The organism is Yersinia sp. Marseille-Q5920 (assembly GCF_946902935.1).
In the GTDB taxonomy this organism is placed as follows: Bacteria; Pseudomonadota; Gammaproteobacteria; order Enterobacterales; family Enterobacteriaceae; genus Yersinia; species Yersinia rochesterensis.
The window spans coordinates 56,528-96,975 of the sequence record NZ_CAMPQA010000015.1; the positions used below are offsets into that span (position 1 = coordinate 56,528).

Genomic DNA, 40,448 nt, shown 5'->3' on the forward strand with positions numbered 1-40,448 from the left:
TGCACCAGCAAGGCCGTTTTGTGTTCAATATCGTCAGCACGGTAATACCATTGCTGAATTTTTTTACGTTCACGGCGTGATGGGTCGGCTTCCAGCTCTACCGGCTCAGTCAGGATACGCTCTGCAAATTCACGAATAGCTTCCCCTTCCAGCGTGGCTGAGAAGAGTAAGGTTTGCTTGCGCCAGCGGGTTTCTGCCGAGATCGTTTCAATATCTTGAGCGAAGCCCATATCGAGCATACGGTCAGCTTCGTCTAGAATCAGGGTTTCTACTGCCCGACAGTCAAAGTTTTCTTCTTTGATGTATTGCAGCAAGCGGCCCGTTGTCGCCACTACAATATCCTGATTCTCACTAAAGACTTCCGCGTGGTTCATATAAGCCACACCACCGGTAATCGTCGCGATATCCAGTTGAGTATGCTTAGCCAGTTCACGGGCTTGATCCGCAACCTGCATGGCTAACTCACGGGTTGGCGTCAGGATCAGAATTCGTGGTGGGCCAGATTTTTTGCGTGGGAAATCCAGCAAATGCTGCAAGGCGGGCAGCAAAAAGGCGGCAGTTTTGCCCGTACCTGTGGGCGCCGAACCCAATACATCACGCCCATCCATAGCGGGGGGAATAGCCGCAGCTTGAATGGCAGTCGGGCGCTCATAGCCTTTGTCGCGCAATGCGTCAATTAGGCGTTCATCGAGATCGAGTTCGGAAAAAGTGGTTACAGTCATGGTCTTCCTCTACTTGGGGCGCCGATTATAGACGGGTTAGCCGAATTCTTCACCTGTTTAAGCGGTAATGATGTCTTTTCCCTTCAATCATATTGTCCTATGCTACGCCAGTTGTAGATTTTGATGACTAATGTGGGCGAGTAATTGAAAAAAAAACTGGCGTTGCGTAGTGGTGGTTTCACGTTTAAACAATTCTTTGTGGCACATGATCGCTGCGCGATGAAAGTGGGCACAGATGGTGTCCTACTGGGTGCTTGGGCACCAGTAGAAAAAGCGCGCAAAGTGCTGGATATTGGCTGCGGCAGTGGACTTATTGCTTTGATGATAGCCCAGCGCTCGGCATCTGAGGTCATGATTGACGGTGTAGAGCTGGAATCTGAGGCGGCACAGCAAGCCAACAACAACGCGGCGCAATCGCCGTGGGCGGATCGGGTTCGTATTTATGAGCAAGATGTACACCAGTTTGCTGAAAACCATCTTCATCAATATGACCTGATTGTCAGTAATCCACCTTATTTTGCTCCAGCAGTTGCTTGTCGCGATGAAGCTAGAGATACCGCACGTTACACCGGATCCTTAACTCACGATGCTTTGTTAAATTGCGCTGAGAAGCTTATCACAGAGGAGGGGCTATTTTGTGTGGTTTTGCCCCACGATTTAGGTGTCGAGCTCAGCCGTCTTGCAGTACAACAAAATTGGTTTATCCGTTGCCAAGTTGATATCAGAGATCGTCCCGGTAAACCATTACATCGCATGTTGCTGATGTTATCACTTCAATCCGGCGAAACTGAATTCCAGCAATTGGATTTGCGTCAATCGGAAGGTGTGTATTCACCGGAGTTTTGCACGTTAATCAGTGAGTTTTATCTAAAATATTAGCAAGTTGCCAAAACCGTGGAAATGGTGCTGGAGGGCGCGATATTCTATATTCGCAAAAAATATTGCGCCCTTAAATGTATTACGGATGGAGAATAGTGGGTTTTGGATTGTCAATTTGATCAGGATAATCAAGAGTATAGTGCAACCCTCTGCTCTCTTTTCGTTCCATGGCGCAACGCACAATTAACTCGGCAACTTGTACCAGATTGCGTAATTCCAGTAAGTTATTCGAGATACGGAAATTGGCATAATATTCATCAATTTCCTGCTGCAATGTATTAATCCGGCGCAGGGCACGTTCTAAGCGTTTGGTCGTCCGAACAATGCCGACGTAGTCCCACATAAATAAGCGTAATTCATGCCAGTTATGTTGAATGACAACGCGTTCATCGGAGTTATCAACACGACTTTCATCCCAATCAGGTAAATGCGGGGCCAGCTTAGCTGTCGGCAGACGCAAAAGAATATCCTCAGCAGCTGACCAACCATAGACAAGGCATTCTAGTAATGAATTGGATGCCATACGGTTAGCGCCATGTAAGCCGGTATAACTGACTTCGCCAATCGCGTATAACCCATCCAAATCCGTGCGCCCGTGTTGATCGACCATCACACCGCCGCAGGTATAATGTGCGGCTGGGACGATTGGAATGGCTTCTTTGGTTAGATCGATCCCCAAAGACAGCAGTTTTTCGTAAATCATCGGGAAATGTTGCATGACGAAATCAGTGGGTTTATGGCTGATATCGAGGTACATACAATCAGCACCAAGGCGTTTCATTTCGTGGTCAATGGCGCGCGCGACGATATCGCGTGGTGCGAGTTCACCTCGTGCGTCAAAATCGAGCATGAAACGGCTACCATCAGGGCGTTTAAGGTAAGCGCCCTCACCGCGCAAGGCTTCGGTCAGTAAAAAGTTGCGAGCTTGCGGGTGGAACAGGCAAGTAGGATGGAATTGGTTAAATTCCAGATTAGCGACCCGACAACCGGCACGCCATGCCATGGCAATTCCATCACCAGAGGAAATATCCGGATTGGTGGTGTATTGATAAACTTTAGCGGCACCGCCTGTTGCTAACACAACGGCCTTGGCCCGAAAAGTTTCAACTTTCTCTAGCTCGCGGTTCCAGATATAAGCGCCAACGACGCGTTTCGTCCCCGCCAGACCAATTTTATTGGACGTGATAAGATCGACTGCATTGCAGCGCTCTTTAACTAAAATATTCGGATGGGTGCTTGCTTTGCCTACCAGGGTGGTCTCTACTTCTTTGCCTGTAGCATCCGCAGTATGTAATATACGCCGATGGCTGTGGCCGCCCTCACGGGTAAGGTGATAACGTTCTTCGCCGCTGGCATTGGTCTCGGTATCAAAAAGGACACCTTGATCAATCAGCCATTGCACACAAGAACGTGCATTGCTGGCGATAAACTCGACAGCTTCTTTGTCGCAAAGCCCCGCGCCAGCAATTAGAGTGTCATCAACGTGTGAACTGATGCTGTCAGTTTCATCAAAAACGGCAGCAATACCCCCCTGAGCATAAAAAGTGGCGCCTTCATTAAGTGGCCCTTTGCTCAGAACAGTGACTTTACAATATGGTGCAAGACGCAAAGCCAATGACAAACCGGCAGCGCCACTCCCGATGATCAATACATCGCTAACGTGTTCAGATGATGATGGCATATCGTATGATGTGTGCAGAAGAAGAGTGAAATTCATGTTAGCCTATCTGCCAGAGCAAAAGCTATGGCTATAAGATGTCTAAAGAATATTCAGACAAATAATCTGGCATCATGGAACTTTGCAAACTTTATAAACTCCAAGCGTGTGCTTGCTCAGGAAAATAAATATATGGCTGGCAGTACTCTTTTTAGCGTGGGGATAGATTTCGGGAGAGTTCACCTCGGATGAGCGAGCAGTTAACGGATCAAATGCTGGTTGAACGGGTCCAGAAAGGCGATCAGCAATCGTTCAATTTACTGGTAATTCGATACCAGCATAAGGTTGCGAGCCTCGTATCCCGCTATGTACCTCAGGGTGATGTTCCTGATGTAGTTCAAGAATCTTTTATTAAGGCCTATCGCGCCCTAGAGTCGTTCCGTGGCGACAGTGCCTTTTATACTTGGCTTTACCGTATCGCTGTTAATACAGCAAAAAACTATTTAGTCGCTCAGGGGCGGCGCCCACCATCCAGTGATGTAGATGCAAATGATGCTGAAAATTACGAAAATGCGGGTGCATTGAAAGAAATATCGAACCCTGAGAACTTAATGTTGTCTGAAGAATTGAGGCAGATAGTTTTTAAAACCATAGAGTCACTTCCTGAAGATCTCCGGATGGCGATTACACTCAGGGAGTTAGATGGTCTAAGCTATGAAGAGATAGCCGTCATTATGGACTGTCCGGTAGGTACTGTTCGTTCCCGTATCTTCCGTGCCAGAGAGGCTATCGATAATAAAGTTCAGCCGCTGATTCAGCGATAAGCGGACACACAAAGGGTATTTGCATGCAGAAAGAAAAGCTTTCCGCTCTGATGGACGGAGAAACTCTTGATAGTGAGCTGATGGGTTCTTTATCGAAAGATAAAGCATTACAGCAAAGCTGGCAGAGCTATCATTTAATCCGTGATACCCTGCGGGGGGACGTTGGTGAAGCCTTGCATCTGGATATCGCCAGTCGTGTCGCAGAGGCGCTCAAAAATGAGCCAGCTCGTTTTGTTCCTATTGCTGTACCTGAATCTCAGCCGCAACCACATGTTTGGCAAAAAATGCCTTTCTGGCAAAAAGTTCGCCCATGGGCCAGCCAAATTACCCAAGTTGGGGTTGCTGCGTGTGTTTCTCTCGCCGTTATTGTTGGCGTTCAGCAATATAACCAACCAGCATCTGGTAATTTACAGCCAGAAGCACCTGCTTTTAATACGTTACCGATGATGGGTAAAGCTTCACCGGTCAGTTTTGGTGTGCCAGCTGATGGTTCTTTTGGGACAACTCAACAGCATCAGGTTCAAGAGCAACGTCGTCGCGTGAATATGATGACGCAGTTGCAAGATTTTGAATTACAACGCCGTTTACCACAAACTGAGTTGTCGCAGGTGCCTTCAGCATCAACACAAGCCGCTATTCAGGTCCCTGGAACTCAGTCCTTAGGAATGCAGCAGCAGTAATGAAGCAATTTTGGTTTTCCGTCTGTTTAATGGCGGGCAGCCTGTTCATGCCAGCAATTGCTTCGGCGGATACTGCGCCGATAGCAATGCTGCAGGGTATGAGCGCTGCCAGTCAATCGCTCAATTATGAGCTATCGTACATAAATGTTAACAAACAAGGGATTGATTCTCTTCGCTATCGCCATGCCATCTTGGATAAAAAAACGTTAGCGCAATTGCTGCGTATGGATGGCCCTCGTACTGAGATCATACAACGTGGTGATGAAATAAGTTATTTCGAGCCAGGATTTGACTCTTTTACGTTGAGTGGTGAGCATATTGTTGATGCTTTGCCTTCTGTGGTATTCCCCGATTTTGAAAAACTATCAAAACATTATAACTATATTGCACTCGGTCGTGCTCGTGTAGCTGATAGACCATGCCAGGTTATCAGAGTAGTCGCCCGTGACAGTACGAGATACAGTTATATTATTTGGATGGATGAGACAACAAAACTTCCTATGCGGATAGATTTGTTAGATCGCGATGGTGAAACACTCGAGCAGTTCCGGGTGATTTCTTTTGCTGTCGGCGAGCCTATTCAGGAAATTCTGCGGGGAGTATTAAAACTATCCTTACCGCCATTGCTTGCTTTACCAGCAAAAACCAAGGTGGATTTTAGTTGGGTTCCGCGTTGGTTACCTGAGGGGGTGACTGAGGTTTCTCATAGTCGCCGTACATTACCTAATATGGATACGCCAACTGAATCACGACTCTATTCTGATGGTCTTTTTAGTTTTTCGGTGAATGTGAACCCAGCGGGTAAAGATGCGCTTTCCGAACAGTCACTGCGCCAAGGGCGTCGTACTGTCCATTCTGAAACTCGTAATAATGTAGAAATCACCGTAGTCGGTGAGTTACCTCCATCAACGGCAAAACGTATTGCCGATAGTGTGGTTTTGGAGTCGGCTAAATGATGAAAGAATGGGCAACAGTTATCTCATGGGAAAATGGGGTGGCACTTTTACGTTGCGAACCGCATTCGGGGTGTGGGAGCTGTAATGCACGTTCAGGATGTGGCAGTCATTTATTGAATGAATTGGGGCCAGAATCTGAACATCAATTAAAAATAGCGATTTCACAACCACTCGAACCTGGGCAAAAAGTTGAGGTTGGAATCAGTGAAGGTAGCTTATTGCGTTCTGCTGCTTTGGTTTATTTGACCCCATTAGTTGGTTTAATAATGGGGGGGGCTTTGTTTCAAAATTTATTTGTCACCGATGCTTTTACAGCGTTTGGTGCTATTTTAGGTGCGGGTTTAGGCTTTTTATTGGCCCGAGCTGTAGCTATTAATATTGAAAGAAAAAGTGATTATCAACCTACTGTCTTGCAAATTGGTTTACCGCCAGCAGTTATGCGTATTCAACAAGAGTAATTCTTCGCTACCTATTAGCCATAATAGGCGGGTATTCTGTTTTGTATCATATGCTCCAGTAAGGCAATAAAAAGATCAGCACTGATAACTGATGAATAATCTATCGAAAATAGTATATTACCTTTCGCATCAAATAATCTTATCTTATCATGATGCGCTTCACGTAAGGTTTCGATGCGCAATATATCCTCAATATTAATTGTACCTTTTTTTGTCACTAATGAGTGTGCGCTGAGTGACAGGGGGATCGTATCCATCTGAATTCTTTTCATTTTACTGACATTAAATAGGAGTGATTTTGACCAAAAATCATTTCCTCGCACTATATCAAATGCGATTGTTTTACCTCGCGATAATGCGTTTAAGCTTATTAATCCGACTTGCATAACTTGTTGATGAATTATCGTGTTTATGAGTGGATATGCATTGGTTATATTATTAAAGATAATATTCCAAGGTTTGTTTTTTGTTGTGCGGAATGCCATGGCATTAATTCTACCATTAGGATTTATTCCTGTGTGATATTTATAAATATTTTCTATTTTATTAAATGAGATAAAATAAATATTTCCATCATTATGATTAAAAACACGAATACCTTTTTCATAAAGAAAATAGGTAAATATGGGGCTTTCGTATAAACGCGAATAAATTAATAGACTTAATGATATACCGGCAATAGCAACGCATAGTATTGAAAGGATTGAAGGTGTTGAAAAGATAGATGTAGCCATTGATAAGCTAATTACTACAAAACTCAATCCTAATATAAATACTATTATGCCAATAGTTAATGTTGAGTTTTTATTTTTCAACTCATGGCGGCTAAGTATTTTTCCTTCGTCGATCATAATATACTCCATCCGGCCGCTGAGAAGATATTTCACTCGGTTATTATTGAATTACATTAATACTTTAGGCTCTTTATCAAGAGGGTAAATGAGCATTTTCCTAAAGTGTTTTGATGAAGATTTATGGAATAGAAGGGGGATGAGTCGTTGAGTCAGGATGGCATCTTGACGATAACTGCCCATTGAGAGGTGCAGATACATTTTAACAGCATAAATGAGATAACAAGCTAAGTGTGATGCCTTTCACGAGGCTGACTTACAGTGTAAGATGCGTGCATATTTATGTGGGTAGTTTTGGGTTTGAGTCCATCGCTGTGTCCACCAATAATTAATTAAAGACAACGACTAGAGAAAAATTCATATAAATGAAGCACATAAGAAACTTTTCTATTATTGCCCATATTGACCACGGTAAATCGACACTGTCGGATCGTATTATTCAGATTTGTGGCGGTTTATCTGAGCGAGAAATGGCCGCTCAAGTGCTGGATTCTATGGATCTGGAGCGCGAGCGTGGCATTACCATCAAGGCACAAAGTGTGACACTTGATTACCACGCAAAAGATGGTCAAACCTATCAACTCAACTTTATCGATACTCCCGGTCACGTTGACTTCTCTTATGAAGTTTCCCGCTCATTGGCGGCTTGTGAAGGGGCTTTATTGGTGGTTGATGCAGGGCAGGGCGTTGAAGCACAAACGCTGGCAAACTGCTATACGGCGATGGAAATGAATCTGGAAGTTGTTCCAGTTCTGAATAAAATCGACTTACCTGCGGCGGATCCAGAGCGTGTTGCTGAAGAGATTGAAGACATTGTCGGCATTGATGCGACTGATGCAGTGCGTTGCTCAGCAAAAACTGGCGTAGGTGTTCCTGATATTCTTGAGCGACTGGTGCGTGATATTCCGCCGCCTCAGGGCGATCCTGATGGCCCATTACAGGCACTGATTATTGACTCCTGGTTTGATAACTATCTGGGCGTCGTATCATTAATCCGTATCAAGAATGGTTCGTTGCGTAAAGGCGATAAAGTTAAAGTTATGAGTACCGGGCAGAGCTACAACGCTGAACGCTTGGGTATCTTTACACCAAAACGTGTTGATCGTGACGTACTAAACTGCGGTGAAGTAGGTTGGCTGGTCTGTGCGATAAAAGATATTTTGGGCGCACCGGTCGGCGATACACTGACATTGGCTCGTAACCCAGCTGAAAAATCATTACCTGGTTTTAAGAAAGTCAAACCACAGGTTTATGCGGGTCTGTTCCCGATTAGCTCCGATGACTATGAAGCTTTCCGTGATGCATTAGGCAAGCTGAGTCTTAATGACGCCTCTTTGTTCTATGAGCCAGAAAGTTCTACAGCACTGGGCTTTGGTTTCCGCTGTGGTTTCCTGGGCTTACTGCATATGGAAATCATTCAGGAACGTTTGGAGCGTGAGTACGATCTGGAGCTTATCACCACAGCACCAACGGTGGTGTATGAAGTGATTACAACGGCTCAGGAAACGGTTTATGTCGATAGCCCTTCCAAGCTGCCAGCCTTGAATAACATTGAGGAATTGCGCGAACCTATTGCTGAATGCCATATGCTGTTGCCACAGGAATACCTAGGTAACGTCATTACATTGTGTATTGAAAAACGCGGCATGCAGACCAACATGGTTTACCACGGCAATCAAGTGGCGCTGACATATGAAATTCCGATGGCTGAAGTGGTGCTCGATTTCTTTGATCGCCTGAAATCTACATCTCGTGGTTATGCATCATTAGATTACAATTTTAAACGTTTCCAGCCTTCCGACATGGTGCGTGTTGATGTATTAATCAACAATGAGCGAGTTGATGCGCTGGCGCTCATTACTCACCGTGACAATGCGCAGTACCGCGGCCGTGATCTGGTTGAGAAAATGAAGGAACTGATTCCACGTCAGCAATTTGATATTGCGATTCAGGCGGCTATCGGCAACCACATCATTGCTCGCTCGACGGTGAAACAGTTACGGAAAAACGTATTGGCGAAGTGTTATGGCGGCGATGTTAGTCGTAAGAAGAAACTTCTGCAGAAACAGAAAGATGGTAAAAAACGTATGAAGCAGGTCGGTAACGTTGAATTACCGCAAGAAGCTTTCCTGGCTATTCTGCATGTCGGAAAAGACAGTAAATAAGGAGTTTTGATGGCTAACATGTTTGCCTTGATTTTAGCGATAGCAACGTTGGTGACTGGAGTTATCTGGTGCTTCGAGCGGTTTAAATGGGGGCCAGCCCGTCAGGCAAAAGTTGCGGCTGTTAACGCCCAAACTGCGGCTATCAAGGCGCAAACCGGGAGTGCGGTAGATAACAAGACTCTCGCGCCAGCTGCAAGACAGCCTGGTTGGATTGAGACTTGTGCTTCAGTCTTCCCGGTGTTAGCTCTGGTATTTATCGTGCGCTCGTTTATTTACGAGCCTTTCCAGATCCCATCTGGCTCGATGATGCCCACATTATTGATCGGTGACTTCATTCTGGTAGAGAAGTTTGCTTACGGAGTTAAAGATCCTATTACGCAAACTACGCTGATCCCTACCGGGCATCCGAAGCGCGGTGATGTCGCCGTGTTTAAATATCCGCTAGACCCTCGTTTGGACTATATCAAGCGAGTGGTGGGTTTGCCGGGTGACCGGGTAAGTTACAATCCAATCAGTAAAGAAGTGACGGTTCAACCTGCTTGTAATACAGGGATTTCTTGTGACAGTGCATTGCCGATTACTTACAGTGCATCAGAACCAAGTGATTTCGTACAGACATTCCGTTATAGCGGTAATGGTGAGGCCTCTGCTGGTTTCTTCCAAATTCCGTTAAATCAGGCAGTGCCAGATGGTGGAGTTCGTCTGCGTGAGCGGACCGAAACCCTCGGCCCAGTTGCTCATCAGATCCTCACGGTGCCGGGCCGGCAAGAACAGGTTGGGGCTTATTATCAGCAACCTAATCAGCCGTTAGGCGTGTGGGTTGTGCCGGAAGGTCACTACTTTATGATGGGTGATAACCGGGATAATAGTGCCGATAGCCGCTATTGGGGTTTTGTGCCAGAACGTAATCTGGTAGGTAAAGCCACGGCTATTTGGATGAGTTTTGAAAAGCAAGAAGGTGAATGGCCAACGGGTGTGCGTTTAAGTCGTATTGGTGGAATACATTAATCTATATTGAGTCATTGAAGTGACGGCGGGGGATAAACACGCTGTCACTTCAAGTTCGCAGGGCATTTAAACGCAGCATTATATTTCCACTCGTTGTAGAATAACCTTTCGAGCGATAACAGTTGGCTCTTTTATGGGAGCCACTGCAAACGAAACAGTTTTGTTTTGGTAATATTGGCTGATCAGACCTGTTCCGTATGCTGTAGTTTTTGACGCATTCTTGATCTATTGGTAACTCATGAACCCCATCGTAATAAATAGGCTACAGCGGAAGCTGGGCTACACTTTTCAACAGCAGGAGCTCTTGCTGCAAGCACTGACTCATCGTAGCGCCAGTAGCAAACATAATGAACGCTTGGAGTTCCTGGGTGACTCTATATTAAGTTTCGTTATTGCCAATGAGCTATACCACCGTTTTCCCCGTGTTGATGAAGGGGATATGAGTCGGATGCGAGCGACATTGGTCAGAGGCAATACGCTAGCCGAAATGGCCCGTGAGTTTGACCTTGGTGAATGTTTGCGCCTTGGGCCGGGTGAATTGAAAAGTGGTGGTTTCCGCCGTGAATCAATTTTGGCAGATACAGTCGAAGCTTTAATCGGCGGTATATTCTTAGACAGCGATATTCATACGATTGGACGGCTGATTCTCGACTGGTATCGCAGTCGGTTAGACGAAATCAGCCCAGGTGATAAGCAGAAAGACCCCAAAACGCGTTTGCAAGAATACTTGCAGGGCCGTCATCTGCCATTACCCTCTTATCTGGTTGTGCAGGTTCGCGGTGAAGCACATGACCAGGAATTTACTATCCACTGCCAGGTGAGTGGCTTGAATGAACCGGTAATAGGCACCGGCTCAAGTCGCCGTAAAGCTGAGCAGGCGGCAGCGGAAGCAGCGCTGATAAAGTTGGAGCTTGAATGAGCGAAGTAGAAAAAACGTATTGTGGTTTTATTGCAATTGTAGGTCGCCCAAATGTGGGTAAATCTACCTTGCTGAATGAATTGCTGGGGCAGAAAATTTCCATCACTTCACGTAAACCACAAACCACACGCCACCGTATTATGGGGATCCATACTGAAGGGCCTTACCAGGCTATTTATGTTGATACCCCAGGGCTGCATATTGAAGAAAAACGTGCGATTAACCGTTTAATGAATCGTGCGGCAAGCAGCTCTCTCGGTGACGTGGAATTAGTGATTTTTGTGGTTGAAGGCACTAACTGGACTGCCGACGATGAAATGGTGGTGAATAAACTGCGCAGTTTGCAGTGTCCAGTATTATTAGCCATTAACAAAGTCGATAACGTTACTGATAAAACAAAGCTGTTACCGCATATCCAGTTCTTAAGCCAGCAGATGAATTTCCTGGACGTTGTTCCGATCTCTGCGGAGAAAGGGATGAATGTGGACACCATCGCCAGTATTGTGCGCAAGCATATGCCAGAAGCGGTGCATCACTTCCCGGAAGATTACATCACTGACCGTTCCCAGCGTTTTATGGCGTCGGAAATCATTCGTGAAAAGCTGATGCGCTTCTTGGGCGAGGAATTACCTTACTCGGTGACAGTTGAAATTGAACAGTTTGTACCAAATGAACGCGGTGGCTATAACATCCATGGGCTGATTTTGGTCGAGCGCGAAGGCCAGAAGAAAATGGTCATCGGTAATAAAGGTTCAAAAATCAAGACTATCGGTATCGAAGCCCGCCAGGACATGGAACAAATGTTCGAAGCTAAAGTGCATCTTGAGCTGTGGGTGAAAGTGAAATCAGGCTGGGCAGATGACGAACGTGCATTGCGCAGCTTAGGCTATACCGACGACCTGAAATAAGCTCGCCGATGGAAGGTTGGCAACGCGCATTTGTCCTGCATGGGCGACCTTACAGTGAAACCAGTTTAATGCTGGATTTATTCACTGAGGGGGAGGGCCGCATGAGGGTGTTGGCAAAAGGTGCGCGAAGTCGCCGTTCCAATCTAAAAGGCTGCTTGCAGCCTTTTACGCCATTACTGGTTCGTTGGACTGGGCGTGGTGAAGTTAAAACGTTGCGTAGTGCCGAGCCGGTTTCACTGGCTCTCCCATTGACTGGCTCAATGTTGTACAGCGGCCTATATGTCAACGAGCTGCTCGCGCGCGTCCTCGAACACCAAACCAATTACTCCGCTCTATTCTTCGACTATCTGCATTGTTTACAATCATTGGCTGGTAGCGATGGTTCCCCTGAATATGCTTTGCGCCAGTTTGAATTGGCGATATTGGCTCATCTTGGCTATGGCGTTGATTTCCTTCATTGCGCGGGGAGTGGCCAGCCGGTGTCTGATACCATGACTTACCGCTACCGCGAGGAAAAAGGATTTATTGCCAGTTTGGTGGTTGATCACTACAGCTTTACTGGCCGCCAATTATTGGCTCTGGCTAACCGTGAGTTTCCTGATGCTGATACGTTGCGTGCAGCCAAGCGTTTTACCCGCATTGCTCTGAAACCTTACTTGGGGGGGAAGCCCTTAAAAAGCCGCGAACTGTTCCGCCAATTTGTGATTAAACCGCCAGCAGAACCCTTGCCCTAGTACCTGCAACCCATTGTTTACATTGCGGTTCACCAACTTTCCTTTACTGTGCCTATCCGCTGCCCACTGACTCGGTGTAAACTGCCAGACACTTACGCGTTTATTGGCAAGCATTCTTGCATGCCTATTAATCTATCAAAGATGCATCCATACCTGGAGGGCTGTCATGGCTGATTTGTTGCTGGGCGTTAATATTGATCACATTGCGACATTACGAAATGCACGTGGGACCATTTACCCCGATCCTGTTCAGGCCGCTTTTATTGCAGAACAAGCCGGCGCTGACGGTATTACCGTCCATTTACGCGAAGATCGCCGCCATATCACGGATCGTGACGTACGCATTCTGCGCCAAACCATCCAAACTCGCATGAATCTGGAAATGGCTGTCACCGATGAAATGGTGGGTATTGCTTGTGAGATAAGCCCACACTTTTGCTGTTTGGTACCGGAAAAACGGCAGGAAGTCACTACTGAGGGTGGGCTGGATGTTGCAGGTCAAATTGATAAAATGACTGTCGCGGTGAGACGGCTTGCTGAGGCAGGTATTCTGGTTTCACTGTTTATCGATGCTGATATGCGCCAAATTGATGCCGCTGTGACTGTCGGGGCACCTTACATTGAGATTCATACTGGCGCTTATGCTGATGCTTCTTCAGATTTAGCTCGTCAGGCTGAATTAATGCGGATCGCCAAAGCGGCGACCTATGCTGCCAGCAAAGGGCTGAAAGTTAACGCGGGTCACGGCCTGACTTATCATAATGTCCAACCCATTGCCGCCTTACCAGAGATGCATGAGCTAAATATTGGTCATGCAATCATTGGTCAGGCCGTTATGTCGGGGCTTGCTGCTGCTGTTACCGATATGAAAGTATTGATGCGAGAAGCTCGTCGGTAATGGCTATTATTGGGTTAGGTACTGATATTGTTGAGATTTCTAGGATAGAAGCCGTGGTTGAACGCAGTGGTGATAAGCTGGCACGGCGTATTCTCAGCCCATCGGAATGGCAACATTATCAGCAGCACCAACAGCCAATCCGTTTTTTGGCCAAACGTTTTGCCGTTAAAGAAGCTGCCGCTAAAGCATTCGGCACCGGTATCCGTAATGGTTTGGCATTTAACCAGTTCGAAGTGGTTAACGATGCATTGGGCAAACCAACGCTACGTTTACATCAACGAGCGGCAGAGTTGGCGGCCGAACTCGGAGTCAAATCTTTGCATGTAACCTTGGCAGATGAACGGCGTTATGCCTGCGCCACTGTGATTATCGAAAGCTAAAACTCGTTATTGCCATCAAGACGCAGTGAACGGGAATGGAAGGGCGAGTATGAAAATACCGCCCTTTTTTGTCTTTATTTTATCTAATTGTAAGTTCTCACTCCCATACCTCTTTCCAATTCTCCGTCTGAAATTTGTGCTCGTTGTACATCGCCGCCGGACGAAAACTCACCGAAATAAATCTTAATTTTGCGATCAGCCCAACAAGTTGGTTAACCAATACTTCATTTGGTCGCCCAATTGATGGTACTTGTAATACCAAATTATTGGGCGTCACAGACAGTTTGTTCATGCGAGTACAAAATTAAAACAGAAATAGCAGTATGACAGCGATTTTCGATCAACAAAAAATCACTAGGATTGGTCTGACCAATATAAGAGTAGTGATACTAGAAAAAATTTGATGTTTCATAACTGGGGAAAATAAAAGATGGAATGGATTAATATCCTATGGGTGGTATTGGGCATTGGCTTAATGCTAGTGCTGAATATACGCTATCAGATTAACTCAATGATTGCCTTGCTGTTAGCGGCTCTGTTAGTGGGCACTCTCGCCGGTATGGATCTGCTCAAACTTCTGCATACCATTAAAGCGGGGTTTGGTGGGACGCTCGGTGAACTGGCAATAATTGTCGTATTTGGTGCTGTGATCGGCAAGTTGATGGTCGATTCCGGCGCTGCTCATCAGATAGCTCAAACACTCTTACGCCAATTTGGGCTTAAGTATGTCGAGTTTGCGGTCATCATCATTGGCCTGATCTTTGGTTTGGCGATGTTCTATGAGGTTGCCTTTATTATTTTGGCACCATTGATCATTGCTATTGCCGTTGAAGCCAAGATCCCATTCCTCAAACTGGCGATCCCGGCAGTAGCTGCCGCGACCACTGCGCATTCCCTTTTCCCACCACAGCCAGGGCCAGTTGCACTGGTTAGTGCCTATGGTGCTGATATGGGGATGGTTTATATCTATGGGGTTTTGGTTGCCATCCCTTCTGTTATTTGTGCGGGTCTGATTTTGCCGAAGTTTCTCGGTAATTTGGAACGACCAATTCCAACTTTCCTGAAAGCAGAAAATCCGCTTGATGAAAACAACCTGCCGTCGTTCAGCACCTCGATTCTGGTGCCGTTAATCCCTGCTTTCATTATGATTTTTACCACCATTGCCAATATCTGGCTGGTGAAAGGGACGACGTCGTACACCATCCTTAACTTCTTGGGTTCATCACCCATTGCCATGTTTATCGCCATGCTGGTTGCTTTTGTACTGTTTGGCACCGGGCGCGGTCATAAAATGGAATGGGTCATGCACTCATTTGAAGGGGCGGTGAAAGGCATAGCCATGGTCATCTTGATCATTGGTGCGGGCGGGGCGCTAAAGCAGGTCATCATTGATACTGGCATTGGCGATACCATTGGTATGTTGATGTCAGCTGGTGGGGTGTCACCTTACATCATGGCCTGGCTGATTACCGTGCTTATCCGCCTGTCAACCGGGCAGGGTGTGGTGTCGGCAATGACTGCCGCAGGTATTATTGGTGCCGCAGTTATGGACCCAGTAACACATACGATTACCTCTGTCGATCCGGCACTGTTGGTACTGGCAACGGCGGCAGGTTCTAATACTTTCACTCATATTAATGATGCTTCATTCTGGCTGTTCAAAGGGTATTTTGATCTGTCGATTAAAGACACACTGAAGACTTGGGGCTTGCTAGAGTTAACTAACTCAGTGGTGGGCTTGGCGATGGTGTTGCTGATCAGTTTGTTTATTTAATGTAGTGTTGAGTTGAGTTGAGTTGAGTTGATTTTATTATCAGTGCTTCTGTGGAGGCACTGATAATTGACCTCACAGGAAAGTCATAGAAATTAGAGACGATCGGCGTGATGCAATTGGACAAACTTGTCCCACAGCTGCTCGTTAGTTTCTACCCAAGCGGGATCGATAGAAATTGTATTATCAATAGGGCAGACCAACTGACAAGTTGGGGTTTCGTAATGACCGACGCATTCTGTACAGCGCATCGGGTCAATTTGATAAATTTCTGCACCCATGGAAATTGCCTCGTTAGGGCATTCCGGCTCGCACATGTCGCAATTAATACATTTACGAGTGATCAACAGGGCCATGGTTCCTCTTACCTTAGGTCGGGTGTTCTTAACAGCGGTGGATTATACCCCTCTGGTATCCTTAGACCAGTTTTTTCACCAGCGCCGCACTGTACTTAATATGCTCCTGAGCACTTTCAAGGTCTTGCTGGATCATCGCCATAAATAGCAAGTCAGTCAGCGCGTATTGGGCAGTGCTCGACGAAATGGCTGCGCTGCGAATGGCTGGCTCTTCCGAAATAGTATACAAACAATGGTCAGCCCGCTGCTGCAAGCTATTTGGGGTAAAACTGGTCAGCGCCAACACCTTAGCACCGCAGCGTTGTGCTTCTTCTGCTGCCAAATTAAGCTCACGACGCTCTCCGCTAAAGGAGATCGCCAGCAGTAAGTCTTGGCTATCCAAGGTCTGTACCGCCGCCAGTTGTGCATGCATATCCGTTTCAGACACCGCCATAACGCCTATTTTCAATAGTTTATGTGCAAAATCTTTCGCCACTAAGCCCGATGCCCCCAAACCGGTCAAAATAATCCTTCGCGCCGCCCGTAGCATCGCCAGTGCTTCTGCTAAGCGTTGTTCGCTATTGATATCCAAAGTCGCTCGTAGTGCGGCAACTTTTTCAGCCAATAACTTTTCGCCCACTGTTTTTAAACTGTCGGTACTCAAAATTTGGTTGTGGAGAGTGACCGCCTGCTCAGGAGTGGCCACAATCTCACTCAATGCTTGTTTCAGTGCCGGGAAGCCTTTATAACCTAATTTTTGGGCAAATTTGACCACCGCAGATTGGCTAACGCCAGTTTGTTGTGCCAGTTTTTGTGAGCTGAGGTGGCGTGCCAGTTCGGGGTTAGTCAGCAGGAAATCGGCTAACTTACGATCATTTTGTGCCAGCGTTGGATAGAGCTGACGAATGCGAAGAAGACTACTCATAAATCAGTTCCTGAATATGGGAGGTTATTCTGCCAAGTTGGTTAATAATACCCATAAAAAATAAAATCAAAGGCCAAGTGCTGGAGCATAACATCTTTTTTTTGTAAGAGTCCGGTGAATAGGTCAAGAAATCATCCATTTTTATCCAGATTCAATGACATTAAATCACTACGAATAGACAGCCCAATAAGGAAATTTAATTTACAGTTAGCTGTTGTGGTGCTGGTTGAATATTAAATTCTCTTTATAGATTAGTAATAAACGGGTTTAATCAATTGCAACTCAACAGCAAGGCTTATAGCATGCTTGGCATTTGTTACTCCTAGTTTTCTAACCGCTCTCCCCATATGGTGTTTTACTGTGGTGGGTTGTATTCCTAAAATAAGAGCTATTTCTTGATAGGATTTACCAACACTTGCCCAATAAATAATCTCATTTTCACGCTTTGAAAAAATTTCGTTTTTATTCATTTTATAAAAATAATTAGTGCTATTAACATCGTTATAAAGTGAGGTCAGTTCTTCATGAGTATTCATTAATAGCAACTGGATATTACCTTTTTCCTGATCGAACTCTTTTTCCACATCGACATCTTTGCCTATCATCAGAGAAAGAACGACTAAGTTTGAGTTTTGATCGTGTAGGACAAAGGTATATCCATTAATAAAATCATGCTGCTTAGCCAAATCAAATAATTTGGGTGACTTTAATATAATATTTTCATCCCAAGAAAAAGGTGTAACCCGATGTGCTGCAGTAAGAAGAACCGGATCTATAAACTGAAAGTTATTCTGTATATAAAAATCAACCCATTTATCTCTATTGGAAATAGCCGTAAAATCACAAGGATTTCTCTTGTTCATGATTGCATATGCATATTTGATATTATTGTATTTTTCGAGTTTTCGTTCAAGTTGTTTCTTTATGCTAGAATTAATTAATTTGTTTTTGAAAAATAATTTATTCAAGGTCCATCTCCTTAATAAAATATATTTTTATTAAGAGATAGTATACCAAGTGGATTTATCTGTAAATAACCTATTGCTTGATGATTTATAGTAATAAATATTAAAAACATATTTGCCATAATAATGCTTTTTAATATGCATGTATTTCATATGGAAAGTGAGTTTATAATTTTTCTAATAATAAAGTATTTATATTAATTAAAAATAACGTTACATTTTAAAGTACAGTCCTAGATTGTACCTTAGTACCATTACTATCGTTTATCTATATGCGTATAATACTCACAATAGGTTGATGGAGATATTTGGCATCAAAATTTTGGTGGCGATTTTTTATTATTAACTGTCTGTTAAATTAACTTTTGTGTATGGGGGTTATATTGAAAGGGGGTTTTATGATCAAAAAAATATCAGATTGGCATCCTGCGGATATAATCGCAGCGATACATAAAAAAGGATCTTCTCTCTCCGCGATATCGCGAAGTTCGGGTTTAAGTCCAAGTACGCTTACCAATGCGCTAAAAAGACCTTGGCCTAAAGGCGAGTATATAATTGCAAGTTTCTTAGATGTTCATCCATCAGAAATATGGCCGACAAGATATTATGACCCACATTCAGGAAAGCGGATAAATAGGGAGGATAAAATAAGAAAGAAAATTAAAATTTTATTATGATAAGTCACTATAAGGCATATTTGTTAAATGATATGATTTTTATGTGTGCGGCTAACGCTATATTAATGAGGAAAAATCATGAATTTGGGCGCTTTGATTTCTGAAAGTCGCAATCCGGCCACGATGGATTTGGATAAACTCTCCACTTTGGAGATGCTAACCCGCATTAATGATGAAGACCGTAAAGTGCCGGAGGCGATTCGTTTGGTGCTACCCAACATTGCTCGCGCGGTAGATTTAGCGGCTAAAGCTTTACAGGCCGGAGGCCGGTTGATTTATCTGGGGGCCGGCACCAGCGGGCGGCTTGGCGTTTTAGATGCCTCGGAATGCCCGCCGACCTTCGGTGTACCTCATGGTAGGGTCATCGGCTTAATTGCTGGTGGCCCCGGCGCGCTACTCAAAGCGGTGGAGGGCGCTGAGGATGATATGTCACTCGGCGAGCGGGATTTGCAAAATTTACAGTTGACCTCGACGGATATGGTGGTCGGGCTAGCCGCCTCGGGCCGCACCCCCTATGTCATTGGCGCGCTGCGGTATGCCCGCCAGCTTGGGTGCCCTACTGCGGCCATTTCCTGTAACCCGGATTCTCCTATCGCGCAAGAAGCGCTAATCGCGATTTCGCCTGTCGTTGGGCCAGAGGCGCTGACCGGCTCGACCCGCATGAAATCGGGCACGGCACAAAAATTAGTGTTAAATATGTTATCGACTGGCGCGATGGTGAAGCTCGGCAAGGTCTATCAAAATCTGATGGTGGATGTAAAAGCGACCAATATAAAATTAATCGATCGCGCATGCCGCATTGTGGTTGAAGCTACCGGAGCCAGCCGTACAGAGGCGGAAAATGCATTGTCGCAAACTGAATTTGAAGTCAAACCGGCTATATTGATGATTCTAAAAGGAGTCAGTGCGGAGCAAGCTCATCAGGATTTACAGCGGCATAATGGATATTTACGCGCCGCATTGTAAGGCTGATTTGTATGGGGCGATGCCCCCCGTATTTATTGATTAGTTATTGATTAAGTTATTGATTAAGTTATTGATTAAATTTACGGGATTTAAATGATAAAGGTTTTGAACGCAGAGCAAACTGACACGACTGAACCGCCAGCGGAAAGTGTCAAGCGGGTTGTCTTCTTTGATTTAGACGGCACTTTGCATCAACAGGATATGTTTGGCAGCTTTTTGCGTTTTCTGCTGCGCCATTTGCCACTGAATATATTGTTGGTCATTCCATTGCTGCCAGTTATTGGATTGGGGCTATTGGTGGGCGGGCGTTGCGCTCGTTGGCCAATAAGTTTATTGCTGTGGGCCATCACTTTTGGCCGCCCTGAAGCCCATCTGAGAGATTTAGAACTGCGCTTTGTGAATGATTTTCGCCAAAAAGTGACTGAATTTCCGGTGGTGATGATGCGCTTGCGCCAATATCTCGAGAGCAGCGATGCTCAGGTGTGGCTGATTACCGGCTCACCGCAACGGCTGGTCGAGCAGGTTTATCACGATTCAGACTTTATTCAGCATTTACGGCTGGTGGGTAGCCGCATGGCACGGCGCAATGGCGGGTGGGTATTGCCACTGCGCTGTTTAGGGCCAGAAAAAGTGCTGCAATTAGAACAGCGCTTGGGGTCGCCACTGAAACTCCACAGCGGTTACAGTGACAGTAAGCAGGATAATCCGCTGCTGCATTTTTGTGAACACCGCTGGAGAGTCAGTAAAACCGGCGAATTACAACAGTTAGAATAAGCCACCGAGTGCCAAAGCCCACTGAAGTTATTCATCACGTTTCTCTAGTGAGTCACATCATTTTCATGGTGACCGACCCGCCAGATCCGCTCTGCATGCCGCCCCAGTAACCACAAACTGATGCCGAGCAACAGGAAGAAAATAGTTTTCGGCATAGCATCCCAGAAAAATTCAAAGAAACGGGTATACAAGTTGATAGCCAAAAATGTCAGGCCAAAGCCGCGTAGCATGGCATCATCGCGCTTTAACCCCAGCCAGATGGCTGCCGCGGCGGCGAGAGCAAATAATAAACTCCAATGGAGCAGTTCAATCTGGCGTATTTGATACCAATGGTCGATATCGCCGTAATTGCCAAAAATAGACAATAGCCACAGGGCAATAAATAGATAAAGCAGCCCCATAGCCTGCGAAACCCTGTCCAGCCGACGTGCCGCGAGTTGTGGTTGTAATGCCAATGCACTGGCGCACAGCAGTAAGCCGAAGGCGATAAAGCGGGTTGGGTAGCTCATTCCCAGCCAGTAAGCGCCCCAACCAGACATGTAGCCAGTTTCTGCACCAAAAGTATTACCCAGTGACAGCAAGGCAAATAGCCAGACGAGAGGGGCGCGGCCAAACCAGCCGACCGCCGCGTAAATCAGGGTGCCGAGCAACAATAATACCGAGATGCGGCCACTGCCATTATCTAGCCATTCGCCAAGTTGGCCGATAGCAGCGGCAGTAAAAATGACACCGAGGAACAACACGGCCTCATTGCTATAGATTTTGCTGGCGTCTTGTCGGCGGCGGTGAAATCCCCAGCCGTAAAAAGCCGCCGCTAAGATGGCGGTGACTGCTACCCGAACCGGAGGATCAAAGCGGAAAAATTGACTGATCCAGGCTAATAGGAAAGTATCAGCCATCAAGCTGCCAATCGCGATGACCAGTGAGGCCAGTGCAGCAAGGAAGGCATAACCCGCCAGCCTGCGCCAGTCGAAAGGTTGAACATCAATATTTGCCAACAAACGCTGATGTTCTTCTGCGGGAATAACACTTTCTTTGGCCCATCCATCAAGGGTTTTGCGCACAATTGCCGCATTTTTCTTGCTGAGTTTCATTGCTCTGGTTTCCCTCTACAGTTGCACATTATATGCATCAGAAACGATTCCTATTCTGACGGAACATTAACTGATCATTATATGTTGAGCTACTTTATAGTGAATTTAGTGGCGATAGTGATTGCTGTGTATAATGCACGCCGCAAAAGTGCCAGAGAGGTTAATGTGTCCATTGATAATAATTTTTCTTCTGAATGTGATTCGCCAACTGAATATAGTGATGGGTACTGGATGCAGCGGGCACTCGCATTGGCGTTGCGCGCGCAAGCAGAGGGCGAAGTCCCGGTGGGCGCGGTATTAGTGCTGGATAATCAGATAATTGGCGAGGGCTGGAACCGCTCTATTGGTGATAATGACCCCACCGCGCATGCTGAAATCATGGCGCTACGCCAGGGGGGGCAAGCAGTGCAGAATTATCGTCTGATAGATGCCACTTTATATGTCACTCTGGAACCCTGTGTGATGTGCGCTGGTGCTATGGTACACAGCCGCATTCGCCGGCTGGTCTATGGCGCTAATGATCTAAAAACCGGTGCGGCGGGATCATTGGTGGATATTTTACGTCACCCTGGAATGAACCATCAGATAGAGATAACGGCGGGAGTGTTGGCCGATGCTTGTTCCCACCAATTGAGCGCCTTTTTCCGCTTGCGGCGCGAACAACAAAAAGCCTTGAAACGCGCCGCAACTGATAAATAAGCCATACTCAAAGTCATTGGGGTTGCTGGTAGGCAGCAACTGAGAGACAAATCGGTCGGGAACCGATTTGAACAGCATTTATGCTAGCCCGCAGGGTGAGCCTCAAGGATGAGGCTCATTAATACCGATGAGCTTACTCAAGTAAGAACAGTATATTAGTTATTGATTGACCAGCCGGGGCCGACGACCGGATAGGCTTTACCCAGTTCGGCTTCAATCGCGGCATGTTGAGCGGCTTTTCTCTCTTTTTCCTGCAAATAACCCACCAAACTCACCTGATAGCGGCGGATGTTTTCAACGTAGTTATAGGCTTCGTGACCCCGGGCATAGCCATAGGTGGTGCTCGGGTAGTAGCTCTTCTGGCTCAACATCGGTAGGCGCATTTTTACGTCCACCCAACTGTCTGGATTACCATTTTGTTTTTTGGTCAGCTTGCGGGCATCAAGCATATGGCCATAACCCATATTATATGACGCCAGTGCGAACCAAATTCGCTCATCTTCTGGGATGGTCTCCGGCACTTTTCGCATCAGCCGTTGTAAGTAAATCGAACCGCCTTTGATACTCTCTTCAGGATCAACTCGGTCTTTCACGCCCAAGCCACTGGCGGTGGCCCGTGTGAGCATCATCAGGCCGCGCACCCCTGTGGGTGAGGTTGCTTGCGGATTCCAATGGGATTCTTGATAGGCGATCGCGGCCAGTAATTTCCAGTCAATTTCACCGGCATGCTTTTCAAATAAGGGCTGGAAAGAGGGCAGCACATTATCAATGGCGGAGAGGAATGTTTTGGTGTCGACATAATCAAAACTGCCGACATGGCCGAGATATTTTTCCTCCAGACGCGCCAAACTGCCGTCTTCTACCATCTCACTGTAGAAATCAAGCATCGCCGCATACAGGCTGTCATCATTACTTTGCTGGAAATACCAAGTCACCGGTTCTTCATCCGTGACGTCAAAAGCCACTGCTAATTGTGGGTGAATACGTTGCAGCAGAGCAATAGTGACAGAATCCCCAAGGGTATAGTCGAGCTTACCGTCAGCGACTTGCTCCAGTAATTCTTTACCGGAGCGATCAACCGATGACCCCCAGTTCAGATCTGGATATTTGGTCTTTTTAAGCTGTTTCAAGGTGGTCATATGGGCTGAGCCGGAGGCAATAATCAGCTGGCCTTTCAGGTCACTAAATGATTTAGGCCGCGGTGAACCCAAACGGTAGACTAATTGTTGCGACACGGAATAGTAGGCAGGGCCAGTACGCGCCCGATTAAGGCGTTCGCGGTTATAAATCAGCCCAGCAGCAATGAGGTCGGCATCGTCACTATCTAAAGCATCAAATAAGTCGTTGATATTATGATGGGGGGTCATCACCAGCTTAACCCCCAGATAATCAGCAAACCGTTGTGCCAGCTCATAGTCGAGGCCGGAAGATCCGTCCTTTCCGGTAGAGTAGATCAGTGGTGAACTTATTGTGCTAACTCGCAGTTCACCACGGGTTTTTATACGGTCCAGTTGCCCTTCTTGCCCATTGCGCCAAGGAATATTGGGCCACAACGCGAGAGCCAGAAGTAAGGCAACTAGCCCGATGACAAAGTAATTTAATTTTATGCGCGTCAAATAGTTATCTCTCGGCAGCGCTCTTTATATGTGTATTTTGAAGCATAATTCGACATGGTTAAATCCCCAGTGGAGCGGCATTTTGCGTAATAATTCGTCAGTGTGCAACTTTATTGCGAGCTTATTGATCAGGTATTCGATGTATATCTCTAACAAAACTTTCTGACGCAATTATGAATAATTGCTACGCAAACGGTTTCGTCGGCGGCTCAGATTCACTATAATAGCGCGCGTTTTCCCCTGTTTTGCGTCAATGCATGCTGCGCCCAATGAAGTGCTGTCCCAGTCGCTTCGAAGAGAGAGAAACTTTGATTATGGAAATACTGCGTGGTTCGCCCGCTTTGTCGGCTTTTCGAATTACCAAACTGCTGTCCCGCTGCCAGGATGCTCATCTGCCGGTAGATGATGTCTATGCCGAATATGTTCACTTTGCCGATGTTAGCGCCCCCTTGAGTGCTGACGAACACGCCAGACTCCAGCGGCTGCTTAAGTATGGGCCATCTCTCCCAGAACATGCGCCAGAAGGGCGTTTATTATTGGTGACGCCAAGACCGGGGACGATTTCTCCATGGTCTTCCAAAGCGACTGATATTGCACATAATTGTGCACTGCCACAGGTTTTGCGCCTGGAGCGCGGTCTGGCCTTCTATATACAAGGCTCGAATCTGAGTGAAAACCAATGGCAGCAATTGTCAGCATTGCTGCATGACCGCATGATGGAAACGGTCTTCACTGATTTACAGCAAGCCGAGCAACTGTTCTCTCACCATCAGCCCGCCCCGGTACAACGGGTGGATATCTTGACGCAGGGCCGTAGTGCACTGGATCAGGCCAATATTAAATTGGGCCTGGCACTGGCTCCGGATGAAATTGATTATCTGTTGGCCGCGTTTACTGGCCTTGGGCGCAACCCGACAGATATCGAGCTGTATATGTTTGCTCAGGCAAACTCTGAGCATTGCCGCCATAAGATTTTTAATGCGGACTGGAAAATTGATGGTGTTGAACAGCCTAAATCGCTGTTTAAGATGATCAAAAACACCTTTGAACACACCCCAGATTACGTGCTGTCGGCCTATAAAGACAATGCGGCGGTAATGGAAGGTTCTCAAGTCGGGCGCTTCTTTGCTGCGCCAGAAAATGGCGTTTATGGCTACCATCAGGAAGAGGCGCATATCCTGATGAAAGTTGAAACTCACAACCACCCGACGGCGATTTCACCGTGGCCGGGTGCCGCTACCGGCTCGGGCGGGGAAATCCGTGATGAGGGAGCCACCGGGCGCGGTGCTAAACCGAAAGCCGGTTTGGTGGGCTTCTCGGTGTCTAACTTGCGTATCCCCGGTTTTGAACAGCCATGGGAAGAGAATTTCGGTAAACCCGATCGCATTGTGACCGCGCTGGATATCATGACCGAAGGCCCATTGGGCGGCGCGGCGTTTAACAATGAATTTGGTCGCCCGGCGCTGCTGGGTTACTTCCGTACCTATGAAGAGCGCGTCAATAGCCATAACGGCACGGAACTACGTGGCTATCATAAGCCGATCATGCTGGCGGGTGGGATTGGCAATATTCGTGCTAATCATGTGCAGAAAGCGGAAATCACCGTGGGTGCCAAGCTGGTGGTGCTGGGTGGCCCCGCAATGAACATTGGTTTGGGCGGCGGTGCGGCTTCTTCCATGGCCTCCGGCCAATCTGATGCGGATCTGGATTTTGCTTCGGTACAGCGCGATAACCCAGAAATGGAACGCCGCTGTCAGGAAGTGATCGACCGCTGCTGGCAGTTGGGCGACCACAACCCCATCCTGTTTATTCATGACGTCGGTGCCGGTGGTTTGTCCAACGCGATGCCAGAACTGGTGAGTGACGGTGGCCGTGGTGGCCGTTTTGAACTGCGTGATATTCTTAACGACGAACCGGGCATGAGCCCGTTGGAAGTGTGGTGTAATGAATCTCAGGAGCGCTATGTCATGGCCATTGCTCCTGCGCAGATGGCACAGTTTGATGAAATTTGCCGCCGTGAACGTGCGCCATATGCCGTCATCGGCGAAGCGACTGAAGAAAAACATCTGACTTTGAATGATCGCCATTTCGATAATCAACCTATTGATATGCCGTTGGATGTGCTGCTAGGTAACACGCCGAAAATGCTGCGCGATGTCACCCGCCTACAGGCTCAGGGTGAGGCTCTGCAACGGGCTGAAATCAGCATTGCTGATGCGGTAAAACGTGTGATGCACTTACCGGCGGTAGCAGAGAAAACCTTCCTGATCACCATTGGCGACCGCACTGTGACCGGCATGGTCACCCGTGATCAGATGGTCGGCCCGTGGCAGATTCCGGTGGCAGATTGTGCAGTAACCAGCGCCAGCCTGGACAGTTACTATGGCGAGGCGATGTCACTGGGCGAACGTGCGCCAGTGGCTTTACTGGATTTTGCCGCTTCAGCCCGCTTAGCGGTTGGCGAAGCATTGACCAATATCGCCGCGACCCAAATTGGCGAACTCAAGCGCATTAAACTGTCAGCCAACTGGATGTCCGCCGCCGGTCACCCCGGTGAAGATGCCGGTTTGTATGAAGCAGTGCGCGCCGTGGGTGAAGAGTTATGCCCGGCGCTGGAAATTACCATCCCGGTGGGCAAAGACTCTATGTCGATGAAAACCCGTTGGCAGGAAGGGGATGAACAGCGCGAAATGACTTCGCCGCTATCATTGGTGATTACTGCTTTTGCCCGTATTGAAGATGTCCGTCACACCGTTACTCCGCAGTTGCGTACTGACAAAGGTGACAATGCGCTGCTGCTGATTGATTTGGGTGCGGGCCATAATGCACTGGGGGCCACGGCGTTGACTCAGGTTTATCGTCAGTTAGGGGATAAACCGGCAGATGTACGTGATGTGCAACAACTGGCGGGCTTCTTCAACGCGATGCAGCGTTTGGTCGCCGATCAAGCATTGTTGGCTTATCACGACCGCTCTGATGGCGGTCTGTTAGTGACATTGGCTGAAATGGCCTTTGCCGGTCATTGTGGTGTGCAAGTTGATATTCAATCCTTGGGTGACGATGCGCTGGCCGCCTTGTTTAACGAGGAGTTGGGAGCGGTGATTCAGGTGCGTGCCGAGCAGCGAGCCGCAGTGGAGAAAGTGCTGGCAGACCATGGCCTGACAAACTGTGTCCATTATCTGGGCGGTGCTGTTGAAGGAGATATTTTTGACATCCACCGCGGTACTGACCTGGTATACAGCGAAAAACGTAGCACCCTGCGCTTGTGGTGGGCTGAAACCACTTGGCAGATGCAGCGCTTGCGCGATAATCCAGATTGCGCCGATCAAGAGCATCAAGCTAAACAGGATGAGCGCGACCCTGGCCTGAATGTGAAACTGACCTTTGATCCCGCTGAAGATATCGCCGCACCTTATATTATCAAACAGGCGCGACCAAAAGTTGCGGTGCTGCGTGAGCAGGGAGTTAACTCTCACGTTGAGATGGCCGCTGCTTTCCACCGTGCCGGTTTTGATGCTGTTGACGTGCATATGAGTGACTTGCTGGCGGGGCGCACTGATTTGCAATCTTTCCAGACTTTAGTCGCTTGTGGCGGTTTCTCTTACGGCGATGTATTGGGCGCAGGCGAAGGTTGGGCGAAGTCCATTCTGTTCAATGACCGCGTGCGTGATGAGTTCGAGGCTTTCTTCCACCGCCCAGAAACACTGGCGTTGGGCGTTTGTAACGGTTGCCAGATGATGTCTAATCTACGCGAGCTGATTCCGGGTGCTGAGCACTGGCCACGATTTGTTCGCAATCTGTCTGATCGCTTTGAAGCGCGTTTCAGTCTGGTTGAAGTAGCAAACAGCCCATCACTGTTTATGCAGGATATGGCCGGTTCCCGCATGCCAATTGCGGTTTCACACGGTGAAGGTCGGGTTGAAGTGCGCGATGCGGCGCATCTGGCGATATTGGAACAAAGCAACTTGGTGGCATTACGCTTTGTGAACAACCAAGGCGCGGTCACTGAACAGTATCCGGCTAACCCGAATGGTTCAGCGAATGGTATTACGGCGGTAACCAGTGTCAGCGGGCGGGCCACCGTCATGATGCCGCACCCGGAGCGCGTTTTCCGCACTGTCAGCAATTCATGGCATCCGGAAGAATGGGGCGAAGATAGCCCATGGATGCGTATGTTCCGTAATGCTCGTAAGCAATTGGGCTAAATGGACTTAATAGAAGAGGGCATCAGGTTGATGCCCTTTTTTACTTTTATACAATGCAATTTTCTATCTTATTGCCCTAATCTAATATCAAATGTTTGTTGCGATGATTTTTTGTCATTATTATAAACCTCTACAACTAATTCGTAATCTCCACTATTAACCTCATTCGTTAAAAGGGTAACGTCTTTTGATGAATGGTTAATATATCCGGAAGCCTCTCCATATAACGTATTGTTTTTTCTGACATAAGCGAAGTAATTGATATATTCATCTGTGCTTATATTGAATTTAACTTTTGCTCTCCCTTCCACCAATGCATATCTATCTTTTATATCCTCGACTTGAAAGGTGGGGGGGGGGGCAGTATTGTCAGACATCATGAAACTACTCGCTGGTTTAATTAATTTTGTAGTTACATTCATAACCTCAAGTGGTGGCTTGATGGCGCTAGCATTCAAGCAAATTATTATGAAGCCCATTGCGCTAGTGAATATGGTAGGGATAATTCTCATGTGAGTACCTCTCTAATGACTGGGTAATAGAGAAACTCTGCGGTAAAAACGATAAGCCACTTTTATCGGCATAAGCTGTTACCGGTGTTTGCGTGTTCTGACTTTTGGCGATTTTTAACATTGACCAGAGCCAGATAATTAGCGTGACCTATTTTTTATGGTGATTAAATATCATAATTTATAATGCGATAGTAATTTTGGCTGTTAGGTAATGAGTTGATAATGTTTTTTGCTTTGAAGCTTAGAGGGTGCAGTAAGAAAGCGGTTTTTAATTTGTTGATTATTAATGCTTTTATTTGTTTTGTCGGGAAGTTGCGACACTGGCGGGTTAGTGTGTCTCAAATGGGAGACATTTAATTGTTTGATTTGTATGGGTTTATTTTTTTTAGTCATTGAGTGTCGGGGATTAGCGACAAAACAAAGATTTATCCCCCTATTTGGTGAGTGATATTGATTTTCTCATTTAATGGTTAAATTAAATATTAATTAAAATCAATGTGTTATGTTTGTTTGTGTGAAGTTGGCACGATACCTGCAATATCTTTATTAGTTGCTCATTCACCTCTTTATGATAGTCCCGCCGTCAAGCGGAATATGCACTTCATAAGCCACCGAATGATGCCAAAGACTGGTGCCTATCGTCCACTTAAACCGATATTGTGTGAATGCACATATCAAACATCGGACGACACGTTGAGTGAGGTGCCGCCTATGTCCTACTGTGATGAGTAGTTCATCAATATTGGACATATCTGGATGCTATTCGTCTCATCCTCCCGATGATTGCCTCGGCTTCATCAAACTGGAGACGATATTTAAGGGCATCCACATATTCTGCGACGGGGCAATTTATTGCCCCGTTGTCACATCTTATTATGGTCAAAGATAAGGTAAAGCTTCCCGTTTTCACGGCAACTGACGATAAAAGCAGGCCTGATGATGATTATGACGATAATGGATAAGCAGCCTTAACTTAAAGCACTTCGCTCACGCTAAGTGCTTTTTTTTTACTTTAATCAAGCGGACAAGTTGCCAACCAAACAGACAAGTTGCGGACATGCCCGCATAAATTGGGTCACAGGCATTGTAATCCTGGCTGAGTCAGTTAGCATCACAACAGAATGATAGGTAATGAGATGATTTCGTTGAAAAGATGGCGTTTGTTCCCCCGTTCTTTACGGCAATTGGTACTCATGGCATTTCTGTTGGTGTTGCTCCCTTTATTGGTGCTGGCATATCAGGCTTATCAAAGTCTTGACCATCTGAGCACCCAAGCGGCTGACATTAACCGCACTACGTTGGCTGATGCTCGCCGCAGCGAAGCGATGACCAGCGTGGCGCTCGAAATGGAGCGCAGCTATCGTCAATACTGTGTGTTAGATGATGTAACGCTGGCTAAGCTCTATCAGCATCAGCGTAAACAGTACGCTCAAATGCTGGATACCCATGCCCCGATTCTGCCCGATGCCCGCTATTACCAAACGTTGCGTGGGTTGCTGACCCAACTTTCTGATATCCAATGTAAAAATAGCGGCCCAGAGCAAAACGCTTCAACTTTATTAGAGCAATTTTCCCGATCGAATGCCGAAATGGTGCAGGCGACGAGGGATGTAATCTTCTCCCGTGGGCAACAGTTACAAAAAGATATTGCCGAACGCGGCCAATTTTTTGGTTGGCAATCCTTGTTACTGTTTTTGGTCAGTGTGCTGTTGGTGGTGTTATTCACCCGCATGATTATCGGGCCGGTTAAGGGCATCGAGCGAATGATTAATCGGCTGGGGGAAGGGCGGCCACTGGGCAATACCGCGCTGTTTAAGGGGCCGCGCGAGTTGCGCTCTCTGGCACAGCGTATTATTTGGCTCAGCGAACGTTTAGCTTGGCTTGAATCACAGCGCCATGAGTTTTTGCGCCATATCTCCCATGAGTTGAAAACACCGCTGGCCAGTATGCGCGAAGGTACTGAATTGTTAGCCGATGAGGTTGCCGGCCCGCTGACTCAAGATCAGAAAGAGGTGGTGGCTATCCTTGATAATAGTAGCCGCCATTTACAATTATTAATTGAACAATTATTGGACTATAACCGTAAACTGGCCGATGGCCCCGGTGAGCTTGAAAATGTTGAACTGGTAGAAATGGTCGAAGATGTGATTTCGGCCCATAGCTTACCGGCACGAGCTAAGATGATTCGCACCGAGACGGACTTAAAGGCGGACATTTGTTGGGCCGATCCAACACTATTGATGCGGGTATTAGATAATCTCTACTCCAATGCGGTGCACTATGGTGAGGAATCCGGTACCATTTGGATTCGTAGCCGTCAGGTGAATAACCGCGTGCAAATTGATATTGCCAATACCGGAGCCTCGATCCCGGTATCTGAAGAAACAATGATATTTGAGCCTTTTTTCCAGGGAAGCCATCAGCGAAAAGGGGCTGTCAAAGGCAGCGGGCTGGGGTTGAGTATTGCTCAGGACTGCATCAAACGTATGCAGGGTGACTTGCAATTGGTGTCAGTGGATTACGCAGCAGTCTGCTTCCGTGTTGAATTGCCATTAACCGCCGAGAATGAATAAATAATGTACAAATGGTCTATGCGCAACATAATGAAAAAGACCGTCTTTTTGTCATGCCGGACATCAACGACCGCCAATAAGCTGGTGGGTAAGTCTGGCTCGGGTATTTTTTGGCGAGCTTTATTGCTGGCCCCGCTATTACTCACGGGATGTACTGATAATCCGACCGTTGGCCGTTTTTCCCAAGCAGTTCAGATGGTGATACCGGAAACGAAAATCATTGATTATCGAACTCTACCCTGCGATGTGCTGTGGAGTCTTGATGATAAAGAGACACTGGAAAACTCCCTTTATTGGCTGCGGGCGATGGATTGTGCTGAGCGTTTGGGTTCAACTCAAGCACGAGCATTAGCCGCGTCTTTACCGGTCGTCACCTGGTCAGCCGCCTTTAAGCAGGGTATTCTGGTGAGCAGCTCTGAACCTTCGATTGCTGAGCGCCGTCAGGTGGTTGAGCGCTTAAACAGTTATACTCAAAGCTTCCCCGGCGCTGTGCGCCCACTGATTCAACTGTGGCGTGAGCAGCAGGTGCTGCGCATTTCTCTGGCTGAAGAGCGCACGCGTTATCAGCGCTTGCAAGAGGAATCCGACGCGCAAATTGACCGTCTGAGAGAAAGCCAGGTTCGGTTGCAATATAATTTATTAGATACCACCCGCAAGCTGGAAAATCTAACCGATATTGAACGGCAGCTTTCATCACGTAAGCAAATGCAAAATGAGATTCCTGAAACTGATGCGGATAGCAAAGCTGCAGCCGCAGCGGCACTTAAGTCAGCCGAGGCTGATTCTCAGTCAAAAGTAGAGCCAGTCAAACCGGTTGAAACTAAGCCTGCGAACGTTAAACCGGCCGAAACCAAGCCAGTTCAAGCTAAACCGACTGAAACTAAACCTATCGCGCCTGCTCCGGTTGAAAATAAGCCAACAGAGTCACCAGCAGACAATAAACCTGCGCCGCAACCGGGAGAAAAACCGGCTGATACTTATACACCGCCAGTAGTCCCCCCAACTGATGTTCCACCTGCGACGAATAAGGAATCTCATGACGCCACGCAAACCGGCCAATCTACTGCTGGTTGATGACGACCCCAGCTTACTGAAGTTGCTGGGGATGCGTTTAACCAGTGAGGGTTTTAATGTCACCACCGCCGAAAGCGGGCAGGAAGCATTGCGCTTGTTAATGCGTGAGAAAATTGATTTGGTTATCAGTGACTTGCGTATGGATGAAATGGATGGCATGGCGCTATTTGCTGAAATTCAGAAGCATCAACCGGGTATGCCGGTGATTATTCTGACCGCCCACGGTTCCATTCCTGATGCCGTGGCCGCCACTCAGCAGGGAGTGTTCAGTTTCCTGACCAAGCCAGTTGATCGTGATGCTTTATATAAAGCAATTGATGCAGCGCTAGAACTTTCTATTCCTGCCGGTGATGATACTTGGCGTGAAGAGATAGTCACCCGCAGCCCAGTAATGTTGCGCTTGCTGGAGCAAGCCAAAATGGTGGCGCAATCGGATGTCAGTGTGTTGATCAATGGGCAAAGCGGCACAGGTAAAGAAGTGTTGGCGCAAGCTATTCATGCTGCCAGCCCACGGGCGAAAAAGGCTTTTATTGCCATCAACTGTGGTGCACTGCCAGAGCAGTTACTGGAATCCGAGTTATTCGGCCATGCTAAAGGCGCGTTTACCGGTGCAGTTAGTAGCCGCGAAGGGCTATTTCAGGCCGCCGAAGGCGGGACACTGTTCTTAGATGAAATCGGCGATATGCCGCTGTCTTTACAGGTGAAATTGCTGCGAGTCTTGCAGGAGCGCAAAGTACGCCCATTGGGCAGTAACCGTGATTTAAGTATTGATGTGCGGATCATTTCAGCGACTCACCGTGATTTGCCCAAAGCAATGGCAAAAAATGAATTTCGTGAAGATCTCTACTATCGTTTGAATGTAGTGAATCTCAAGATCCCCACGCTGCATGAGCGCTCAGAAGATATTCCGTTGTTAGCTAACCATTTATTACGTGAATCAGCGAAACGGCATAAGCCCTTTGTTCGTAGCTTCTCAACCGATGCTATGAAACGGCTCATGACCGCCAGCTGGCCGGGTAATGTGCGCCAGTTGGTTAACGTGATTGAGCAATGCGTGGCATTAACCTCTGCGCCTGTTATCAGTGAGGCCTTGGTTGAACAGGCATTGGAAGGGGAAAACACAGCATTACCAACCTTTGTTGAGGCCCGAAATCAATTCGAATTGAATTATTTGCGTAAACTGCTACAAATCACTAAAGGTAATGTGACTCAGGCTGCAAGGATGGCGGGGCGTAACCGTACCGAGTTTTATAAATTGTTGTCGCGCCATGAGCTAGATGCCAACGATTTCAAAGAATAACTGTTGTTAATCAATGACAACACTGACAACCGAGTTTAAATCCTAATGAGCAGATCACTTTCCATTGCATTAGCCCAGTTAAATTGGCTGGTCGGCGATATCGAAGGCAACACTGAACGCATGTTGCAGACTTTACATGAGCAGCAGAAGGCGGGAGCTGATTTAGTCATGTTCTCCGAGCTGGCTTTGTCCGGTTATCCGCCAGAAGATCTGCTGTATCGTGATGATTTCTACCTACGCTGCGAAGCGCAATTAAATCGTTTGCAGGCGGCAACGCAGCAGACGGCGGTGTTGGTCGGGCACCCATGGCGCGAACAGGGCGAACTGTATAATGCGCTATCACTGTTTGCTGACGGTAAATTGCAAGGGCGCTATTTCAAACAGCAATTACCCAACTACGGTGTCTTCGACGAAAAACGCTATTTTTCAGCCGGTCATCAAAGTTGTGTCGTGGAGCTGAAAGGCTATCGTCTTGGCCTGCTGATTTGTGAAGATTTATGGTTTGATGGCCCTGTCGATGCGGTTAAAGCCGCAGGTGCAGAAATTGTGTTGTCTATCAATGCCTCTCCGTACAATCGGGAAAAACCCTATATCCGCAAAACGCTGATGGCGGCTCACTGCCAGCGCACAGGATTGCCATTGGTGTATCTCAACCAAATCGGAGGTCAGGATGAACTGATTTTTGATGGCTGTTCCAAGGTATTCGATGCTGCCGGTAATATGACTCACCGTTTGGCGGCATTTGCTGAGCAAACCACCTTATTGCAGCTCAATGAGTGCGACGTGGTGCCGATGACAGCGCCTGCCGCAGAGTTACCGCCGTTGGCCCAGGTCTATGAGGCATTGGTTTTGGCGGTGCGCGATTACGTGACGAAGAACGGCTTCAATGGCGCGGTTCTTGGCCTATCGGGCGGGATTGACTCAGCATTAACACTGGCGATTGCTGTGGACGCGCTGGGTAAAGATAAAGTTCAGGCATTGATGATGCCGTTCCGTTACACCGCCGATATCAGTATTGCTGATGCCAAAGAAGAAGCCGAAATTTTGGGTGTCGAATTTGATGTGCTCTCTATCGAGCCGATGTTCGATGCCTTTATGGGGCAATTGTCACCGATGTTTGCTGGCAGCAAGCGCGATACAACGGAAGAGAACCTTCAGGCGCGCTGCCGTGGGGTGGTCCTAATGGCCTTGTCAAACAAACGCCGCAGCATCGTATTAACTACCGGTAACAAAAGCGAAATGGCGGTCGGTTACGCCACATTGTACGGTGATATGGCGGGCGGTTTTGATGTGCTGAAAGATGTGCCCAAAACGTTGGTATTTAAACTATCCGAATATCGTAATACCGTTTCATACGTGATTCCGCAGCGGGTGATTACCCGGCCACCGTCAGCGGAGCTGGCGCCTGATCAGAAAGATGAGGATAGCCTGCCACCTTATGATATTTTGGACGCCATTCTCGAAGGGTATGTCGAGCAAGATAAGTCAGTGGCCGATTTGGTTGCTGACGGTTTTGATGAAACTATCGTGCGTAAAGTCATCCGCCTGGTAGATATCAACGAATACAAACGGCGTCAGTCTGCTGTCGGGCCGCGTATCACTGCCCGCAACTTTGGTAAAGATAGACGCTATCCGATTACATCAGGCTTTGGCCGCAAGAATTGGTAAAACAGGGATTCACCATGAAAAAAATTGACGCGATTATTAAGCCATTCAAACTCGATGATGTCCGTGAGGCACTGGCTGAAGTCGGTATTACCGGGATGACGGTGACAGAAGTAAAAGGTTTTGGCCGCCAGAAAGGGCATACCGAGCTGTACCGTGGCGCTGAATATATGGTGGATTTCTTGCCAAAAGTAAAAATCGAAATTGTTGTTGCTGACGATATCGTGGATACCTGTGTAGAGGCCATTATGCAAACGGCTCAGACTGGTAAGATTGGCGACGGCAAAATTTTTGTCTTTGATGTCTCCCGTGTGGTGCGTATTCGTACCGGCGAACAAGACGAAGAAGCTATTTAACTTCAGTCTGTTATCCAATAAGAAAGCCCGATCGTCACAAAACGATACGGGCTTTTTTTATTTCTAACGCTAAAGTTATTGGCTTTAGTTTGTTCCACCTCGATAACATCGCTGCGGGGCTGAAATTTTCCCTGGTGTCAGAATGAGATAGCCGCACCAATGAGCATAACAATTTGTTTTAATGGAATTTTTTAAATATTTTTTCTCTTGGTCGTCCTGCATAATAATGACTGTTAAATTATTATTATTTTGAGTATTTATAATGAAAAAAACCTAGTGTTGTATTTCCGCACATCACCCCCACCAATATGTTTTAACGCAGCAGGGGCGTGTCACTAGAAAGATATAAACCGTAAAGGTTAGCGAGTAAATATCCAATCTCATTTTCTGCTGGTTTTAGGGAGAAATAGGCCAACAAATCCTGATTTATCTCTCGGATATAGTGAATTTCTTCCCTTTGGATAATTTCCGCTAATATTGCTGGGTCCAGCGGGGGGATTTCTTCACCATGGCGGGTACGCATTAATGCATTCGCCATATGGGTGATCGCCATAACACCTTGCTCACTCTGCACTGGCAATTGCCAAAAATGCTCTAAGCGATTGATAACCTGGTCTAATCCTTGGCCGATATCGTGATCAATAACCCCTGACTGACACAAAATATTAAGACGTGCATTAATACAAATCTTCAAAGAGTGGCCTCCTGAAAATAGCTTGGCTTTCTGCCAGATTGATATAATTAATAGCGAGGTTCTATCTCGCCGTGCTGTACAGCTCTCTGGTGGTTAAGCAGCAATGTTTCATTAATCCCTTTTTCCAGCAGTAATTTGATGGGGTGATTATCGGGCCGGATAAGAATAACGGCTTGCGAGGCTTGAATATAACGCTCATCGCCTTGCAGCTTTATTGCCTGTAAACCTTCATGGGAAATATTATCTGCCAGATTCCAAATGGCGGCATCAATATCACCACGGTTTATATGTGCGATACAGTCGCTATAAGGTAATTCGACTAATTCTATAGGTTGCCCGGCAAATTTAATTTCAGTCAGCAGACATTGGTCGGGTGAGCGCGGATCTAACCCGACTCTACGAATTTTATGCTGTTCGCCACGGCGGCAAATAAGTTGATGACCATCCACGTAAGAGCCATTGCCCAAATTCAACGCCAATGCGACTTTTCCTTGGTCGAGATAACTTTTAGCTGCCAGATGCGAAACCACCGCCATGTCATAAATGCCGTCTATCAGACATTCAATCCGCACTTCTGCCCCACGCATATGGGCAAAATAAAGGGGAAGTAAGGTAAATTGCTCTCTTAAACCACTGGCCAAACCTTCATAAAGCTTGGTGTAAGGCAGTGGCATGGCGCACACCATATTGCCCAGATCCGCTTGTTGCAGCAACAGCGGCATATTCAGATCAACCAGTAAGGTTCCATTACGGCCACGGCGTTCAACAATAATAGCGCCATCCGCTTCCAGCACTTTTAAAGCATGCTGTACTACTCCGACGGAGATACCGAAATTATCGGATAACTCATCAATAGTTTTAAGCCGATTGCCAGGGCACTCACCAATTAGATAGCGCGCCATGGATACCAATGCCAATCCTTCTTTTTTTATGAATTTCTTGCTCATGGTAGATCAATTCAGCCTTAATTCACCCCGAATGACAGGGCAATGAATAGTGAGGGACAAAGTTAGCCACACTATTAATTTTCAGTTGTATGAATATTTAGACATTCATCCGAATGCCTCATCGTGGCAATATTAAATTAGGATATATGAGATCTAAATCACGTTCTACCACATTTAAAAGCAATAAGTAGAAGGTTTTTTTATAACAGATATGCAGGGGAGCACTGAGAGCATCCCCTGTGAAGTTAAATAAAATTCAATGGTTAAATGACTTTATGTGGGCCAAAACATTCATAATGAATTCGCTCGGATGCTACCCCTTGCGCCAATAATTGGCGGCCGGCGAATTGCATAAAAGCGAGTGGGCCACAGAAGTAATAATGTCGGTTGGGATCGGCTGCGAGCCACTGATGTGAACTGAGATCCATTAATCCTTCGCTGTGATAATTCTCCCCGCGCTTATCCTGCTCCGTTGGTTCGCGATACCAAACATGGCGGCTGATATTGGGCATATTTTCTGCTATCGCGGCGACTTCCTCGGCAAAAGCATGAACTTGTCCATTTTCAGCCGCATGTAACCAATGTATCGGCGCGGAATGTTGCTGTTTATGCAGGGTATTAAGCATACTTAACATTGGGGTTTGACCCACACCGGCAGAAATCAGCGCCACAGGTGTCTCCGGCGTAATATCCAGGAAAAAATCGCCACGAGGAGGGGCGATGCGAACACTGTCCCCTTCGTTCAATTCACGGTGCAAATAGTTTGAAACCGTTCCTTGTTCTTCGCGTTTCACCGCAATGCGGTAGGTTTTTCCGTTAGGGGCAGCGGTCAGGGAATATTGGCGGATTTCTTGATATTCAAGCCGCTCATCTTCGATATAGATGCCCAAATATTGGCCTGGCTTGAAATCCAGCACTCGACCACCGTCTTCTGGTGCTAATAAAAAGCTGCAAATCACTTCGCTCTGCATCTCTTTTTTAATGATGCGGAAACGGCGCAAGGTTCGCCAGCCACCAGTTGCAGACTCACCTTGTTGATAAATCTGACTTTCCCGCGTAATAAACACATCAGCCAGCACCCCATAAGCTTTACCCCAGGCATCTAACACTTCCTGGCCCGGTGAGAGCAACTCATCCAGTGTGTTTATCAGATGATGACCGACTATCGAATAATGCTCGGGATGAATGTTTAGGCTGGTGTGTTTCTGGGCAATACGTTCAACTGCGGGCAATAAAACGGCCAGATTTTCAAGATTTGCCGCATAAGTACAAATAGCGTTGAACAGGGCTTCGCGTTGATCGCCATTAAACTGATTGCTCATATTGAAAATGTGCTTGAGTTCAGGATTATGCGCGAACATACGGTCATAGAAATGTGCCGTTAGTTTGGTGCCGGTGGCGGCCAATAACGGAATAGTGGATTTAACAGTGGCGATGGTTTGGCTATCCAGCATGTGATGCTCCTTAAAGATTTATCCCCTGCGTCCTGACTGCAATGCCAATGACTTGGGTGTTATTAATGTGCAAATCAATACATGTATTTTAAATGCATCTTATAGAATGCCCTGTAATTTGTAAATGCACATTGCCCTTACCTGAGATGACTCCGCCGTGTCAGTTCACAGAATGTGAAAAAAGCACATAATGAATATGAGGATAATTCCGTTGCATTGAATGAAGTCTGAACAGGTCAAAGCCTTACGCAGTCTGGAGCCAATCGTTTGCGTAAAAACCTCTGTCAAGACCTATCTTAACGAGGGGGAAACAGTTTACACTGTGTCTTAAAGCCCAGAAGGGCAGTCCACCAGATCTATTTTGTTAGCTAAGTCAGGAGAGCCGGATGTTAAAGCGTGAAATGAACATTGCCGATTATGATGCAGATCTATGGCGTGCAATGGAGCAAGAAGTGGTGCGCCAGGAAGAGCACATTGAGCTGATTGCCTCTGAGAACTACACCAGCCCGCGTGTTATGCAAGCACAAGGTTCTCAGTTGACGAATAAATATGCTGAAGGCTATCCGGGCAAGCGTTACTACGGTGGCTGTGAGTATGTCGATATTGTTGAGCAACTGGCGATTGATCGTGCAAAAGAGTTGTTTGGCGCGGATTACGCCAACGTTCAGCCACATTCTGGTTCTCAGGCGAACGTGGCGGTTTACTCAGCATTGCTGAAACCTGGCGACACTGTTCTGGGGATGAATCTGGCACACGGCGGCCATTTGACCCACGGTTCACCGGTTAACTTCTCCGGTAAACTGTACAATATCGTTCCTTACGGTATCGATGAATCTGGCAAAATTGATTATGAAGATATGGCGCGTCAGGCCGAAATTCATAAACCAAAAATGATCATCGGCGGCTTCTCTGCCTATTCCGGTATTGTTGATTGGGCAAAAATGCGCGAAATCGCCGACAGCATCGGCGCATGGTTCTTTGTCGATATGGCGCACGTCGCCGGTTTGGTGGCTGCGGGCGTTTATCCTAACCCCGTCCCACATGCACACGTCGTGACCACTACCACGCACAAAACACTGGCTGGCCCACGCGGCGGTTTGATTTTGGCGAAAGGCGGCGATGAAGATTTGTACAAAAAACTGAACTCGTCTGTGTTCCCAGCGAACCAGGGCGGCCCATTGATGCACGTTATTGCGGGCAAAGCGGTTGCGCTGAAAGAAGCTATGGAACCTGAGTTCAAGGTTTACCAGCAACAAGTGGCTAAGAACGCGAAAGCCATGGTGGCGGTCTTCCTGGATCGCGGCTACAAAGTGGTTTCTGGCGGTACAGATAACCACCTGTTCTTGCTTGATTTGGTAGATAAAGACATCACCGGTAAAGATGCAGATGCTGCTTTGGGTCGTGCCAATATCACCGTGAACAAAAACAGCGTGCCAAACGATCCGAAAAGCCCGTTTGTGACTTCAGGTGTGCGTATCGGCAGCCCGGCTATTACTCGCCGTGGTTTTAAAGAAGAAGAATCTCGCGAGCTGGCTGGCTGGATGTGTGATGTGTTAGATAACATCACTGATGAAGCCACTATCGAACGTATCAAACAGAAAGTTTTGGCTATCTGCGCCCGGTTCCCGGTTTACGCATAATTTCGGCCGATTGAATTTTTCTAATAAAAACCCGCACAATGCGCTGGTGAATCCCCAGAAAAAAGGACAGGCATAGAGAAAATATGATCTACTGATTGTGCAACCAATTCAGCGAGATCAACTCTATGCCTGCCCGTAAAGTATGCCAGAACTTTTTCCGGGGCGCT

Annotated in this window: 36 protein-coding genes (1 of these 36 cut by a window edge); 24 read left to right on the plus strand and 12 right to left on the minus strand. The window is 46.9% G+C overall.

Annotated features, from left to right (window positions below; all coding sequences use genetic code 11):
* Positions 1-722, minus strand: partial view of an ATP-dependent RNA helicase SrmB gene (gene srmB / locus OVO64_RS18115; protein WP_038635566.1) — the 5' portion only. 598 nt of this gene lie to the left of the window's left edge; the window shows 722 of its 1,320 coding nt (coding positions 1-722); the start codon lies at positions 720-722; its stop codon lies off the left edge, out of view.
* A 144-nt stretch (positions 723-866) separates the two neighbouring features.
* Between srmB and trmN the strand changes: the two genes are divergently transcribed.
* Positions 867-1,601 (plus strand): tRNA(1)(Val) (adenine(37)-N(6))-methyltransferase TrmN, encoded by a 735-nt coding sequence (trmN, locus tag OVO64_RS18120; protein WP_230852342.1) that lies wholly within the window; start codon positions 867-869, stop codon positions 1,599-1,601.
* Positions 1,602-1,680: 79 nt separating this feature from the next.
* Here the strand turns inward: trmN and nadB are convergent, their stop codons facing one another.
* Complete coding sequence (nadB, locus tag OVO64_RS18125) at positions 1,681-3,282, minus strand: L-aspartate oxidase (RefSeq protein WP_186368529.1); 1,602 nt, start codon at positions 3,280-3,282, stop codon at positions 1,681-1,683.
* Between the two features lie 224 nt (positions 3,283-3,506).
* Here nadB and rpoE point away from each other — a divergent pair, with 224 nt between their 5' ends.
* Genes rpoE through rseC form a run of 4 tightly spaced genes read left to right on the plus strand, consistent with a single transcriptional unit; the run spans position 3,507 to position 6,176 of the window.
* Complete coding sequence (gene rpoE / locus OVO64_RS18130; RefSeq protein WP_005159396.1) at positions 3,507-4,082, plus strand: RNA polymerase sigma factor RpoE; 576 nt, start codon at positions 3,507-3,509, stop codon at positions 4,080-4,082.
* A 23-nt stretch (positions 4,083-4,105) separates the two neighbouring features.
* A complete protein-coding gene (rseA, locus tag OVO64_RS18135; protein WP_038635560.1) occupies positions 4,106-4,762 on the plus strand; it encodes an anti-sigma-E factor RseA in 657 nt (218 codons plus the stop codon).
* Positions 4,762-5,718, plus strand: coding sequence for a sigma-E factor regulatory protein RseB (rseB, locus tag OVO64_RS18140; protein ID WP_038635557.1), 957 nt, complete (start codon positions 4,762-4,764; stop codon positions 5,716-5,718). The genes rseA and rseB overlap by 1 nt, the downstream gene beginning before the upstream one ends.
* Positions 5,715-6,176: a SoxR-reducing system protein RseC gene (rseC, locus tag OVO64_RS18145; RefSeq protein ID WP_038635554.1), complete on the plus strand. Its 462-nt coding sequence runs from the start codon at positions 5,715-5,717 to the stop codon at positions 6,174-6,176. Before rseB ends, rseC begins: the two co-directional genes overlap by 4 nt.
* 14 nt (positions 6,177-6,190) lie before the next feature.
* On the opposite strand, the gene OVO64_RS18150 is transcribed toward rseC, so the two are convergent.
* On the minus strand, positions 6,191-7,027 hold the full coding sequence (locus OVO64_RS18150) for a hypothetical protein (RefSeq protein WP_038635551.1): 837 nt from the start codon (positions 7,025-7,027) through the stop codon (positions 6,191-6,193).
* A gap of 365 nt (positions 7,028-7,392) precedes the next feature.
* On the opposite strand from OVO64_RS18150, the gene lepA reads away from it, so the two are divergent.
* The 8 genes from lepA to gntP all read left to right on the plus strand — a co-directional run bounded on the left by lepA (position 7,393) and on the right by gntP (position 15,813).
* Entirely contained in the window at positions 7,393-9,192 is a 1,800-nt protein-coding gene (lepA, locus tag OVO64_RS18155; protein ID WP_038635548.1) for a translation elongation factor 4, read from the plus strand.
* A 9-nt stretch (positions 9,193-9,201) separates the two neighbouring features.
* Positions 9,202-10,200: a signal peptidase I gene (lepB, locus tag OVO64_RS18160; RefSeq protein ID WP_038635545.1), complete on the plus strand. Its 999-nt coding sequence runs from the start codon at positions 9,202-9,204 to the stop codon at positions 10,198-10,200.
* A 238-nt stretch (positions 10,201-10,438) separates the two neighbouring features.
* Positions 10,439-11,119 carry a ribonuclease III gene (rnc, locus tag OVO64_RS18165; protein ID WP_038635542.1) on the plus strand — a complete coding sequence of 227 codons (681 nt, stop codon included), beginning with the start codon at positions 10,439-10,441 and terminating at the stop codon, positions 11,117-11,119.
* Positions 11,116-12,027, plus strand: coding sequence for a GTPase Era (gene era, locus OVO64_RS18170; RefSeq protein ID WP_032819824.1), 912 nt, complete (start codon positions 11,116-11,118; stop codon positions 12,025-12,027). Before rnc ends, era begins: the two co-directional genes overlap by 4 nt.
* 8 nt (positions 12,028-12,035) lie before the next feature.
* Positions 12,036-12,761: a DNA repair protein RecO gene (recO, locus tag OVO64_RS18175; protein WP_038635540.1), complete on the plus strand. Its 726-nt coding sequence runs from the start codon at positions 12,036-12,038 to the stop codon at positions 12,759-12,761.
* A gap of 166 nt (positions 12,762-12,927) precedes the next feature.
* A complete protein-coding gene (pdxJ, locus tag OVO64_RS18180; RefSeq protein ID WP_038635537.1) occupies positions 12,928-13,659 on the plus strand; it encodes a pyridoxine 5'-phosphate synthase in 732 nt (243 codons plus the stop codon).
* A complete protein-coding gene (acpS, locus tag OVO64_RS18185; RefSeq protein WP_038635534.1) occupies positions 13,659-14,039 on the plus strand; it encodes a holo-ACP synthase in 381 nt (126 codons plus the stop codon). Before pdxJ ends, acpS begins: the two co-directional genes overlap by 1 nt.
* Positions 14,040-14,469: 430 nt before the next feature.
* Positions 14,470-15,813 carry a gluconate permease GntP gene (gene gntP / locus OVO64_RS18190; RefSeq protein ID WP_038635531.1) on the plus strand — a complete coding sequence of 448 codons (1,344 nt, stop codon included), beginning with the start codon at positions 14,470-14,472 and terminating at the stop codon, positions 15,811-15,813.
* A gap of 92 nt (positions 15,814-15,905) precedes the next feature.
* On the opposite strand, the gene OVO64_RS18195 is transcribed toward gntP, so the two are convergent.
* The 3 genes from OVO64_RS18195 to OVO64_RS18205 form a co-directional block, all read right to left on the minus strand.
* The gene (locus tag OVO64_RS18195; protein WP_025379234.1) at positions 15,906-16,166 is read right to left on the minus strand and encodes a YfhL family 4Fe-4S dicluster ferredoxin; all 261 of its coding nucleotides are present in this window, start codon (positions 16,164-16,166) and stop codon (positions 15,906-15,908) included.
* A gap of 61 nt (positions 16,167-16,227) precedes the next feature.
* On the minus strand, positions 16,228-17,070 hold the full coding sequence (locus OVO64_RS18200) for a MurR/RpiR family transcriptional regulator (RefSeq protein WP_038635528.1): 843 nt from the start codon (positions 17,068-17,070) through the stop codon (positions 16,228-16,230).
* A 251-nt stretch (positions 17,071-17,321) separates the two neighbouring features.
* On the minus strand, positions 17,322-18,038 hold the full coding sequence (locus OVO64_RS18205; RefSeq protein ID WP_145585476.1) for a helix-turn-helix transcriptional regulator: 717 nt from the start codon (positions 18,036-18,038) through the stop codon (positions 17,322-17,324).
* A gap of 395 nt (positions 18,039-18,433) precedes the next feature.
* On the opposite strand from OVO64_RS18205, the gene OVO64_RS18210 reads away from it, so the two are divergent.
* From OVO64_RS18210 to yfhb, 3 genes are all read left to right on the plus strand, one after another.
* Positions 18,434-18,712 (plus strand): helix-turn-helix domain-containing protein, encoded by a 279-nt coding sequence (locus OVO64_RS18210; RefSeq protein ID WP_145586153.1) that lies wholly within the window; start codon positions 18,434-18,436, stop codon positions 18,710-18,712.
* A 78-nt stretch (positions 18,713-18,790) separates the two neighbouring features.
* Positions 18,791-19,678 (plus strand): N-acetylmuramic acid 6-phosphate etherase, encoded by an 888-nt coding sequence (gene murQ, locus OVO64_RS18215; protein WP_038635521.1) that lies wholly within the window; start codon positions 18,791-18,793, stop codon positions 19,676-19,678.
* 93 nt (positions 19,679-19,771) lie between these two features.
* The gene (gene yfhb / locus OVO64_RS18220; protein ID WP_038635519.1) at positions 19,772-20,452 is read left to right on the plus strand and encodes a phosphatidylglycerophosphatase C; all 681 of its coding nucleotides are present in this window, start codon (positions 19,772-19,774) and stop codon (positions 20,450-20,452) included.
* A 44-nt stretch (positions 20,453-20,496) separates the two neighbouring features.
* On the opposite strand, the gene OVO64_RS18225 is transcribed toward yfhb, so the two are convergent.
* A complete protein-coding gene (locus tag OVO64_RS18225; RefSeq protein ID WP_038635517.1) occupies positions 20,497-21,546 on the minus strand; it encodes a hypothetical protein in 1,050 nt (349 codons plus the stop codon).
* Positions 21,547-21,672: 126 nt separating this feature from the next.
* Between OVO64_RS18225 and tadA the strand changes: the two genes are divergently transcribed.
* On the plus strand, positions 21,673-22,245 hold the full coding sequence (tadA, locus tag OVO64_RS18230; protein ID WP_038639729.1) for a tRNA adenosine(34) deaminase TadA: 573 nt from the start codon (positions 21,673-21,675) through the stop codon (positions 22,243-22,245).
* A gap of 155 nt (positions 22,246-22,400) precedes the next feature.
* On the opposite strand, the gene mltF is transcribed toward tadA, so the two are convergent.
* Positions 22,401-23,861, minus strand: coding sequence for a membrane-bound lytic murein transglycosylase MltF (mltF, locus tag OVO64_RS18235; RefSeq protein ID WP_267248926.1), 1,461 nt, complete (start codon positions 23,859-23,861; stop codon positions 22,401-22,403).
* A gap of 314 nt (positions 23,862-24,175) precedes the next feature.
* Between mltF and purL the strand changes: the two genes are divergently transcribed.
* Entirely contained in the window at positions 24,176-28,066 is a 3,891-nt protein-coding gene (gene purL / locus OVO64_RS18240; RefSeq protein WP_050291497.1) for a phosphoribosylformylglycinamidine synthase, read from the plus strand.
* Positions 28,067-28,134: 68 nt separating this feature from the next.
* Here the strand turns inward: purL and OVO64_RS18245 are convergent, their stop codons facing one another.
* Entirely contained in the window at positions 28,135-28,578 is a 444-nt protein-coding gene (locus tag OVO64_RS18245) for a hypothetical protein (RefSeq protein ID WP_038635510.1), read from the minus strand.
* A 1,136-nt stretch (positions 28,579-29,714) separates the two neighbouring features.
* Here OVO64_RS18245 and OVO64_RS18250 point away from each other — a divergent pair.
* The 5 genes from OVO64_RS18250 to glnB are packed head-to-tail and all read left to right on the plus strand — an operon-like array spanning position 29,715 to position 35,546.
* Positions 29,715-31,151, plus strand: a complete 1,437-nt coding sequence (locus OVO64_RS18250; RefSeq protein ID WP_038635508.1) for a sensor histidine kinase — start codon at positions 29,715-29,717, stop codon at positions 31,149-31,151.
* Positions 31,152-31,181: 30 nt separating this feature from the next.
* Positions 31,182-32,225: a two-component system QseEF-associated lipoprotein QseG gene (gene qseG / locus OVO64_RS18255; protein WP_072089053.1), complete on the plus strand. Its 1,044-nt coding sequence runs from the start codon at positions 31,182-31,184 to the stop codon at positions 32,223-32,225.
* Positions 32,188-33,525, plus strand: a complete 1,338-nt coding sequence (gene glrR / locus OVO64_RS18260; protein ID WP_267248927.1) for a two-component system response regulator GlrR — start codon at positions 32,188-32,190, stop codon at positions 33,523-33,525. Before qseG ends, glrR begins: the two co-directional genes overlap by 38 nt.
* A 45-nt stretch (positions 33,526-33,570) precedes the next feature.
* Positions 33,571-35,193 (plus strand): NAD+ synthase, encoded by a 1,623-nt coding sequence (locus tag OVO64_RS18265; protein ID WP_038635504.1) that lies wholly within the window; start codon positions 33,571-33,573, stop codon positions 35,191-35,193.
* A gap of 14 nt (positions 35,194-35,207) precedes the next feature.
* Positions 35,208-35,546 carry a nitrogen regulatory protein P-II gene (gene glnB / locus OVO64_RS18270; RefSeq protein ID WP_002231018.1) on the plus strand — a complete coding sequence of 113 codons (339 nt, stop codon included), beginning with the start codon at positions 35,208-35,210 and terminating at the stop codon, positions 35,544-35,546.
* A 313-nt stretch (positions 35,547-35,859) separates the two neighbouring features.
* Here glnB and OVO64_RS18275 read toward each other — a convergent pair whose 3' ends face one another.
* The 3 genes from OVO64_RS18275 to hmpA form a co-directional block, all read right to left on the minus strand.
* Entirely contained in the window at positions 35,860-36,240 is a 381-nt protein-coding gene (locus OVO64_RS18275; protein ID WP_038635500.1) for a PRD domain-containing protein, read from the minus strand.
* Positions 36,241-36,287: 47 nt separating this feature from the next.
* The gene (yhfZ, locus tag OVO64_RS18280; RefSeq protein ID WP_038635498.1) at positions 36,288-37,187 is read right to left on the minus strand and encodes a GntR family transcriptional regulator YhfZ; all 900 of its coding nucleotides are present in this window, start codon (positions 37,185-37,187) and stop codon (positions 36,288-36,290) included.
* A gap of 263 nt (positions 37,188-37,450) precedes the next feature.
* Complete coding sequence (gene hmpA / locus OVO64_RS18285; protein ID WP_038635496.1) at positions 37,451-38,641, minus strand: NO-inducible flavohemoprotein; 1,191 nt, start codon at positions 38,639-38,641, stop codon at positions 37,451-37,453.
* Between the two features lie 386 nt (positions 38,642-39,027).
* Here hmpA and glyA point away from each other — a divergent pair, with 386 nt between their 5' ends.
* Entirely contained in the window at positions 39,028-40,281 is a 1,254-nt protein-coding gene (gene glyA, locus OVO64_RS18290) for a serine hydroxymethyltransferase (RefSeq protein WP_038635494.1), read from the plus strand.
* The last annotated feature ends 167 nt before the right edge of the window (positions 40,282-40,448 follow it).

Coding starts and splice junctions, on each gene's coding strand:
- rseA (WP_038635560.1), top strand. CDS start 4,106: ATGCAGAAAGAAAAGCTTTCCGCTCTGATGGACGGAGAAACTCTTGAT.
- OVO64_RS18200 (WP_038635528.1), bottom strand. CDS start 17,070: ATGAGTAGTCTTCTTCGCATTCGTCAGCTCTATCCAACGCTGGCACAA.
- OVO64_RS18250 (WP_038635508.1), top strand. CDS start 29,715: ATGATTTCGTTGAAAAGATGGCGTTTGTTCCCCCGTTCTTTACGGCAA.
- rnc (WP_038635542.1), top strand. CDS start 10,439: ATGAACCCCATCGTAATAAATAGGCTACAGCGGAAGCTGGGCTACACT.
- yhfZ (WP_038635498.1), bottom strand. CDS start 37,187: ATGAGCAAGAAATTCATAAAAAAAGAAGGATTGGCATTGGTATCCATG.
- recO (WP_038635540.1), top strand. CDS start 12,036: ATGGAAGGTTGGCAACGCGCATTTGTCCTGCATGGGCGACCTTACAGT.
- yfhb (WP_038635519.1), top strand. CDS start 19,772: ATGATAAAGGTTTTGAACGCAGAGCAAACTGACACGACTGAACCGCCA.
- glyA (WP_038635494.1), top strand. CDS start 39,028: ATGTTAAAGCGTGAAATGAACATTGCCGATTATGATGCAGATCTATGG.
- hmpA (WP_038635496.1), bottom strand. CDS start 38,641: ATGCTGGATAGCCAAACCATCGCCACTGTTAAATCCACTATTCCGTTA.
- pdxJ (WP_038635537.1), top strand. CDS start 12,928: ATGGCTGATTTGTTGCTGGGCGTTAATATTGATCACATTGCGACATTA.
- rseC (WP_038635554.1), top strand. CDS start 5,715: ATGATGAAAGAATGGGCAACAGTTATCTCATGGGAAAATGGGGTGGCA.
- glrR (WP_267248927.1), top strand. CDS start 32,188: ATGACGCCACGCAAACCGGCCAATCTACTGCTGGTTGATGACGACCCC.
- era (WP_032819824.1), top strand. CDS start 11,116: ATGAGCGAAGTAGAAAAAACGTATTGTGGTTTTATTGCAATTGTAGGT.
- OVO64_RS18195 (WP_025379234.1), bottom strand. CDS start 16,166: ATGGCCCTGTTGATCACTCGTAAATGTATTAATTGCGACATGTGCGAG.
- lepA (WP_038635548.1), top strand. CDS start 7,393: ATGAAGCACATAAGAAACTTTTCTATTATTGCCCATATTGACCACGGT.
- lepB (WP_038635545.1), top strand. CDS start 9,202: ATGGCTAACATGTTTGCCTTGATTTTAGCGATAGCAACGTTGGTGACT.
- rseB (WP_038635557.1), top strand. CDS start 4,762: ATGAAGCAATTTTGGTTTTCCGTCTGTTTAATGGCGGGCAGCCTGTTC.
- nadB (WP_186368529.1), bottom strand. CDS start 3,282: ATGCCATCATCATCTGAACACGTTAGCGATGTATTGATCATCGGGAGT.
- murQ (WP_038635521.1), top strand. CDS start 18,791: ATGAATTTGGGCGCTTTGATTTCTGAAAGTCGCAATCCGGCCACGATG.
- rpoE (WP_005159396.1), top strand. CDS start 3,507: ATGAGCGAGCAGTTAACGGATCAAATGCTGGTTGAACGGGTCCAGAAA.
- OVO64_RS18225 (WP_038635517.1), bottom strand. CDS start 21,546: ATGAAACTCAGCAAGAAAAATGCGGCAATTGTGCGCAAAACCCTTGAT.
- qseG (WP_072089053.1), top strand. CDS start 31,182: ATGAAAAAGACCGTCTTTTTGTCATGCCGGACATCAACGACCGCCAAT.
- OVO64_RS18265 (WP_038635504.1), top strand. CDS start 33,571: ATGAGCAGATCACTTTCCATTGCATTAGCCCAGTTAAATTGGCTGGTC.
- acpS (WP_038635534.1), top strand. CDS start 13,659: ATGGCTATTATTGGGTTAGGTACTGATATTGTTGAGATTTCTAGGATA.
- OVO64_RS18210 (WP_145586153.1), top strand. CDS start 18,434: ATGATCAAAAAAATATCAGATTGGCATCCTGCGGATATAATCGCAGCG.
- OVO64_RS18245 (WP_038635510.1), bottom strand. CDS start 28,578: ATGAGAATTATCCCTACCATATTCACTAGCGCAATGGGCTTCATAATA.
- OVO64_RS18150 (WP_038635551.1), bottom strand. CDS start 7,027: ATGATCGACGAAGGAAAAATACTTAGCCGCCATGAGTTGAAAAATAAA.
- purL (WP_050291497.1), top strand. CDS start 24,176: ATGGAAATACTGCGTGGTTCGCCCGCTTTGTCGGCTTTTCGAATTACC.
- glnB (WP_002231018.1), top strand. CDS start 35,208: ATGAAAAAAATTGACGCGATTATTAAGCCATTCAAACTCGATGATGTC.
- gntP (WP_038635531.1), top strand. CDS start 14,470: ATGGAATGGATTAATATCCTATGGGTGGTATTGGGCATTGGCTTAATG.